The sequence below is a fragment of the Kineococcus esterisolvens genome (assembly GCF_050871405.1).
Taxonomy (GTDB): domain Bacteria; phylum Actinomycetota; class Actinomycetes; order Actinomycetales; family Kineococcaceae; genus Kineococcus.
Genome location: NZ_JBJLRI010000010.1, coordinates 1 through 57671 on the forward strand (window position 1 = coordinate 1; position 57671 = coordinate 57671).

The following is a 57671-nucleotide window of genomic DNA, read 5'->3' on the forward strand; positions in this document are numbered from 1 at the left end:
GACCGGGGACGTCTCGCCCCCGGTCACCGCGCGGCGGCGTCAGTCGTCGCCCGGGGTATCGCGGGGGGTGTCGCGGGGGGCGTGGGACGACAGGAACTCGTAGACCTCCAGGTCGTCCACACCGGGGAAGCGGCCCGACGGCAGGGGCGCCAGGGTCTGGGCGTGCAGGCGCGCGCTCGGCCAGGCCGCGTCGGCCCAGCGCTGCTCCAGCTCGGCCGGGGGCCGGCGGCAGCAGGAGGCGTCGGGGCAGCGGCTGCGCTGGCGCACCCGGGTGTCGCGTCCGCGGAACCACTTGGCGTGCGCGTACGGCACGCCGACCGTGATGGAGAAACCCCCGCTCTCGGTGGACCCGGTCTGGCTGGAGCACCAGAAGGTTCCTGCAGGGGTGTCGGTGTACTGGTAGTTCTCCGTGGTGCGGTTGCGGACCTCGAACACGGTGCGGGCCGTCCAGTGCCGGCACGCGGTCTGCCCCTCGATGGCTCCGGAGGCGTCCTGCGGGAAGGGCACGCCGTCGTTCTCGTACCCGCGGTGGAGCGCGCCGTCGTCACCCACGCGCAGGAAGTGCACGGGGATCCCCAGGTGGGAGGTGAGCAGGTTCGTCAGGCGGTGCGCGGCCGCCTCGTGGGTCACCCCGAACGCGTCGCGGAAGTCCTCCACGGCGAGGTCCTTGTCGGCCTTGGCGGCCGAGAGGAACTCCACGGAGGCGCTGCGCGGCAGCAGGCAGCACGCGGCGAAGTAGTTGATCTCCAGCCGCTGGCGGAGGAACTGCGTGTAGCTGTCCGGGCGCTCGTGGCCGAGGACGCGGTGCGCGATGGCCTGCAGCGCCAGGGACCGCAGGCCGTGCCCGCCGGGGATGGACGCCGGCGGCAGGTAGATGCGGCCGTTGGCCAGGTCGGTGACGGTGCGGGTGGAGTGCGGCAGGTCGTCGACGTGGATGATCGAGAAACCCAGGTCCTGCGCCATGCGCGCCACCTGGCGGTGGGTCAGGGCGCCGACGGTGTACCCGGCTGCCCGGACCAGCTCCTCGGCCACTTCCTCGATCTCGGGGAGGTGGTTGTCGACGGCACGCATGAGCAGGCGGATCTCGGTGTTCGCCCGGCGCGCCTCCTCGGGGGTGGCGTTGGAGGCGTCGTGCCGCCGGACCAGCTCGGCGTGCAGGGCGACCAGGGCCTCCAGTGCGTCCAGCGGCAGCTTGCGGCTGGAGGACACCCGCGGCAGGCCCAGGGAGCGGAACAGCGGGCTGCGCTGCGCCTGCTCCAGCTCGATCTCCAGCGCGGCTCGGCGGGTCGGCGGGGGTGCGGGGTCGAGCAGGTCCGAGGGCGCGACGCCGAGGGCGTCGGCCACGGCGGCGATGAGCGACAGCCGCGGCTCGCGCTTGCCGTTCTCCACCTGCGACAGGAGGCTCTGCGCGGTCCCGACCGCCGCGCCGAGCTGGGCCAGCGTCAGGCCGCGGGTCTGGCGGTGGTGGCGGATGCGGCGGCCCACGGACAGGGCGTCCAGGCCCCGGCGGCCCGGGGCACCGGGGCCGTTCTGCTCGGACAGCGGTTCCAGCGCAGCGACGCGCAACGGGGACACGACTTCACCCTAGGTGAAGAACCGCCGTTCTTCACGGGAGTCCTTCCTTGTGATCCGCCTCGAGCCGCGAGCATCGTGAAGTCACCAGGCAAGCCACCGCACCACCGCCGATCGCGAGGAGCCGCCGCCGTGACGACCGAGATGACCCCCGGCGTGACCGTCGAGCCGATCCCCACCCCGGGTCGAGCCACCCCCGCCGCCCCCAACCCCGTCCCCGCCCCGGGGCCCCGCGCCCGGACCACCCGCACCCTCGGCACCACCGACCCGGACGCACCCCGCCTCTCGGGCGCGCCGACCGGCAACCAGGCGCTGCTGAGCTGGGTGCGCGACACCGCCCGCCTCACCCAGCCCGACGAGGTCGTCTGGTGCGACGGCTCCCAGGCCGAGTTCGACCGGCTGACCGCCCTGATGGTGCGGGCCGGCACGCTGATCCCGCTGAACCCCGCCAAGCGTCCCGGCAGCTTCCTGGCGCGCTCCGCCCCCGGCGACGTGGCCCGGGTGGAGAGCCGGACCATCATCGCCTCCCGGCGCCGCGAGGACGCCGGTCCCACGAACAACTGGCGCGAGCCCGAGGCGCTGCGCGAGGAGCTGGCGGGGGTGTTCGCCGGCTCCATGCGGGGGCGGACGATGTACGTGGTGCCGTTCTCGATGGGGCCGGTCGGCGGGCCGCTCTCCCGGCTGGGCGTCCAGATCACGGACTCCCCCTACGTCGTGGCGAGCATGCGCACCATGACCCGGATGGGCGCGCAGGCGCTGGCGGCACTGACCCCGGGCACGCCGTTCGTGCCCGCCGTGCACAGCGTCGGGTTCCCCCTCGTGGACCCCATCGGCCGCGCCCGTGAGGACGTGCCGTGGCCGTGCAACGACCTGAAGTACGTGGCGCACTTCCCCGAGACCCGGGAGATCTGGTCCTTCGGCTCGGGGTACGGCGGCAACGCGCTGCTGGGCAAGAAGTGCTTCGCGCTGCGCATCGCCTCGGTGGTGGCCCGCGACGAGGGGTGGCTGGCCGAGCACATGCTGCTGGTCAAGGTGACCAGCCCGGAGCAGAAGGTCTTCCACCTGGCAGCCGCGTTCCCGTCCGCCTGCGGCAAGACGAACCTGGCGATGCTGCGCCCCACCGTCCCCGGGTGGCGGGTCGAGACGATCGGCGACGACATCGCCTGGATGCGGCCCGGCCCCGACGGCCGCATGCGTGCCGTCAACCCCGAGGCCGGGTTCTTCGGCGTGGCGCCCGGCACGGGGTGGTCGACGAACCCCACCGCGATGGAGATGCTGCGCGAGAACGTCATCTTCACCAACGTCGCCCTGACCGACGACGGCGACGTGTGGTGGGAGGGCATGACCGACGAGCCGCCCGCGCACCTGACCGACTGGCAGGGCCGCGACTGGACGCCGGGTTGCGGCCGTCCCGCCGCGCACCCGAACGCCCGGTTCACGGTGTCGGCGCGGCAGTGCCCCTCGATCGCCGGGGAGTTCGACTCCCCGGAGGGCGTACCGGTCGACGCGATCCTGTTCGGCGGGCGGCGGGCGAGCAACGTCCCGCTCGTGGCGGAGGCGCTGGACTGGAGCCAGGGCGTGTTCATGGGCGCCACCGTCTCCAGCGAGCGGACCGCCGCCGCGGAGGGCGCCGTGGGCGAACTGCGCCACGACCCGTTCGCGATGCTGCCGTTCACCGGGTACCACATGGGTGACTACTTCGCGCACTGGCTGTCGATGCGCGAGCACCTGCCCGCGGCGGGGCTGCCCCGGGTGTACTCGGTGAACTGGTTCCGCCGCGGCGAGGACGGCCGGTTCCTGTGGCCGGGCTTCGGGGAGAACTCCCGCGTGATCGAGTGGATCTGCCGCCGACTGGAGGGGACGGCGGGCGCGCGGCACACCCCCCTGGGCAACGTGCCCGCCGATGGTGCGCTGGACCTCGACGGGCTGGACCTGCCCGAGCAGGACGTCGCGGAGCTGTTCGCCCTCGACCCCGCGGCCTGGCTGGCGGAGGCCGACCACCTCGAGGAGTACTTCGCGCGCTTCGGCCCGCGGCTGCCGGCCGAGATCACCGGTCACCTGGACCTCCTGCGCTACCGCCTGTCCGCCGGGCAGGCCCTCTGATCCACCGCCGTCGCGTCCCCGCCGGGCACCGGGCTCGCCGGTGGGGACGCGACGGCGGTGCACCCCGCGCAGCGCGTTGGCAGGATGGGCCCGGTGAGCGACACCAGCACCGAGACCCCCGCCGCGCCGTGGTGGCGCGACGCCGTCATCTACCAGGTCTACCCGCGCTCCTTCGCCGACGCCGACGGCGACGGCCTGGGCGACCTGCCGGGCATCACCGCCCGGCTGCCGCACCTGGCCGGCCTCGGCGTGGACGCCGTGTGGCTGTCCCCGGTCTACCCCTCCCCGCAGAAGGACGCCGGCTACGACGTCGCCGACTACCGCGGCATCGAGCCGGTCTTCGGCACCCTGGCGGACTTCGAGGCGCTCTCGGCGCGCGCCCACGAGCTCGGCCTGCGCGTGGTCATGGACCTGGTCCCGAACCACACCTCCGCCGACCACGTGTGGTTCCGCCAGGCCCTGGCCGCCGCCCCCGGCTCCCCCGAGCGCGCCCGGTACGTGTTCCGCGACGGCCGCGGCGAGGACGGCGTCCTGCCGCCGAACTCCTGGCGCTCGGTGTTCGGCGGGTCCGCGTGGACCCGCGTCGCGGAACCGGACGGCACGCCGGGCCAGTGGTACCTGCACCTGTTCGACTCCAGCCAGCCGGACCTGGACTGGTCGAACCCGGAGGTGCACGAGGAGTTCGCCGACGTGCTGCGCTTCTGGCTGGACCGCGGCGTCGACGGTTTCCGCGTCGACGTGGCCCACGGGCTGATCAAGGCCGAGGGGCTGCCCGACTGGGACCACGACCAGGCGCTGCTGAACGGGTCCACGGCCTCCGGCGAGCGCCCGCCGATGTGGGACCAGGAAGGCGTGCACGAGATCTACCGGGAGTGGCGCCGGGTGCTGGACTCCTACGAGGGCGAGCGCATCCTCGTCGCCGAGGCGTGGGTGACGCCCCCGGAGCGGCTGGCCCGCTACGTGCGCGGCGACGAGATGCACCAGGCGTTCAACTTCGACTACCTGCGCGCGCCGTGGCGGGCCGGTGAGCTGAAGCAGGTCGTCGACGCCACCCTCCAGGCGCACGAGGTCGTGGGCGCCCCCGCCACGTGGGTGCTCTCGAACCACGACGTGGTGCGCCACGCCAGCCGCCTGGGCTACCCCGCCGGTGACGAGCCCGCCTCGGGCGTCGGCCCGGACGACCCGCAGCCCGACGCGGAGCTGGGCCTGCGCCGGGCGCGCGCCGCCACGGTGTTCATGCTCGCGCTGCCGGGCGGCGCGTACGTGTACCAGGGCGAGGAACTGGGCCTGCCGGAGGTGACGACGCTGCCGGCGGAGGTCCGCCAGGACCCGGCGTTCGCCCGCACGGGCGGCGAGGACCGCGGCCGCGACGGCTGCCGGGTGCCGATCCCCTGGGAGGGGGACGCGCCGTCGTACGGGTTCGGGCCGGGAGCCGCGTCGTGGCTGCCGCAGCCGCCGGAGTGGGCGCGGTTGTCGGTGGCGGCGCAGACGGGGGTGGCCGGTTCCACCCTGGAGCTGTACCGCGGCGCGCTGGCGCTGCGGCGCGAGCACGCGTTGGGCCGCGGCGAGCTGGAGTGGGACGCGGAGCTGACCGGCGGTGACGTCCTGGCGTTCCGCACCCGCGGCGTGCTGGTGGTGCTGAACCTGTCGGACGCCCCGGTCGCGCCGCCCGCGGGGGCACGGCCGCTGCTGGTCAGCGGTGAGCTGGTGGACGGGTCGGTGCCCATCGACACCGCCGCCTGGTTCACGCTGGGCTGACGCGGCGCCTCCCGACGCGGGGGGGGGGGGGGGGGGGGCCGCCCCCCCCCCCCCCCCCCCCCCCCCCCCCCCCCCCCCCCCCCCCCGCCACCGTGGGCGCCAACCTCGGCATCGCCTTCATCGCCCTGCCGTGCGTCCTGCTCGCCGCTGCTGCGCTGGTGTGGTCGCTGCTGCGGGCTCGCCGACTGCTGAAGGAACACCGGCGGCGCGCACGGCCCCAGGAGCACTGACGCCCACAGGATTCTGCCGGGTCAGGAACACTCCCCGATCGACAGCGGTGGAGCGCACCGCACGATCTACCGCTCATCCCGCGGATGGTTCACGGTTGCCTGCGATCGACGACACCTGACCCACCAGGGATCTTCCCGGACGGCCGCTACCGTCACGCCCGTGCGAACCCCCACGCCGTCCCCGGCAGCTCTGCTGATCACCGGTACCGTCGGATCGGGCAAGACCACCACCGCCGCAGCCGTCGCCGCGCTGCTGCGTGAGGACGCGATCCCCCACGCCGTCATCGACCTCGACGCGCTGCGTGACGCTTGGCCCAGCCCACGAGACGACCTGTTCCACGAGCACCTGATGCTGGCCAACCTGCACGCGGTGACCCGCAACCACCTCGCCGCCGGCGCGCTGCGGCTCGTCCTGGCCGGAGTGCTCGAAGACCCCGCGCAACGACCGCTGTACGAACGAGCCGCCAGTGCGCCGCTGACGGTGTGCCGGCTGCGCGTGAACCTCCGCGACGTCCGCGCCCGCCTGCGCCAGCGACACCACGATGACCAGGACGCCTTGGACTGGCACCTGCACCGCAGCGGGGAGCTGGACGCCCTCCTGAACGCAGCCGGTGTCGGTGACGTCGAGGTGGCGGTGGCTGCGGAGCAGGCCCCGTCCGCGGTGGCCCGAGCGGTGGTCCGCGCTGTCGGCTGGAACGCCGACCGCGGCTGACGAGGCCACCGACGCCGTCGGAGCCGGGAACGCAGCGCTCGGCCATCCCGCTAGCCGAGCGGGGCGCCTGCGGTCAAACCTGGCGGCGGCCTCCCACGACGTCCTCAGCGTCGACGGCCCCACGCCTCGAACTCGGCCTGCGCCTGGTCGAAGAACGCGGTCTTGGCCAAGGTGTAGTCGTCGTAGTCGGCATCCCTGGCGTGCTCGGCGGCAGTAGCGGTCTTGAAGTCGGCGTAGCGATCACGCGCCTCGGGGTGAGCTCGCAGCCAGTCGCGGAACCACACGGTGTACCGGCCCCACGGTGAGGAGGCCAACCGGATGTGCAAGATCGCGCCGCTGGGGCCGTCGACGTCGTAGACGAACAGCCTCTTGCGCCACACCTCGTCGAGGACCACTTCCGAGCCGCGCGGGATGTCGCGGTAGACCCCCGGTGAGTCCGGACGTGAGCCCGTCGTCGGCACGAAGCCGATCGGGGCCAGCGCTTCGTCGAACAGGTGAGGGCCGGGAAGCTCACTGACGCGGACCTGCAGGTCGATGAAGGGCTTGGCCTTCAGGCCGGGCACCGAGGTGGAGCCGATGTGGTCGAAGGACTCGGCCACCCCCAGCGGCTTCAGGGCCTGCTCCACCGCGGCGAGCAGCGCAGCTGCTCGTCCGGGCCAGGCGGGATCGTAGGGCTGCAGCACTGCAGGTCCAGGCATGGCCGGGAGGCTACCGACACCTGCCTGCGTTCCCCGGGTCCCGCCAGCGCGTCGTTCCCGGCGGGCTCGATCGCCAGCGATGGCGCATCGCGGTTCCGGTGCCGAGCACGCGTTCCGGCCGAAAGCCGCAAGGTGGCCGACCTACCCGACGGGGCCGTCAGAGCGGTGCTCGGCATCGCCGGTCAGGAGGAGGCTCATGTCGAAGTTGCGCAGCTCCTGTCCCCGCTTGTGCACGACCCGGGCCGCATCGACCGTGAAGCCGAAGCGCTCGAAGACCGGGCGGGAGGTGAGGCTGGCGTGCGTCACGAGCCGCTGGTGCCCGCCCGCGGCCGCCTCGCGCAGGACCTGGGTCAGCAGTGCGCGGGCCACTCCACGACCGCCGGCGTCGGGGTGAACGAACAGCATGTCCACCTCGCCGTCGTCAGTGACGTCGCTGAACCCGACCACCGTCTCGTCCAGGCACGCCACGAGGGTGTGCGCGGCGCAGCGGACCTGGTTCCAACGGTCCAAGTCGGTGCGCTCGGGAGCCCACGCCTGGACCTGCTGCGGGGTGTAGTCGCGGCTGGCGGTGCCGTGGATCGCGTCGTGGAAGACCCGCCACGTGGCCGCCGAGTCAGCCGCCGTGTAGCGGCGGACGAGCAGCTGCTGCGTCGGGTCCGGGAAAGCCATGACCAGACTCTGCACCATCCACCGACACAAGATCACCAGGAGGGAGGCATCTGACCGTCAGCTTTCCCGCCTGACCGGCCGACCTCGCGGTCATCCCGCGCACCGGGCGCGATCATGGGCAGGCGGCGACGTCCTGAGATGCCGATCTCAGGATGTTCTCGAGCGCGGACGAGCATCGACGATCCGCTATGTTGAAGACATGCCCGTCATCGAGTCCGCTGCTGAGCTGCTGCGAGAGGCACGCCGTCGCGCCGGGCTCACCCAGGCTCAGCTGGGGCAGCGCGCCGCAGTGACCCAGAGCGTCATCAGCGCCTACGAGTCCGGGCAGCGTCAACCCTCCCTGCCCACACTGCTGCACCTGCTGCGCGCCAGCGGCCACGCGCTCGACGCCTCACTGACCCCCATCACCTCCCCGCCCACCGCCCCGCTGTCCGGGCCCCTGGGTCAGCGCCTGCGCCGGCACCGCCGCAAGGTCAAGACCATCGCGGCGACCCACGGCGTGCAGCACGTGCACGTCTTCGGCAGCACCGCCCGCGGCAGTGAACGCGCCGACTCCGACGTCGACCTGCTCGTCGACCTCCCCGCCGGCGCAGGACTGTTCGCCCTGGGGCGCTTGCGGCGGGAGCTCGAAGACCTCTTGGGGGCACCCGTCGACCTGGTTCCCGAGGACGGGCTCAAGCCCGAGGTGCGGGCGATCGTGGAAGCGGACCTGGTGGCGTTGTGAGCACCACGAGGACCGTGGTGCAAGAGGCGGGACCCGCGTGAGCCGGCACGCCCGGCAACGCTTCCTGGACGTGCAGGCGGCCCTGGACGCCATCGACGCCCACACCCGCCGCGGCGACCTGAGCGACGGCCTGGTCTTCGACGCGGTACGGGTGCGGCTGATCGAGATCGGCGAGGCGGTCAAGGCCATCCCGGAAGAGGTGCTGGCCGGCGAGCCGGACCTGCCGTGGTCGGAGATCGCCCGCATGCGCGACCACCTCGCCCACCGATACTTCGACACCACCCACTCCATCGTCGCCGCCACCGTCACCCAGGACCTGCCCGAGCTCCGGTGCGCCATCCACCGCCTGCTGGAGACGGCCGAGGACTGACGCCACAAACGCACGGACAAGCAACTGTCGTGGACGTCGGCGACCTCACGGTCTTGCCGATGACCGACCGTTGCCGGGACGAGGGTTCCTCATCGATCCTCGCGGTCGGCCGACGCCGTAGGTTCGCAGCATGGACGTCGTCGTCGAAGTCGGTGGCTGGGAGCACGAGTGCTGCGGACCGTCCATCGAGCGCGACGAGGTCGTCGACTTCGCATGCGTCCTGCTCCCCGGATCCAGCACCGGGTCCACTGCGCCACCGCGCTTGATCGAGACCCACCACGACCTCGACACCTTCCAGCCCACCCACCGCATCCGAGGGCGGGTGGTCGACATCGAGGTGGTCCACGACGACGGAAGCGCCCGACCAATCCTCCGGGTACCCAGTGGAGCGGCGCTGTGCGGCTACGGGGAGGACGACGACCACCTGGAGGACCCGTGGACCGGGGAGACGGTCACCTCGCCAGCACGCAACGACTTCCTCGTCACCGTGCGAGAGCCTGGCTGGCGACTGCTGGACCCGTCCTCGATCTACCGCACATGACGTGATGGAGACGAGGGGACGGCCATCGGCAGCACACTGAGCTCATGGCGATCTTGGCGACGATCCGCAGGTGGGACACCGACCGAGCTTGGGGCGTCCTCGACAGCCCCGAGACCCCCGGTGGCTGCTGGGCTCACCTCTCCAGCATCGCCAGGCCCGGTCCCTGGGACGTCCAGCCCGGAGACGAGTACATGCTCGAGTGGGAGCACGTCCAGCAGGACGGCTTCGCCTACCGGGCCGTGCGCATGTGGCCGGCCGACACTGCGCCCATCGACCCGGTGGTCCAGCACAACAGCAGCGCCTACAGCAGCAGCCTGACGCTCACCTTCGACGAGGACTGAGGGCCGAGCAACGTCGCGGTCATGGCGCGGTGCGCGGAGCGCGCAGTCATCCCGTCGTCCGCGCGCGGTCGGCGGGCGACCTGGGCCCCGCTCCTTGTCCAACCCGACGCTGACAGGCTTCATCACGTGCTGTCGAAGCGGTGGGCCCGCGAACCACGCTGGGTGCAAGCAGCCGCCACCGCCTTGGTGCTGCTGCTGGCCTGGGGAGGCCTGCAGCACCTCCTGGACTTCCTCACCGGCGGCTGGAGTCCCTACGCCTACGCCCCCCGCTGGCTCGCGACGTACTGGAGCGCCCTGCTCCTCCTGGACCCCTTGGTCGCGGTCCTCATCGCCCGCCGCCGCCGCGCCGGTCTGCTCCTGGGCCCGCTCATCCCGCTCACCGACGCGGCCGCGAACGGCTACGCCATCCACGCCCTGGGCCTCGGCGGCCCATTGGCCCCGATCGGGCAAGGCGTCGTGAGCGTCGTGGCCATCGCCAGCACAGTGCTGACCCCGCGGCTGCTACGACTCACCAACGGCCCGGCCTGAGCAGGGGTGATCCGGCTTCCCAAGGGCCCGCTTCGCGAGGGGCCGCTACAGCGATCGCACGGTCATGCCGCCTTGCGCGCTCGACCGGTTGCCTACAGGCGAGCCGCTGTCGATGTCGCTGCCCCCGTGACACGAGGAGCGGTCGCAGAGGATCAGCCGCGCCGGCTCCACAACAGGGCACCCAGGACCCAGTAGGCCAGGGCAGCCGCACCAGCCCACACGATCACCACAGCGCCGAGCACGGCACCGGGCCACCACTGCGAGCCCAGGCCGATGAGCACCAGAAAACTGCCGAGGACCAGCGCGAGGGCAGCAGCGAACTTCAACCGCCCCAGGTAGGGGTTGCGCAGGGGCAACTCCTCCTCGACCCACTCCGCCGTACCGGCCTCGTCGCTCCCCTGAGCATCATCACCGATGAGCGGGAACTCGTGGGCGCGATCGACCACAGGAGCCGGACGTCGTAGTCGTCGAACCGTCGATCGACGGTGAGCAGCCGCAGCGCCCGCCGGGCCGCCTGCGCGATGAGCATCCGGTCGAAGGGGTCGTCGTGGTGACGCGGCAGGGCGCCGGCGGCCAGAGCGTCTTCCACGGTGACCGGCAGCTCGGTGAACCCCTGCTGCTGCAGCTCCGCGCGCAGACCCTCCGGCACGGTCAGCTCGGCCAGTGCCGCCTTGATCGACACCTCCCACGCCGAGGCCGCCGAGACGAGCACCTCGTTCTCGTCGTCGGCCACGGCGTCGCGCATGCGCTCCGGAAGGCGTTCGTCGTCGGTCAGCCACCACAGCAGCACGTGGGTGTCGAGCAGCAGGCTCACCGGACGTGCGGTCGAAGTCGGCGGCGATGGCCACCCGCCCCTCCCGGGACCCGGGACGGCGGGCTCGGCGGGAGCGGGCCGGCACCAGGCGGGCGACGGGCTTGCCCGAGCGGGCGATCACCACGTCCTCGCCCCGCTCGACCGCTTCGAGCAGGCGCGACAGGTGCGCCTTCGCCTCGTGCACGTTCACCGTCCGCGTCACAGCTCCACGGTTCGTGGCCAAGTCGGGCTGAGCCCACGCCGCAACCACCACCTTCATCGGCCACCACGACTTCACGCACGTGCCGCAGGCACCGCGCTCTCGCCGGTCCGCGCGCGGTCGTCCACCCGCCCACAGGTCGAAGACCTCGCCGTCCGCGTGGTCATCCCTGACCGACCCGCCGGTGTCGCAGACCGGTCAGCGGGTGGTGCGCAGTGCCGCCAGCACCACCTGCAGCGCCTCCCACGCCTGGTCCACGGCCGCGGCCGGGTCGGGGCGGCTCGCGGCCCAGGAAGCCGCCTCGTCCATGGCGCCGGACAGCACGGCAGTCACCGCCCCCGCCCGGGCGCCGTGCAACCGCCCGGCGCGCTGCAGCTCCTGCACCCCCTCGTGCAGCAGGCGCCGGGAATGACGAGCGTCCAGTTCACGCCACCGGGCCCAGCCGAGCACCGCCGGCGCCTCCACCAGCAGCACCCGACGCACCTCCTGCGCCGTGCTGGCGACCAGGAACGCCCGGCAACCGGCCACCAGCTGCTCCCAGGCGTCCTCACCAGCGGCCTGCGCCGCCTCCTGCACCCGCTCAGCGACCTGCTGCTGCACCCTCTCCAGCACCGCCGTGAACAACCCCTCCCGGCTGCCGAAGTGGTGGTAGAGCGCGCCGCGGCTCACCCCGACGGTGCGAGCGATCTCCTCCAGGGCGACGTCGGCGTAGCCGCGTTCGCCGTACAAGCGCTGCGCAGCGTCCAGCACCGCGGCAGCCGTGGCCTCGCTCTGCGCCTTGGTGGTGCGCACCCCTGCTCCTCCCCGGTCCACCGCGCTCCCCGGCGAAGACCATTTACATACGGACTGTCTGTATGTAAATGTTACAGGCACACCCGTTCCCCGATCGCTCCAGGAGCAGAACGTGCGGATCGCCAGCGCCTACCCCGTCCTCCTCAGCTCCGACGTCGCCGCCTCCGCCGACTTCTGGCGCACCCACTTCCACTTCGAGACCACCTTCGACTCGGGCTGGTACGTCAGCCTGCGCTTGCAGCAGTGGGAGCTGGGCATCGTCGCCGCCGACCACGAGACCGTCCCGGTCACCCACCGCCGGCCCACCAGCGCCCTGCTGGTCAACCTCGAAGTCGGCGACGTCGACGAGCAGTACCGCCGGCTCGTGCTGAACGGGCCCTTGACCGCGGTGCTGGACCTGCGCTCCGAACCGTTCGGGCAGCGCCACTTCATCCTCGCCGCCCCCGACGACGTCCTGGTGGACGTCATCACCCCCATCGAACCCGACCCGACGTACGCCTCCGCCGTCGTCACCCCCACGTCGAGCAGCAACGCCTGAGCGGTGGAGTGCGCAGCCGCACAGGCCGCGCCCACCCCGGCCGCTGGACCCTGCCGGGCGGGCACGTCGAAGACGGCGAGTCCGGGACCCAGGCGCTGCGCCTGAGCACCTGGCGGGTGCACCGCCGGCAGGGCACCCCGGCGAACCGGCGTCCCGACGAGCACGAGGTCGGCGGTGCGCCGTTCAGCGCCCGTCGACGGCGGCCGTCGCGTTGAAGCTGGACCGGTAGGCGGCCGGGGTGCGCCCGGTGGCCCGGCGGAAGTGGGCGCGGAAGTTGGCCACGGTCCCCAGCCCCACGGCGGAGGCGACGCGGTCGACGCCGAGGTCCGACGTCTCCAGCAGCTCCCGGGCCCGCTGGATGCGCACCGACAGCAGCCACTGCTTGGGGGTGGTGGCGGTCTCGGCGAGGAACCGGCGGGCGAACGTCCGCGGCGACAGGTGGGCCCAGCCGGCCATCTCGGCCACGGTCAACGGTTGCGCGAGCTGCTGGACGGCCCGCTCCCGCACCTGGCCGAGGGAGGTCCGGCTGCTGACGGCGACGGGGTGCTCGACGTACTGCCGCTGCCCGCCCTCTCGGTGCGGGGCAGCCACCAGCGCGCGCGCCAGGGCGTTGGCGGCCGCGGCACCCCGGTCCCTGCGCACCAGGTGCAGGCACAGGTCGATGCCCGCCGACACCCCGGCCGAGGTCAGGACACTCCCCTGGTCGACGTAGAGCGCATCGGCATCGACCTCGACGCTCGGGTGCATCCGCGCCAGGCGCTCGGCGCTGTCCCAGTGGGTGGTCGCCCGCAGCCCGTCGAGCACTCCCGCCGCCGCCAGGGCGAACGCCCCGGTGCAGATCGACACCACCCGCCGGCCGGCCGCGTGCGCGGTCCGCAGGACCTCCAGGACCTCCTGCGGTGGTGGCTGCGCCGTGTCGTAGCCGGGCACCAGGACGGTGTCGCACCCGGCGACCACCTCCAGCCCGTGCTCGACGAGCACGTCGAAGCCGGCGCTGGAGGCCACCGGCCCCGGACGCGCCGCGCACAGCGAGACCGAGTACGGCGAGCCGGGACGGGCGGTGAAGACCTGCGCGGGGATCCCCAGGTCCAGCGGGCGCACACCGGGCAGCACGACGACCGCCACGCGGTGAGCGCCGTCCCGCGCGCAGGGCTCGCTCCGGGCACGGCTCATGGCAGGAAGCTATCCCCAGTTGACACCCCTGCCACTGTCGGGAGGTTGGTCGACCGCCCGAGACTGACCGCCATGACCGATCACCCCACCGCCACGGGCGCACCCCCGCCCGTGGCGGCACCGCCGCGGCACATCGGCATCGTGCTGTTCGAGGACGTCGAGGAACTCGACGCCGTCGGGCCGTGGGAGGTGCTGGCGCACTGGACGCGCACCCACCCCGAGGACGGCTACGCCGTCGTGTGCCTCTCGCGCGACGGCAACCCCGTGACCTGTTCCAAGGGCCTGACAGTGGCCGCGCACCACTCCTTCGCCGACGCGCCACCGCTCGAGGTCCTGCTGCACCCCGGCGGTCGCGGCACCCGCCCGCAGTTGCACGACGCCGAGCACCTGGACTGGGTGCGCCGCCAGCGCGTCGCGGTGCCGTTGATGACCAGCGTGTGCACCGGGGCCCTCGTCTACGCCGCCGCCGGCCTCCTGGCCGGCAGGCCGGCGACCACGCACTGGAGCTCGCTCGCGCTGCTGCGTGAACTCGACGCGAGCATCGACGTGCGCGACGACGAGCGCTTCGTCGACGACGGCGACGTCGTCACCTCCGCGGGCGTCTCCGCCGGCATCGACATGGCCCTGCACCTGGTGGCCCGCCTGGCCGGCAGCGACCGCGCCCGCGAGGTGCGCCGCGGCATCGCGTACGACCCGCAGCCACCGGTCTGAGGTGCACCGCCTCGGGCCGGGAGCCGGCAGGGGTCACCGCTGCCGGCGGCCGGGGGTCGCGGGGCACCGGCTCAGCCGATGACGGGCCTCTCCTCCGGCAGGCGGTAGAGCCGTTCGCGGTGGCGCAGCGCCAAGGCGGTGGCGAGGGTGACGGGCCCCAGCCGTCCGAGGAACATCAGGAACACCAGGACCAGCTGGTGGGGGGCGGGCAGCTGGGCGGTGATTCCGGTGGACAACCCCACGGTGGCGAACGCGGACACCACCTCGTACAGGACCTGGTCCAGGCTGAACGGCGTCGTCATCGCGAACACGAGGGCGGGGACGACGACGGCCGCGATCCCCAGGAGCGCGACGGTCATGGCCTGGCGCTGGGTCCCGGTGGGGATGCGGCGGCCGAACGCGGTGGAGTCGTCGTCACCACGGACCTCGGACCTGATGACGAACAGCAGCACGAAGAAGGTGGTGACCTTGATGCCGCCGGCGGTGCCGGCGCTGCCGCCACCGATGAACATCAGCACGTCGGTGCCCAGCCACGTGCCGGTGTTCATCTGCGCGATGTCGACGCTGTTGAAACCGGCGGTGCGGGGCATGGCCCCCTGGACGAAACCGGCCAGCAGCTTGCCGGGCACGCTGAGCGGGCCGAGGGTGCCGGGATTTCGCCACTCGGCGACCAGCACGAACAGCGTGCCGCACAGCAGCAGCACCGCCGTCCCCCACAACGTGACCTTGGAGTGCATGCTCAGCCCGGTGCGGGCCCTGCCCCGCAGCGGGCGGCGGTACGCGCGGCGCAGCTCGAAGAGCACCGGGAACCCGAGGCCGCCGACGACGAGCGCGGCGACGATCGGCAGGCAGATCCACGCGTCGGTGGCGAAACCGATGAGGCTGTCGCTGTAGAGGGCGAAGCCGGCGTTGTTGAACGCGGAGACGGAGTGGAAGACCCCCAGCCACACCGAGCGCCAGAACGGCTCGTCGTAGGCGGTGGCGAAGCGGACGGCCAGGACCGCAGCGACGACGGCCTCGACCGCGAGGCTGACCCGGACGATGCCCACGACGACGGTGCGCACGTCCCCCAGGCTCAGGCTCTTGGTCTCCGCCGCCGCGGTGAGCCGGGAGCGCAACCCCAGCCGGTGGGAGATGAGCAGGCCGAGCAGGGACGCCAGGGTCATGATGCCGAACCCGCCGACCTGGATCAGGACGAGGATGACGACCTGCCCGGACCCGGACCAGTACGTGGGGGTGTCCACCACCACCAGGCCGGTCACGCACACCGCCGACGTCGCGGTGAACAGGGCCTGGAGCAGGCCGGCGGAACCACCACCGGCCCTGGCCACCGGCAGCATCAGCAGGACGGTCCCGGCCACGACGGCCAGCGCGAACCCGGCCACCACCGCCTGCGCCGGGCGCAGCCGCGCCGGCGGCCCCGGCCGTCGCCGCGCCGTCGCTGAGCCGCTGGTGCGGCGCCGTCCCGGGTCGAGCACGCTCACCCGGGCACCGTAGGCGCGCGCCCGGGGCGACCGGCGCGCCCGCCGCCCGTCCGCCGCGCATCTTGACGCGTCCTTGACGCCCACCCGCCGCGGACGGTCCGCGGCGGGCCGCGCAGCGGTGCTCAGACCTCGAAGCGGTACCCCATGCCGGGTTCGGTGATGAGGTGGCGCGGCGCGGACGGCGTCTCCTCGAGCTTGCGGCGCAACTGCGCCACGTACACCCGCAGGTAGTTCGTCTCCCGCCCGTACGCCGGTCCCCACACCTCCTTGAGCAGCTCCGTCTGGGTCACGAGCCGGCCGGCGCCGGCGACGAGGACCTGCAGCAGGTGCCACTCGGTGGGGGTGAGCTTCACCGGTTCCCCGTGCCGGGTGACGGTGCGCCGGGCCAGGTCCACCCGCAGCGCACCGGCCTCGACGACCTCGGGGGCGGCCTCCCCCGCGCCGCGCCTGCGCACCGCGGCGCGCAGGCGGGCCAGCAGCACGTCCATCGCGAACGGCTTGGTGACGTAGTCGTCGGCGCCGGCGTCCAGGGCGTCGACGGTGTCCGCGGAGGAGGTGCGGGCGGTCAGCACGATGATCGGCACGTCGCTCCAGCCGCGCAGCCCCGCGATGACGTCCAACCCGTCCAGGTCCGGCAGGCCCAGGTCCAGCAGCACGACGTCCGGGGGGCTGCTCGCGGCGGCCTCCAGGGCGGAGGCGCCGTCGCCGACGGCCGTGACCTCCCACCCGCGGGCGGACAGGTTGATGGCCAGCGCGCGGCGCAGACCGGGCTCGTCGTCGACGACGAGGACGCGGCTCACGCGCCGGCCCCCACGGCCGGCCCCGGCCCGGCCGCGGGGTCCGCGAGCCGGGGCCCCGGTCCCGCGAGGGGCAGGGTCAGGACCATCGTCAGGCCGCCGCCGGGGGTGTCCTCGGCGTCCAGACGTCCGCCGACGGCCTCGGCCAGCCCGCGCGCCACCGCCAGCCCCAGCCCGAGGCCGGCTCCGGAGCGGTCCCCCAGGCGCTGGAAGGGCGTGAACGCCCGCTCCTTGGCCGCGCCCGGCAGGCCGGGACCGTGGTCGACGACGAGCACCTGGGCGCTGCGCCGGGAGTCCTCCACGGCGACCGCGGCCAGCACCTCCACGGGCGCGCCGGCGCCGTGGCGCACGGCGTTCTGCACGAGGTTGGCGACCACCCGGCGCAGCAGGCCGGGGTCGGTGGACACCTGCGGCAGGTCCTCGGGCACCTCCAGGTGGACCCGGCCGGGTGGGGTGTCGGCGACGACCGCCGGCACCACGACCTCCTCCAGCCCGACGGCGACCAGGCGCGGGCGCACGACGCCGCTGCGCACCCGCGTCAGGTCCAGCAGGTCGTCGATGAGCTGCTGCAGGCGGTCGGCGGACTCCGCCACCGAGCTCAGCAGCTCCGCCTCGTCCTCGGGCCGCAGCACCAGCTCGGGGTCGCGCAGGCCGTCCACGGACGCCTTCAGCGTCGCCAGCGGCGTGCGCAGGTCGTGCGAGACGGCCGTCAGCAGCGCACCGCGCACCGCGTCGCCCTCCTCCAGCCGGCGCACCTGCGCGGCCTCGGCGCGCAGCCGCTGCCGCTGGCGCAGCGCGGCGATCTGCGCGGCGAACGCCTCCAACACGCGGCGGTCGTCGGCCGCCAGCAGGCGCCCGCGCAGCGCCAGGCGTGCGCTGCCGTCCACGACGACCTCGGCGTCCCCGTCGGCGGGCGCCGAGCACGCGGGCTCGCCGGCGCAGGCCACCACCTCCCACGGCGCGGACGGGGCGGTGCGTTCCAGCCAGGACGCCGAGGTGACGGCGAAGGTGGTGCGGGTGTGCTCCAGGGCCTCGGCGAGCGGGTCGTCGGCGGCCATGACGGTGCGGGTGAGCACCGACAGCGCCTCCGTCTCGGCGCGGCTGCGGGCGGCCTGCTCGGTGCGGCGCGCGGCGCGGTCGACCGTGCTGGAGACCGCGAGCGCCACGAGGACGAACACGCCGAGGGCGACGGCGTTGGCGGGCTGGGCGATGGTGAGCCGCCCCGTCGGCTGGGTGAAGAACCAGTTCACCGCCAGGCTCGCCACGAGCGCGGCGGCCACGGCGGGGAGCAGGCCGCCGACGAGCGCGGCGGCGACGACCACGACGAGGAACGCCATGAGGTCGGTCGAGAGGTCCTGGCGCGGGAACGTGCCCAGCAGGGCCGTCAGCACCGCCGGGCCGCCCAGCGCGAGGACCCACCCGAGCAGTCGGCGCCCGCCCGACAGCGCCGCGCGCGCCCGCGGCGGCAGCCGCAGCCCGGCGGGCTGCTCCTCGTGGGTGACGACGAGCACGTCGATCGCCCCGGCCCCGCGCACGACGGCGTCGCCGACACCGGTGCGGAACAGCGCGGCCAGCCGCCCGTGCCGGCTGGCGCCGACGACGAGCCTGCTGGCGTTGACGCCGCGGGCGAACTCCAGCAGGGCGCCGGCGACATCGTCGCCGACGACGCGGTGGAAGCTGCCGCCGAGGGACTCCACGAGGGTGCGCTGCTCGGCCAGGCGCGCCGGGGAGCTGCGCACCAGGCCGTCGCCGCTGGCGACGTGCACGGCGTGCAGCTCACCCCCGGCGCCGCGGCCGGCGAGGCGCGCGGCCCGGCGCACCAGGGTGGAGCCCTCGGGGCCGCCGGTGAGGGCGACGACGACGCGCTCGCGCGCCGGCCAGGTCTGCTCGATGCCCTGCTGGGCGCGGTAGCGCTCCAGGCCCTCGTCGACGCGGTCGGCCAGCCACAGCAGCGCCAGTTCGCGCAGGGCGGTGAGGTTGCCGGTGCGGAAGTAGTTCGAGCGCGCCGCGTCCACCCGCCCGGCCGGGTAGACGTTGCCGTGGGAGAGCCTGCGCTGCAGCGCCTCCGGCGTCATGTCCACCAGCTGCACCTGCTCGGCGCCGCGCAGCACCGCGTCGGGCAGGGTCTCGCGCTGCTCGACACCGGTGATGTGGGCGACGACGTCGTTGAGGGACTCCAGGTGCTGGATGTTCACCGTGGAGACGACGTCGATGCCGGTCTCCAGCAGTTCCTGCACGTCCTGCCAGCGCTTGGCGTGGCGCGAGCCGGGCGCGTTGGTGTGGGCGAGCTCGTCGACGACGGCGACCTCGGGGTGGCGGCGCAGCACCGCGTCGAGGTCCATCTCGGACAGCTCGTGGCCGCGGTGGTGCACGACGCGCCGTGGCAGCACCTGAAGGCCCTCCAGCCGCTCGGCGGTGCACCGGCGCCCGTGGGTCTCCACGAGGGCGACGACGACGTCGGTGCCGCGCTCGGCGCGGCGCTGCGCCTCGTCGAGCGCCGCGTAGGTCTTGCCGACGCCGGGGGCGGCTCCGAGGAAGACACGAAGCCGGCCCCGGCGGCGCTCGTCGTGCCGTTCGCCCGGGCGCACCCCGCTCCGCTGCTCCACCCCGCGATCCTCCCCCACGCCGTCCCCGGCCACGTCTCAGCCCGCCCCGCCGGTGAGCCGTCCGAGCGCGAGGTTGAGCTCGAGGACGTTCACCCGCGGCTCGCCGAGGAAGCCCAGCGCCCGGTCGCGCACGTGCTCCTCGACGAGGGCGGCCACCGCGGCCTCGTCGAGGCCGCGTTCGCGGGCCACGCGCTGCACCTGCTGGCGCGCCGGTTCCGGGCTGACGTCGGGGTCGAGCCCGGAACCGGAGGCGGTCAGCGCGTCGGGAGCCACGTCGGCGGGGGTGATGCCGTCGCGGGCGGCGACCTCGGCGCGGCGCTGGCCGGTGGCGGCGAGCAGGTCGGCGCTGGAGGGACCGAGGTTGGAGGCGCCGGAGGCCAGCGGGTCGTAGCCGTCGCCGGCCGCGGACGGGCGCGGCTGGAACCACTGCTCACCGTCGAAGGGCTGCCCGATCAGGGCGGAGCCGACGACGCGGCCGTCGGCGCGCAGGAGCTGCCCGGCGGCGCGGTGCGGCACGAGGCGGACGGGCGGGCGGGCGGGCGGGGTGCGCGGAGGGCGCGGAGGAAGGTGCGGTGGTGGGCACGTGGTCAGCCGATCCCGGGGACGGTGGAGACGATCAGGTCGATGAGCTTGATGCCGATGAAGGGCACCAGGACGCCGCCGAGCCCGTGGACGAGCAGGTTGCGGCGCAGCAGCGCGGCAGCGCTGGTGGGGCGGTAGCGGACGCCCCGCAGGGCGAGCGGGATGAGCGCGACGATGACGAGGGCGTTGAACACCACCGCCGAGACGATCGCCGACTCCGGCGTGGCCAGCCGCATGACGTCGAGCCGGTCCAGCTGCGGGAACGTCGTGACGAACGTCGCCGGGACGATCGCGAAGTACTTCGCGACGTCGTTGGCGATGGAGAACGTCGTCAGCGCTCCGCGGGTGATGAGCAGCTGCTTGCCGATCTCGACGATCTCGATGAGCTTGGTGGGGTCGGAGTCCAGGTCCACCACGTTCCCGGCCTCCTTGGCGGCGGAGGTGCCGGTGTTCATGGCCACCCCGACGTCGGCCTGCGCCAGGGCGGGGCCGTCGTTGGTGCCGTCGCCCGTCATCGCCACCAGCCGCCCGCCGGACTCGCGGACGACGGGTGCCGACTCGCCGGTGACGGCCGACTCGTCGACGCTGGCGACGCCCTCGACGACGTCGCCGTCACCGGGGACCGTCCCGCCCGCCTCGACGACGACGAGGTCGCCGGGGCGCAGGCTGCAGGAGGGCACCCGCACCTCGTCGCGGCCGCGCTCCAGGCGCCGCGCGGTGGTCTCGGTGCTGACCCGGCGCAGCGAGGCCGCCTGCGCGCGGCCGCGCCCCTCGGCGACCGCCTCGGCGAGGTTCGCGAACAGCACCGTGATCCACAGCCGGGCCACGACCACCCACGCGAAGACCGAGGGGTCGGCCGCGGCCAGCACGGTGGACAGGACGGAGCCGACGAACACCACCGGGGTGCGGACCAGGTGCCGCGGGTCCAGCTTGCGGAAGGCGTCGGGCAGCGCGCGCACGAGCTGGTGGGGACTGAACGCCCCGCCGGCCACCCGGTGCGGGGTGCAGGGCGTGGAGGGCGTGGAGGGAGCGCCGGTCGCGCGCTCGGTGCCGGGCAGGGTGGGGTGCTCATGCGACGCTCCAGTCAGCGCCTCGGCCAGCGGGCCGAGCGCCAGTGCGGGGAAGAAGGTCAGCCCGGTGACCACGACCACGACCACGGCGTGCAGCCCCGCGAACGCGGGGGTCCGGGTCGGGAGCGTGCCGGCGGTCTCGGCGTCGGGCACCTGCCGGGCGAACGAGCCCGCCAGGGCCAGGACCAGCAGCAGGGGCGCGGAGCCGCCCAGGTACATGCACAGGCCCAGGGCGGTGTCGTAGAAGGGCGTGTTCGCGACGAGGCCGGCCGCGCGTTCGCGTTGACAGGAGGGCCCCGGCGAGGTGACTCTGTCCGCGCGCTGTGAGAGCGCTCTCAACGAGGAGGGACCACGTGCCGATGCACCCCGCGCGCAAGCGACGCGCCCGCGCACTGACCGCGGCCACCGCGCTGCTCGCCCCGGTGAGCCTGCTGCTCACCCCGACCACGGCCCAGGCGGCCGACCAGATCGTCAACGGCGGTTTCGACCAGGGCACCACGGGCTGGACGATCTACCCCACCGCCTCCGTCCAGGACGGGGCGGGCTGCACCACCGTCCCCGCCTCCAGCGACCCCTACAGCGCGGCGATCCAGCAGGAGGTCCCGCTCGTGCAGGGCCAGACGTACCGGCTGAGCTTCCGCGCCCGCACCACGCCCGCCACCGAGGGGCCGGTGCGCGTCGTCGTGCAGGGTGGCGCCGACGTGAACTACCAGCAGTTCCTGCCGGCCGACAAGCCCGCCTTCGCCTCGGCGTTCGGCACCCACGAGTACTACTTCACGGCCGAGCGCGACTACCCGAACGCTCAGCTGGCCTTCCAGCAGGACGTCGTCAACCCCGTCGGGTACACGCTGTGCGTGGACGACGTGGTGCTGGAGGGCGGAGCCGAGCGGCCGCCGTACGTGCCCGAGACCGGCCCGCGCGTGCGCGTGAACCAGGAGACGTACCTGCCGGACGGCCCCAAGGGCGCCACGCTGGTCACCGACGCCACCACGTCCCTGCCGTGGGAGCTGAAGGACGCGGCGGGCACCACCGTCGCGAAGGGGACGACGACCCCGCGCGGCGTCGACCCCACTGCGGGCCTGAACGTCCACACGATCGACTTCAGCCGCTACGCGGAGGGCGGCACGGGATACGCGCTCGTGGCCGACGGCGAGACGAGCCACCCGTTCGACATCGGCGAGGCCGCCTGGGAGCGCCTGCGCGACGACGCGATGACGTTCTTCTACACCAACCGCAGCGGCACCCCGATCTCCGACGAGCTCGCCCCCGGCTACGGCCGCGAGGCCGGCCACGTCGGCGTGGCGCCGAACCAGGGCGACACCGCGGTGCCGTGCCAGGACCTGGACGACGACTCGCAGAAGATCCTCGTGGCCCAGGGTGACGAGCCCTGGACGTGCGACTACACCACCGACGTCACCGGCGGCTGGTACGACGCGGGCGACCACGGCAAGTACGTCGTCAACGGCGGCATCGCGGTCGCGCAGCTGCTGCAGCAGTACGAGCGCAGCCTGCACGCCCCCACCGCGGACCGGGGTGCGCTCGCCGACGGCACCCTGCGCATCCCCGAGGCCGGCAACGGCGTCCCGGACGTCCTCGACGAGGCGCGCTGGGAGCTGGAGTGGTTCCTGAAGATGCAGGTGCAGCCGGGCCGCCCCCTGGAGGGGATGGTGTTCCACAAGGTCGCCGACGTCGACTGGACCGGCCTGCCGCTGGACCCGGCCGCCGACCCGCAGCCGCGCGTGCTGTACCGGCCCTCGACCGCAGCGACGCTGAACGTCGCGGCGACCGCCGCGCAGGGCGCGCGCCTCTTCGCGGAGTTCGACCCGGCGTTCTCCGAGCGCCTGCTCGCCACGGCGCGCACCGCCTACGCCGCGGCGCAGGCGAACCCGGAACTGTACGCCCCGGCGCCCGACGCGACGCTCGACCCGAACCCGGGCAGCGGCCCGTACGACGACGACGACGTGTCCGACGAGTTCTACTGGGCCGCCGCCGAGCTGTACCTGACCACCGGTGAACCGCAGTTCCGCAAGGACGTCCTGCGCTCCCCCGTCCACACCGCCGACGTCTTCCCCGCCGGCGGGTTCGACTGGGGCCACGTGGGCGCCCTGGCCCGCATGGACCTGGCCACCGTGCCCAGCCGGCTGAACAAGGCCGAACTGCGCGCGGTGCAGCGCTCGGTGACCGAGGCCGCCGACCGCCTCCTCGCCGCCCGGGCGAGCCAGCCGTTCGGGCAGGCCTACGCCCCCGAGGACGGCCAGTACGCCTGGGGGTCGAACGCGCAGATCCTGTCGAACCTGCAGGTCCTGGGCACCGCGTTCGACCTGACGGGGAAGGACGCCTACCGCGACGGGGTGGTGCGCAGCACGGACTACCTGCTGGGGCGCAACGCGCTGAACAACTCCTACATCACCGGCTACGGGGACGTGTTCTCGCAGAACCAGCACTCGCGGATGTACGCGAACCAGCTGGACCCGGCGTCGCCGAACCCGCCGGCGGGCACGGTGGCCGGCGGGCCGTACTCGCCCACCGCCACCAGCGGTGACCCGGTCACCGCGGCACTGTTCCCCGACGGCTGCGTGGCGCAGTTCTGCTACGTCGACGACATCGGCTCGTGGTCGACCAACGAGATCACGATCAACTGGAACGCGCCGATGGCGTGGGTGGCCTCGTTCGTGGCCGACCAGGACTCCGGGTGCGACTCCGGGCGCGACCCCGGGCGCGGCTGACCCGGCTCCCGACCCGCGACGCGCCCCGTCGCCCGGCACCGCGCCGGGCGGCGGGGCGCCGCGCGTCAGGCCCCCTCGACCCGCCGCTCGCCGAGGGCAGCGGTGCAGGCGGCCAGGTCCCGCCGGAGCCGGCGTTGCCCGGTGTCGCCGAGGGGTTCCAGCATCCGCCGCTCCACCGCGCGCACGGCGGTGCTGGCCGAGCGCAGCAGCTCGTGCCCGGCGGCGGTCAGCTCGACGGGCAGCGCCCGGCCGTGCGGGGCGGCGCCGGGCCGGGTGACCAGACCGCGCTCCTCCAGGCCGCGGAGGACGCCGTTGGTGGCCTGGCGGCTGACGAAGGCCCCGCGCGCCAGGTCGGCGCCGGACAACCCCGGTCGCTGCCCGAGCAGCTCCAGGCACGCGTACTGCGGCACCGTCAGCTCCAGCGGCCGCAGCGCCGCGTCCATCGCGCCGCGCAGCGCGGCGGCGGCCCGCTTGAGGGCGTAGCCGACCGACTCCTCCAGGGACCCCACGGTCTCTCCTTGACTCACGTCAAGAGCTTGACACACACTCGCCGTGTCAAGACCCTGACACCCGAGGAGCACGACGTGACCGTGACCGGACCCGACTTCCTGGCCCTGCAGGTGCGCGACCTGGAGCGCGCCGCCGCCTTCTACGAGGGGCGCCTGGGCCTGCGCCGCTCACCCGCCGGACCGCCCCACGCGGTGGTCTTCGACACCTCGCCCGTCCCGTTCGCCGTGCGCGAGCCCCTGCCCGGCGTCAACCTGGACGACGCCACCCCGCGCCCGGGGTTCGGCGTCGCGCTGTGGCTGCACGCCGACGACGCCCAGGGGCTGCACGACGAGCTGGCCGCCGCCGGCACGCCGATCCTCACCGCCCCGGCCGACGGCCCGTTCGGCCGCACCTTCACCTTCTGCGACCCCGACGGCTACGCCGTGACGGTCCACGACCGGGCGTGAGGACGCGAGCGCGCGCCGGCTCGCCGATGAGTTCCCCGGGCCGTGCCGGTCACCCCCGGCAGGACGCGCACGAACAGGAGGAGGCAGAGCGGTGAGGATCGTCGTCAGCGAGTTCACGAGCCTGGACGGCGTCGTGCAGGCCCCCGGCGGGCCCGAGGAGGACACCGAGGGCGGTTTCGCCCACGGCGGCTGGTCGATGCCGTACTTCGACCCCGAAGTGCTGGGCGGGGCGATCGACGCCCTCATGGGCGAGACGGAGGCGCTGCTGTTCGGCCGCCGCACCTGGCAGGCGATGGCCGCCGCCTGGCCCGAGCGGGCCGGCGACGGCGACGCCTTCACCGACCGGATCAACGCGATCCCCAAGCACGTCGCCTCGCGCACCCTCACCGCCGCCGACCTGACGTGGCGCGGCTCGGCGCTGCTGCCGGCCGACGACGCGATCGGCGCGGTGCGCGCGCTGCGCGAGGACGGCGGCGCCGGCGCGGGCGGCGTGCTCCAGGTCATGGGCAGCGCCTCCCTGGCCACCCAGCTGGCGCAGCACGACCTCGTCGACGAGTACCAGCTCGCGCTGGAGCCGGTCCTGCTCGGCGGCGGCAAGAGCGTCTTCCCCGGCGACGGCCACGCCCGGCCGCTGGAGCTGCTGTCCGCGACGACGGCACCCACCGGCGTGCTGGTGTGCCGCTACCGGGTGGTGCGCGACGGGGCTGCGCCCGCCGGAGCGTGAGGCCGGCGCCGCCGGCCGCGCGCCCCGGGGTCCACCGGACGGCTGATCCCCGGTTCACCCCGGCGGCCGGCACCCCCACCCGTCGAGCGCTCCGTGACGCCCGGCCGATCGCCGGCCCGGAGGCGTCAGCGGGTTCGCAGAGACGACGCAGGTGGGAACGGTGCCGGTGGTCCAGGTGCAGGGGCTGCACGAGGAGTACGGCTCGAGGGTGGCGGTGGACGACGTCGACCTCTCCGTGGAGGAGGGGGAGGTGTTCAGGGTCCTCGGTCCCAACGGGGCGGGCAAGAGCACGACGGTGGAGTGCCTGCTGGGACTGCGCAGACCCGACCGCGGCAGCGTGCGCGTCCTCGGCCTGGACCCGGTGCGCGAGCGCGCCGCGGTGGTGCAGCGGATCGGCGCCCAGCTGCAGGCCGCCGGGTGCAGCCGCGGCTGCGGGTGGGGGAGGTGCCGCGCCGTACGCGTCCTTCCACGCGCACCCGGCCGACTGGCGGGAGGTGCTGGAGCGGGTGCGGCTGGCGGGTGCGGAGCGCACCGCGTTCGGCGCGCTGTCCGGCGGTCAGCAGCAGCGCGTCTCCGTCGCGCTCGCCCTGCTGGGCCGGCCCGAGGTGGTCGTCCTCGACGAGCTGACCGCCGGGCTGGACCCCGCGGCCAGGCGCGGGGTGTGGCAGCTGGTGCGCGAGGTCAACCGCGGCGGGACCACCGTGGTGCTGGTCAGCCACCAGGTGGACGAGGTGGCGCACCTGTGCGACCGCGTCGCCCTCCTCGCCCAGGGGCGGGTGCGCGCCACGGGCACCCCGGACGAGCTCACCGCCGCCGGCGCTGACGACGGCGCCGGGCACAGCCTCACCTTCCGCCCCCTGCCGCCGGTGGACCACGCGGTCCTGGAGGCCCTGCCCGCCGTGCGGTCGGTGCGCCGCGACGGTGACCGGTGGACCGTGCCCGGCACGGCAACCGGGGGTGCGGGGCCCTTGACGCCGGGCACCGCCCGGGGTTCTCCTCGCAGCCGGGAGGGGTCGTGGACGACGGGTGCGGCGGTGCGCGGCGCGGTCCGAGCCTGCTGCCCACCACCTGGGGGGCGGCCTACGCGGCCACGGCACTCGCCGGCGCCGTGAGCGCGCCCGGGACGCTCCTCGCCGCCGCGGCCGTGCTGGGCGCCCTGCTGCTGGTGCTGCCGGCGCTGGCCCCGCCGGCGCTCACCGCGCACCCCCGTTCGCGTCGCGTCCTGCTGCGGGCCGCCGCCGCCGCGGCGGCCGTGGTGCCGTTCGTGGGCGGCGTCGAGGCGCTGGGGGCCGCGGGGCAGGTGGCCGGCGCGGTGCTCACCGCCGCGGGCGGCGCGCTGGCGCTGCGGGTGGCCGAGGGGGTGCAGCAGGCCCTCGACGAGACCGCGCCGCACCTCCCCCGCCCCGGATCCCCGCGCCAGGAGGCGTGAGGCGCCTCAGACACCCCGGCCGAACGTGCTACTCCCGCTGCCCACGAGGTAGGTCACGCGGCCGGCGCCCTCCTCGAGCAGGCGCGGGCGGCCCTCGCCGCGCGCACCGCGCGAGTCGGCCGGGACGCTGACGCGGGCCTGGACCCCCACCGGGACTCGCACCTCCAGCTCGGTGCCGGTGCCCTCCTCGCGCGACCAGCGCACCTCGACCGGTCCGCGCTGCGTCCAGCGGGTGCCGGCCGCGCTGCGCAGCGAGCACACCGGGGGACGCACCTCCACGAGCGCGGCACCGGGGGCGGCGACGCGCACACCCAGCAGCACCTCCAGCACGTCCACGACCGCCTGCGCACCCCAGCCGTGCGAGTAGCTCTGGTCGTCCACGGGGTTCCACTGCTCCCAGCAGCAGGTGCCGCCGCGGGCCAGGACGTTCGCCCAGCCGTCGGCGTCCGGGTCGGTGAGCAGGTGCAGCACGGCGTCGGTGCGCCCCGCGGCGGCGAGGCCCTGCAGCAGCCGGTGCGCCGTCATCGGACCCTGGTTCATCCCCAGGGACTGCACGTGGTCGGCGACCGCGGCGACGTCCGCCACCGGCACGAACCCGAACGCCAGCGGCAGGGAGCTGGAGATCTGCCCCGCGTGCGCGGACGGGGTGCCGTCGGGGGCCAGGCCGTCCACGTAGACGCCGTCCGGGCGGCGCAGCCGGGCGTTGACCGCGCGCACCAGCGCGGAGGCGCGCCCCTCGTGCCGGGCCACCTCCTGCGCCGGCCGGCCCAGCGCCCGCGCCAGCCGCGCCAGCGACGCGTGCGCGTCGACCGCCCACGCGTTCACGGGCGTGCGCACCCCGTCGAGCGTGCCGTCCCAGTCGTAGCCGTACCGCACGGCGGCGGGCCAGTCCACGATGCCCTGCCGGTACACGGCGTTCTCCCGGCCGCGCGAACCGCCCCCGGGCAGCGCCGTGACCAGCCCGGTGGCCGGGTCGGTGGCGCGCTGCACGTACTCGCCGATCTCCACCAGCGCCGGGTACACCTGCTCGGGCAGCTCGAGGTCCCCGGTCTCGACGTGGTGCTGCCACACCCACCCGGGGACCATCTCGGTGAAGTCGGGGATGTCGCGCGGGCCGTCGCCGTTGGGGTAGACGGCGTTCACGCGCCCGCGGAACTCCCCCTCGTACCAGTACCGCGCCTGGGAGGCGACGATCTCGCGGATCGCCTGCCGGGTCAGCGCGCGTTCCCCGCACGCGGCCGTGGTGGCGGCCGAGATGTTGATCGCGTCGGCGGTGAACTGGCCCTTCTCGCGCGTGGGGGTGTCCAGGAACTGCTCCTGGGCGCACACCAGTGCGGAGTGCCGCATCAGCTCGAACACCTCGTCCAGCACCGGCTCGGAGCTGGAGAACCCCGCCGGGTGCGGGGCCTCGGTGTGCTGCACGACCGCGCGCACGTCGGCGGAGGTCGGCTCCTCCCCCGCGACCGCCTCGGCGGGCAGCTGCACGTAGCGGAAACCCCAGTACGTGAAGGGCCGCACCTCCTGCTCACCGTCGCGCTGCACGAGGTCGAACCACGTGCGGCTGCCCTGCGTGGAGGTGCGGTCGGTGGCCACCCGCCCGTCGGGGTCGAGGGTGTAGCCGGTCAGCACCCGCACCCGCCGGCCGGCGACGCCGCGGCGGAACCGCAGCACGGGCACGGCCGAGACGACCTGCCCGAGGTCCGCGACGAGCGAGCCGTCCGGCAGGCGGGTCAGCGACACCGCCTCGCGCTCGGTGCGTTCCAGCCGGGTCTCCTGGGCGTGCAGCCGGGTGAACTCCGGCGCCCCGTCGGCGCGCGGCGGCAGCGGGTGCTCGCCCACGACGACGGGTTCCTCCCAGTTCGCGCCCCGGCCGTCGCAACCGGGCCGGTCCCACCCGTCCGGTTCGGCGCGGGCGTCGTACTCCTCCCAGTAGTCGCCGGCGTCGTCGTTGCGGTAGCGCTCGGTGTAGCGGCGCGGGCTGCCGGGGACGTCGTCGACCTCGGGGGCGCACCACTGCGGGGCGCGCGCCACGCGCCAGGTCCCGTCGCTGACGACGGTGGTGCGGCTGCCGTCGGCGTGGTCGGCGACGAGCTTCAGCAGGAACCCCGACGGGTGCCCGTCCGGACCCGGGGGGTTCCCCTGGCAGGTGCCCACCCAGTAGTGGTGGACCACCCCGATCGCCAGGCGGGTGCCGGCGCGCACGTGCGCGGTGACGTCGGTGGTCTGGGAGTACCCCTCCGAGGGGTAGCCGAACGCGTGGCCTCGGGCGACGACGGCGCCGTCCAGGTGCAGCTCGTACTGCTTGCTCGCCGCGACGTGCACCCGCGCCCGCACCACGGGCGAGGCCGGGACGTCCACCTCGAGCCGGGCCAGGGTGTAGTCGTCGTACGCGTCCAGGGACGTGGTGCCCGATCCCGTCGCCGGCGGCGCGGGCACCCGCCGGACCCACTGCGCCCCGGACCAGTCGCGGTCGGTCAGGGCGGTGTCGAAACCCTCCTCGGGCGCGTACGGGGAGACGGCGCCGTCGCGGTCCCAGGTGCGCACCGTCCAGGTGAACGCCTCGCCGGTCGGCAGGTCCGGGACGGGGCAGCGCACCTGCTGGAACTCCGGCGAGTCGACCCGGCCGGTGTCGGCCACCAGCCGCCCGGTCACCGCGTCCAGCAGGCGCAGCTGGTACGCGGTCTGCACCTGGTCACCGCCGGGGTGCTGCGGCAGCCAGCCGAACCGGGGCGAGGGACCCGCGCTCAGCGGGCGGACCAGGTCGTCCACCGTGAGGTGGGCGGGGGCCCGGGGGTCGGTGTCCTGCACGAGGTGCTCCACGGGTTCGTCCTCCAGGGATCCGGTCGGTGGTTCGGTCGGTCCGGTCACGACCGCTGCGCCTGCTGCAGCTCGGCGTAGCGGCCGCTGGTGGCGAGCAGCTCCCCGTGGGTGCCGGCCTCGACGACGCGGCCCCGGTCGAGGACGACGATGCGGTCGGCGGCGCGCACGGTGGAGAGCCGGTGCGCGACGACGAGCGTGGTCCGCCCGCGCATCAGGCGCGCCAGGGCCTGCTGCACCGCCACCTCCGACTCCGCGTCCAGCGCCGAGGTGGCCTCGTCCAGCAGCAGGACCTGCGGGTCGCGCACGAGGGCGCGGGCGATGGCGAGCCGCTGGCGCTGCCCGCCGGACAGCCGGGCACCGCGCTCCCCGACGACGGTGTCCCACCCCCGGGGCAGCGCGTCCACGAAGCCCGCGGCGTTGGCGTCGGCGAGGGCGCGGCGGACCCGTTCGTCGCCGACGTCCCGCAGGCCGTACGTGACGTTGTCGCGGACGGAGCCCTCGAACAGCACCGACTCCTGCGGCACCACCGACACGTGCCGGCGCACGCTGCGCAGGTCCAGGGTGGCCGCGTCCACGCCGTCGACGAGGAACCGCCCGCCCGTGGGCCGCACGAACCCCAGCACCAGGTTCAGCAGCGTGGACTTGCCGGAGCCGGAGGAACCCACGAACGCCACCGTCTCCCCCGGCCGCACGTCGAGGGTGACGCCGTCCAGGGCGTCCTCGGCGGCGTCCGGGTAGCGGTAGCGCACGTCCCGCAGCGCCAGCTCGCCGCGCACGGCCGGCACGGTGCGCTTGCCCTCGTTCTCCTCCAGGTCCGGTTCGGCCAGGACCTCCGCGATCGAGCGGATCGACTCCAGGCCGCGCGCACCGGCCGGCAGCAGCATCAGCAGGTTCGTCACCGCACCGGTCAGCAGGGTGAAGTACGACGACAGCTGCACCACCTGGCCGGGGGTGATCTCCAGCGCGCCGGTCAGGGAGGCGAACGCGGCGAGCACCAGGCACAGCACCCCCAGCAGCTGCAGGCTCACCCACGACAGCGCGCTGAAGCGCCCGTTGAGCACGTCCAGCCGCAGACCCGCCTCCTGCACCTCGCGGGCCCCGGCGGCGACCCGCTCGGCGGCGGTGCGCTCCAGGGCGTGCGCACGGGTGATCGGCATGAGCGTGGCCATCTCGCCCACCCGGGCGGAGAACCGCTCGACCTCGCGGCGCAGCTCCTCGTTGCGCTGGCGGGAGCGGCGGCCCAGGGCGTACCGCAGCAGGGCCGCCAGGGGGATCGTCAGGGCGTAGAACGGCAGGAACTGCGGGACCGTCACCGCGGTCATCGCCACGGCGCCGAGCACCACCATCGTCGCCGAGAGCAGCGGGTGGGCGATCTGCTGGAACATCAGCTCGACGTTCTCCACGTCGCGCACGACCTTCGTCTGCACGATCGAGGAGCTCACGCGGGTGTGGAAACCGATGGAGAGGTTCTGCAGCCGGTCCGCCAGGGCGTTGCGCAGGTCCGCGCCGATCGTGCGCACCGCCCCCATGTAGCGCTTGGTGTACTGCACCATGCAGGGGTAGTTCTGGACCAGGGCCACGACCGCCACGGCCGTCCACAGCCACAGCCGGTGCACGGGACCGCCGGCCACGAGGACGTCGATCACCCGGCCGGTGATGACCGGCATCAGCCACAGCGGCGTCTCCTTCACGACCATGAAGGCGACGGCACCGGCCACCCGGCGGCGGTGGGTGCCCAGCAGTCGCAGGGCCGAGCGCAGCGGACGGTCCCCGTCGAGGGCCCGGTCCGGCGGTGGAGCGGTCACCGAACCATCCAAGCACCGGCGCCCCCGATCGGAAAGCGCTTGCTGACGCCGGGCAGCCGCAGCCGGACCCGCGGTGTCGCCCCCGTGTCGTCGGCGCCCCCTAGCCTCCTCGCCGTGCCCGACCGCTCCCCCGCGCCGCCCGTCCGCCTGCGCGTGCACGGCACCTGGACGCGTGCCGGCACGCTGGCGCTGTGGGTGGAGGCACCGCGCCGCCCGGTCGGCGCGGCACGTCCCGCCGACCTCGCCGCCCTGGCCTCCGGCGCGCCCCGGGCGGTGCACCTGGCCGCCGCGCTGGCCCGGCCCGCCGTCCGGTCGCTGGACGTGGACCTGCCCTGCACCCCCGCCGGCCGCCCCGCCGCCGCGAGCGCCCGCCCCCGGGCGGACCTGCGGCTGCGCACCGTCGCCGTGCCCGTCGTGGAGCTGCGCGGCGACGCGGCCGTGGACGTGCTCACCGAGGTGCTGGACGCCGGCCCGGGACCGGCGGCGGGCGTCGCCGGCGACGGGCTGCGCTGGCTGGCGCACGTGGCCCGCGGCGCCCGCGCCGCGGTGGACGCCGGCTCGGTCGTGCCCGCGCTGGGCGAGGTGGGCGGCGAGGCGATCGCCCGGTGGGTCCCGCTGCCCGACAAGCGCTACCAGCGCTGGCGCACCGCGCTGGCCGAGCTGGCGCCCGCCGTCCTGCGCGCCGAGGCCCGCCCACCGCGCACGCCGGTCCCGACGGCCGCCGCACTCGTCGACGAGGTGTGCGCCGCGGTCGCCGACCTGCTCGTCAGCCGCCGCACCTCCCACGTGCGCCCCGACCTCGACGGCCTCGCCCCTGCGCCCGCCGCCTGGCTGCGCGCCCTGGCCACCGGTGACCCCGTGCCCGACGGCGCGCAGCCTCGGGCACTGGCGCACCGGGTGCGCGACTGGCACCGCAGCGCCGACGAGTCCGGCTACGACCTCGTGCTGCGGGTCCTCGAACCGGCGCCCGGCGAGGACGCGCCGTGGCGGCTGCACGCGCGGCTGCGCCCCGTCGACGAACCCAGCCTCGCCCTGACGCTGGAGCAGGTGCGCGCCGAGACCGGCGCCGCGGGCGGTCCCGGAACCGGTGAGGACCCGGTGCTGCTGCTGATGGCCCGCACGGCGCAGGCGGCCGCCGTGCACCCGCCGCTGAAGCGGCTGCTCGCCGGCGCCGGCGACGGCGACGTCGGGATCGGCGCCGAGGACCTGCTGGACCTCGTCGAGGTCGGTGGCCCGCGGCTGACCGCCGCCGGGATCGCCCTGCAGCTGCCGCGGCACTGGACCCGGCGCGCGGTGGGCCTGTCCCTGCACGCCGGCTCCGCCCAGCCCGGGGTGGTGACGAACCCGCGGCTGCGGCAGGCGGACCTCGTCGCCTTCGAGTGGCGCGCCGCGCTCGGCGACGAACCCGTCACCGAGGCGGAGCTGCGCGCGCTCGCCGCCTCCCGCGAGCCTCTGGTGCGCTTCCGCGGCGAGTGGGTGCAGGTGGACCGCGAGGCGCTGCGGCGCAGCGCGCAGTTCCTGCGCCGGCGCGGCAACGGCCGCACCACCGTCCTGGACCTGCTCACCGGGCTCGGCTCGGCGCGCGACCTGCCCGCCCCCGTCACCGGCGTGCACGCGCGAGGCGCGCTGGGCGAGGTGCTCTCCGGCCGGGCCGAGGCCCACCTCGAGGAGCTGCCGGACCCGCCCGGGCTCGCGGCGGCGCTGCGGCCCTACCAGCGGCGCGGCGTGACGTGGCTGGCGGCCATGGCGCGCCTGGGGCTGGGCGCGGTCCTGGCCGACGACATGGGCCTGGGCAAGACGCTGCAGCTGCTGGCGCTGGAGCTGCACGAGCGCACCGGAACCGGCGAGGGCTCCCCGCCGCCGGGCCCGACCCTGCTGGTGTGCCCGACGAGCCTGGTCGGCAACTGGGCCGCCGAGGCCGCCCGGTTCACGCCCGCGCTGCGCGTGCACGTCCACCACGGCCCCGGGCGGCCACGCGGGGAGGACCTGGCCCGCGCGGCCGCGGCGCACGACCTCGTCGTCACCACCTACGGGCTGCTCGTGCGCGACGCCGCCGACCTCGCCGCCGTGCACTGGCGCCGCCTCGCCCTCGACGAGGCGCAGCACGTCAAGAACGTCGCCACCCGCTCCGCGCGCGCCGTGCGGGCCGTGCCCGCCGAGCACCGGGTCGCCCTGACCGGGACCCCGGTGGAGAACCGGCTGGAGGACCTGCGCGCCGTGCTGGACGCCGTCAACCCGGGCCTGCTGGGCAGCGCCGCGAGCTTCCGCGACACGTTCGCCGTGCCCGTGGAGAAGCTCGGCCACACCGCGCCGGCGCAGCGGCTGGCGCTGGTGACGCGCCCGTTCGTGCTGCGCCGCGTCAAGACCGACCCGGCCGTCGCCCCCGACCTGCCCGAGCGCCTCGAGATGACGGTGCGCGCGAACCTCACGCCCGAGCAGGCGGCGCTGTACCGGGCGGTGCTGGACCGGGTGCTCGCGCGCCTGGCCGACGCCGACGACCAGGGCCGGCGCGGGCTGGTGCTGGCGGCCCTCACCCGGCTGGCGCAGGTGTGCAACCACCCCGCGCACTACCTCGGCGACGGCTCCGGCGTCCTGCACCGCGGCCGGCACCGCTCGGGCAAGCTCGCCGTCCTCGACGACGTCGTGGGCACCGCCCTCGCCGAGGGCGAGAAGGTGCTGTGCTTCACCCGGTTCGCCGAGTTCGGTCACCTGCTGGCCCCGCACCTGTCCGAGCGCACCGGGCGGCGCGTGCCGTTCCTGCACGGGGGGCTGACCCGCGCCCGCCGCGACGCCGTCGTCGCCGAGTTCGCCCGCGACGACGGTCCACCGGTGCTGCTGCTGTCGCTGCGCGCGGCCGGGACGGGGCTGAACCTGACCGCCGCCAACCACGTCGTGCACCTGGACCGCTGGTGGAACCCCGCGGTGGAGGACCAGGCCACCGACCGCGCGCACCGCATCGGGCAGCGGCGCGCGGTGCAGGTGCGCACCCTCGTCAGCACCGGGACCGTGGAGGAGAAGGTGGACGAGGTCATCGCCCGCAAGCGCGCGCTGGCCGGCTCGGTCGTCGGCGGTGGCGAGCGCTGGATCACCGAGCTGGACGACGAGGCGCTGCACGACCTGCTGCGCCTGGGCGCCGACGCGGTCGGGGACTGAACCGTGGCCCCTCCCCCCGACCCCCGCGGACCCCGCGCCCTCCGCGGCACCCGGGCCTCCCGCGCTCCCCGGCCCGCCCGCGCCCGCTGGTCGCGGCGGCTGCTGGACGCCCTCGCCGCGGCCGGTGCCGGCTGGCGCGACGGGCGCGGTGCCGTCGCGCCGGGCGCGGTGGGCGAGCTGCGCCTGCGCGCCGGGGCCGTCACCGCCCGCGTCCAGGGCGAACGGCCCCGCCCGTACCTGGTGGAGGTGGGGGTGCGCCGCTACGGCCCCGCCGAGGTGGAGGCCCTCGTCGCGGTCCTCGTGGAGAACCCGCTGCTCATCGCGCCGCTGGCCGGCGGGGACGTGCCACCGGTGCTGGCCGACCTGCTCGCCGAGGTCGGCGTGGACCTCCTCCCGGCGCCCGGGGAGGTCACCTCCGACTGCAGCTGCCCCGACGACGGCGACGGGCCGTGCGAGCACGCCGCCGCGCTCGCGCACGCCCTGGCCGGGCACCTGGACGCCGAGCCCGTCGCACTGCTGGCGCTGCGCGGGGCCGCGCCGGCGGCGCTGCTGCGCAGGGTGGAGGACGCCGCCTCCGGCACCTCCCCGGCCGCCGACGACCTCGACGCGGACCCGGCCGCCTTCCACCTGCTCGCCGCCGAGCCGCCCGAACTGGTCCCCGCGCGCCGCCTCCCGGGGCGCACCGTCGCCGACGACCTCGACGCCGTGGCCCTGGGGCCCGGTGGCGAGGCGGTCGCCGACGCCCTGCGCCCCTTCTACGCGGCGCTGGAGGCGGCGTCGGGCGCGGCGGGGCGGTCGGCGGGATCGCCCACCCCGCGCAGCGCTCCGGCGCACCGCCGCGCCCCGTGACGGGGATCGGCGCGCCTCAGACCGGGACGATCTCCGGGGCGCGCAGGCGCGCCGCGTCGGCGGCCGCGTCGTCGGGCTCCTCCTGGGAGGCGCGCTCGGCGGCCACCCGCTCCAGGTAGGTCCGCACCTCGGTGGCGCGGCGCTCCTCGTCCCAGCCGAGCGCGTCGCCGACCAGCTGCGCGACGAGCTCGGCGCTCTCGGTGCCGCGGTCGTACGTCTCGATGGAGATGCGGGTGCGGCGGGCCAGGACGTCGTCGAGGTGACGGGCGCCCTCGTGCGTGGCGGCGTAGACGACCTCGGCCTTCAGGTAGTCGTCGGCGTGCGGCAGCACCTCCCCCAGCGCGGGGTCCTGCGCGATCAGCGCCAGCACCTCGTCCACGGCCGAGCCGTAGCGGTTGAGCAGGTGCTCGACGTGGTCGACGTGGATGCCGGCGCGCGCGGCCAGCTGGTGGCGCTGGTTCCACAGCGCGTGGTAGCCCTCGGCGCCCACGAGCGGCACGTTCTCGGTGGTGGAGGGCGGCACCTTGCCGTCCAGGCCGTCCACCGCGACGTCCACCGCGTCCTTCGCCATGACGCGGTAGGTCGTGTACTTGCCGCCGGCGACGACGACGAGGCCGGGCACGGGGTGGCCGACGACGTGCTCGCGGGAGAGCTTGCTGGTGGACTCCGACTCGCCGCTGAGCAGCGGGCGCAGCCCCGCGTACACGCCCTCCACGTCCGCGCGCGTCAACGGGGACTTCAAGACCCCGTTGGCGTGCGAGAGCACGTAGTCGATGTCGGCGCTGGTCGCGGCAGGGTGGGCCTTGTCGAGGTCCCAGTCGGTGTCGGTGGTGCCGATGATCCAGTGCCGCCCCCACGGGATGATGAACAGCACGCTCTTCTCGGTGCGCAGGATCATCCCCGTCCTGGACTGGATGCGGTCGCGCGGCACGACGAGGTGGATGCCCTTGGAGGCGCGCACCTTGAACTGCCCGCGCGCGCCCACCAGCTCCTGCGTCTCGTCGGTCCACACGCCGGTGGCGTTGATGACCTGCTTGGCGCGAACCCGGATCTCCTCGCCGGACTCCAGGTCCACCAGGACGGCACCGACGACGCGCTCGCCCTCGCGCAGGAACCCCTTCACGCGGGTGCGGTTGGCGCACAGCGCTCCGTAGGTCGCGGCGGTGCGGGCGATCGTCATGGTGTGGCGGGCGTCGTCGACCTGCCCGTCGTAGTACTGGATGGCGCCGACCATGGCGTCGCGGCGGATGCCGGGCGCCTCCTTCTGCACGCCCTTGCGGGTCAGGTGGCGGTGCAGCGGGAAACCCTGGTTGTTGCCGCTGGACAGCGCCATGCCGTCGTACAGGGCCACGCCGGAACCCACGTAGGGGCGCTCGGCGAACCGCTTGGTCAGCGGGTACAGGAACGGCACCGGCCTCACCAGGTGCGGGGCGAGCTTGTTGCGCAGCAGCCCGCGCTCGCGCAGCGCCTCGTGCACGAGGGTGAAGTCCAGCATCTCCAGGTAGCGCAGGCCGCCGTGGATGAGCTTGCTGGAGCGGCTCGAGGTGCCGCTGGCCCAGTCCCGCGCCTCCACCAGGCCGGTGCGCAGGCCCCGGGTCACCGCGTCGAGGGCGGCGCCGGTGCCCACCACGCCCCCGCCGACGACGAGCACGTCCAGCTCGCCCTCGGCCATCTCGCGCAGCGCGTCCTGCCGCGCCTGCGGCGACAGCGGTTTGGTCTCCACGTCGTGTCCTCCAGATCGAGCGTCTCGTCCATCCTGCGGCGTGGCGCCGCCACCCGCGCGGTGGGCGCGGGGTGCGCGCGGACGGGGAGGGCCCCCGCCCGCGCGCGGTCACGTCCCGGCGGGCGTCAGTCGACGTCCACCCAGTCCAGCGTGCGCTGCACGGCCTTCTTCCAGCCCCGGTAGCCGTCCGCGCGCTGCTCGTCGGTCCACGTGGGCTCCCAGCGGGCACCCTCGTTCCAGTTCGCCTTCAGCTCCTCGGTGTCCTTCCAGAACCCGACGGCCAGGCCGGCGGCGTAGGCAGCGCCCAGGGCGGTCGTCTCGGCGACGACGGGCTTGGACACCGGCACGCCGAGGACGTCGGCCTGCAGCTGCATGCACAGCTGGTTGGCGGTGATGCCGCCGTCCACCTTCAGGACCTCCACGGCCACGCCGGAGTCCTCGCACATCGCCTCGGTGACGTCGCGGCTCTGGTAGCAGATCGATTCCAGGGTGGCGCGGGCGATGTGCGCGTTCGTGTTGTAGCGCGACAGCCCGACGATCGCGCCGCGCGCGTCGGAACGCCAGTACGGGGCGAACAGACCGGAGAACGCCGGCACGAAGTAGCAGCCGCCGGAGTCGGACACCTGGCGGGCCAGGCTCTCGGACTCCGCGGCTCCGGAGATGATGCCGAGCTGGTCGCGCAGCCACTGCACGGCCGATCCGGTGACGGCGATGGAGCCCTCCAGCGCGTACACCGGTTCCTCGTCGTTGAACTGGTAGCAGACCGTCGTCAGCAGGCCCGCCTTGGAGCGCACCAGCTCGGTACCGGTGTTCAGCAGCATGAAGTTCCCGGTGCCGTAGGTGTTCTTCGCCATGCCGGGCTCGAAGCACACTTGCCCGACCATGGCGGACTGCTGGTCGCCGAGGATCCCGGTGAGCGGGACCTCCCCGCCCAGCGGGCCGTCGGCCTGGGTCCTGCCGTACCCGGCGGTGAACGAGGAGGGCTTGATCTCCGGCAGCATCGAGCGCGGGATCCCGAAGATCTCCAGAAGCTCGTCGTCCCAGTCCAGCGTCTCCAGGTCCATCAGCATGGTGCGGCTGGCGTTGGTGACGTCGGTGACGTGGACACCGCCGCGGACACCGCCGGTCAGGTGCCAGATCAGCCACGAGTCGGTGTTGCCGAACACGGCATCACCGCGCTCGGCGGCCTCGCGCACCCCGGGGACGTTCTCCAGGATCCACTGCACCTTGCCGCCGGAGAAGTACGTCGCCGGCGGCAGGCCGGTCTTCCGGCGGATCTTCTGCCCGCGCTCGTCGCGGTCCAGGGCGGAGGCCAGGCGATCGGTGCGGGTGTCCTGCCAGACGATCGCGTTGTAGTACGGCCGGCCGGTGCGGCGGTTCCACACCACGGCGGTCTCGCGCTGGTTGGTGATGCCGAGGGCGGCGAGGTCCTCCGCGCACAGGTTCGCCTGGCGGAGCCCGCTCTGGATGACCGAACGGGTGCGCTCCCAGATCTCGACGGGGTCGTGCTCCACCCAGCCGGGCTTCGGCATGATCTGGGTGTGCTCGAGCTGGTACTTGGCCACCTCGTTGCCGCTGTGGTCGAAGACCATGAAACGGGTGGACGTGGTGCCCTGGTCGACCGCTGCGACGTACCGGGGGCCGTTGCCGTTCGCCATGTTCGTGCTGCCTCTCTGCAGGGGGTTCGGGGTGTGTCCCGCGGGCGCGGGGTCAGTCGTCCTGGGCCGGGACGCGGCCGGTGGGCTGCTCCTCGTCCTCCTGGTCGGGCAGGTGGCGCTCCACCAGGACGCGGTACAGCGCGCCGCCCAGGACTCCCCCGGCGAGCGGGGCGACGATCGGCACCCAGAAGTAGAACTCGCCACCCGGCTCGCGCATGGCGGTGGAGTAGCCGGTGAGCAGGGACGCCACCCGGGGGCCGAAGTCGCGGGCGGGGTTGATGGCGTAACCGGCGTTGCTGCCCCACGCCATGCCGATGCCCACGACGATCAGGCCGATGATGAACGGCGCCAGGTTGGCCGCGGGCGGGGTGGCGCGCAGCTCGGTGACCGCGAAGATCAGGAAGACGAGGATGGCGGTGCCGACGACCTGGTCCAGGAAGGCGGTGCCGATGCTGACGCCCTCGCCGGGCAGGGTAGAGAAGATGCCCTGGGTGTCGTAGGTGGTGCCGGGGTCCACGGTCGCGATGGCGTCGGCGTAGGTCCAGCGGACCACCAGCGCGGCGGTGAAGGCGCCGAGGAACTGCGCCGCGCTGTAGGGCAGCACCTTGCGCCAGGAGAACCCCTTGAAGACCGCCAGTGCCACGGTGACGGCCGGGTTCAGGTGGGCGCCGGAGGTGCGGCCGGCGACGTAGACGCCGAAGGTGACGCCCAGGCCCCACGCCCAGTGGATCGAGTCGTCACCGCCGTTCTGACCGGCGACGACCTGGGCGACGACCCCGACCCCGAAGAGGATGAGGATCGCGGTGCCCGCGAACTCGGCCAGCAGCTCGCCCGCGAGGGTGGGCCGGCGGTGCACGGTGGGCGGCGCGCTGGCCGCCGATCTGGTCTGGGCCATGGAGAACTCCTCGTTGAGTCGACGAACGGCTCGAGCGCCGCGGTCGGGGACGTTAGGAGCCGCCCCCGGGGGCGTCAACGACGGCCGTTCGACGATGTCGGACGAACGGGCGGGGCAGCGGCCGGGTCCTCAAGGCGGCCCCCCGCCCGGCCGATGCAGCCTCGGTGACCCCGACCAGCACCCTGCTCCCGCCGCCCGCCCGCACCGGCGCGGCCACGGCACCGCAGCGATCGCTGGAGCACGCCCTGGAGCACGCCCTGGACGCCGACCACCGCCTGGGCACGGGCACCGCGCTGCTGCTGGTGGAGGTCACCGCCCACCCCGGCGCCCCGTGCGGCACGGTCGTGGAGCGACGGATGCGCGCTGCCCTGCGCGCCGCGGACCGCTGGCTGGCGCTGGCGCCCGGCCTGCACGCGGTCCTGCTGACGGGCCTGCGCACCGCCGTCGCCGAGGTGACGGCGGAGCGCGCCGCCGACGCGCTGCTGCACTCCGCGGAGCGCTGGGCGCCCACGGACCCCGGCACCGGCGTGGTCGTCAGCGTCGGCGCGAGCCTGGCTCCCGCGCGCGCCGGCACGGCCGCCGAGGCGGTGCGGCAGGCCGGTGCGGCGCTGGCGGCGGCGCGCTCGGCCGGGGGCGGCTGCGCGCGCATCAGCGCCGCCTGAACCGGTCCGGGCGCGGCCGCGCGGCTGTGGCAGGCTGCGTGGGCCGGCGGGGTCGCCGGCACCGGGCGCGTGGACCCCGGCCGAGCGGACTGGAACGGTGATATGGCGGGCTACGTCGCGCTGCTGCGCGATCCGCGGGTGGCAGCTCCCTTCTCGGCGTCCGTGGTGGCCCGCGTGCCCATCGCGACGCTCCCGCTGGGGCTGGTGCTGCTCGTGCGGGACCAGCGCGACGCCTGGGACCTCGCGGGGCTGGTGACCGGCGTCTTCGCCGTGGGGCTCGCCGTGGGCACCCCCTGGTGGGGGCGCGGCCTGGACCGGCACGGGCAGGCGCGGGTGCTGCTGCCGACGGCGACCACGTGCGCGGCGCTGCTGCTGGCCCTGACCGCGGCGATCGCCGTGCCCGCGGTCCCGGCGGCCGTCCTGGTGCTCCTGGCCCTCGGGGCGGGCCTGACGTTCCCGCCGCTGAGCCCGGCGATGCGCACCACCTGGCGCGCCGTGGTGCCCGACGAGCGGCTGCGCCGGCGCGGCTACGCCCTGGACGCCGTGGCCGTGGAGACGATCTTCGTGGCCGGGCCCCTGCTGCTGACGCTGCTGCTCGCCGTCGGGCCGCCGGTGGTCCCGCTGGTGGTCACCGCCCTCATGCTCGCCGGGGGGACGCTCGCCTACTGCCGCTGCGAGGGCCCGCGCCGGCGCCTGCCGCCCGCGGCCCGCGCCGAGGCCTCCGTCGGGGCGGGCGCCGGCCTGGGCGTGCTGCGCGCGGCGGGGATCCCGGCGGTGCTGACCGTGATGGCCGCGATGAGCATCGGGTTCGGGTTGCTCGACGTGTCGATGGCGGGCATGGCCGAGCAGCGCTTCGGCTCCGCCGACCAGCTCGGCGTGCTGTTCGCCGCGATCGCCGGCGGCAGCGCGGTGGGCGGCCTGCTGTACGGCGGCCGCTCCTGGCGCAGCGCGGACCGGGCACGCCTGGTGGCGACCATGGCCGGGTTCGGCGCGCTGCTGGTGGCGCTGGCGGCGAGCGCCGGCAGCGGGGTGCCCCTGCCCCTGCTGCTGGCCACCCTGTTCGTCACCGGCCTGTTCATCTCGCCCAACCTCATCGCCGCGCAGCACCTCGTCGACGACCTGGTGCCGGTGCACCGCATGGGTGAGGCGCAGGCGTGGCTGTCCACGGCGATCACGGCGGGCGCGGCGATCGGCAACGCGGTCGCCGGTGCGGTGTTGGAGCACCGCACCGCCCAGCTGTCGCTGGCGACGGCGGCCGGCGCGGTGCTCACCGCCGCCCTCGTCGCGCTGCTGGCGCAGCGGCGCTGGCGCAGCGTCGCCGCGCTGCCCGCGTAGGCTCGCCCGCCGTGAGCACACCCGCCGCCTCCCCCAGCACACCCCCCGGCACGCCCTCCGGGGCGCGCCCCACCGCCCTGGTGACCGGGGCGACCGCGGGCCTGGGGGCCGGCTTCGCCGAGCGCCTGGCCGGGCGGGGGCACGACCTGGTCCTGGTGGCCCGCGACGCCGGGCGCCTGGAGTCGCGCGCGGCCGAGCTGCGCGAGCGGCACGGGGTGGCGGTGGAGGTGCTGGCCGCCGACCTGGCCGACCGCGCCGCGCTGCAGCGGGTCGCCGAGCGCGTGGCCGACCCGGCGCGGCCGGTGGACGTGCTGGTCAACAACGCCGGTTTCGGGCTCAAGCAGCGCCTGTTCGACGGCGACCCGGCCGACCACGAGCGGATGTTCGACGTGCTGTGCCGGGCGGTGCTGGTGCTCTCGCGCGCCGCGACGGGGGCGATGGTGCCGCGGGGCCGCGGGTACGTGCTGAACGTGGGGTCGGTGGCCGGGATGGTGCCGGGCGGCGGGCACTACTCGGCCGCCAAGGCGTACGTCATCGTGCTCACCGAGACCCTGGCCGGCGAGCTGCGAGGCACGGGGGTGCGCGCCACGGTCGTGGCTCCCGGGTACGTGCGCACCGAGTTCCACGCGCGCTCGGGCATGCGCTCGGGCGGGCGCTCGGCGCTGACGCAGCGCGTCTGGCTGGAGGTCGACGACGTGGTGGACGAGGCGCTGGACGACCTGTTCGCCGGCAAGGCCGTCAGCGTGCCGACGCGGCGCTGGCGGGCGGTCTCCATGGTGCTCGACGTGGTGCCGCGCGGTGTGGTGAGCCGGGCGTGGAACGCCATGCCCGGCGGGGCACGGCGGCGCCACCCCGGGAGCGGTCACTGACCACCCGTCCGGAGCACGGCGAACAGGAACAACGGATAGTAGTCATCGAGTAACCTGCCGTTGTGTACCCCAGCCTCTCCGGCAGGTCCACCGGGGCGGCCACCGACGTCGAGGAAGCCGCACGGCTGGCGGCCCTGCGCGATTACGTCGACGTCACCGCCGAGCCCCCGCACGAGCTGCAGGCCGTGGTGCGGCTCGCCACCCGCGTCACCGGCCTGCCCAACGCCGTCGTCAACATCATCGACGAGCACCTGCAGCGCCAGCTCGCCGCCGAGGGCTTCGAACGCTCCGAGTGCGCGCGCGAGGACTCCATGTGCGCCTACTCCATCGGCTTCGGCGGCCTCGTGCACGCCCGCGACGCCCGCCGCGACGTGCGCTTCGCCGCCAACCCGTGGGTCGACGGGCGCCTGGGGGGCGTGCGCGCCTACGCCGCCTCCCCGCTGCTCACCCCCGACGGCCTGGCCCTGGGCACGCTGTGCGTCTTCGGTCCCGAACCGCGGGAGCTGACCGACGCCCAGCGCGCCGACCTCGCCGACCTGGCCGACCTCGTGGTGTCGATCTTCGACCGCGAGCGCCGCGCCCGCCGCCAGGCCGAGGACCACGAGGTGCTCGCACGGGCCCGCCGGGACGCCGAGACCGCCCGGGCCCTGCAGACCGGTCTGCTGCCCGCCACGCTGCCCCAGGACGACGCGGTGACCCTCACGCCGCGCTACCTGCCGGGCACCGACGGCGCCGAGGTGGGCGGGGACTTCTACGACGCCGTGCGCACCGCCAGCGCCCTCGTCCTCGTCATGGGCGACGTGCAGGGCCACAGCACCGCCGCCGCGGCCCTGATGGGGCAGGTGCGCACCGCCGTGCGCGCCTACGTCAGCGAGGGGCACGAACCCTCCGCCGTGCTGGAGCGCACCAACAAGCTGCTGCTGGCCGCCGGCACCGAGCTGTTCGCCACGTGCTGCCTGCTGCGCCTGGACACCGACACCGGCGAGGTGGACGTCGCCAGCGCCGGGCACCCCGCCCCCGTCCTCTTCGCCCCCGGCCCCCCGCGGGCGCTGGAGGTCGACCCGGGCCCGCCGCTGGGCGTCACCGCCGACGCCACCTACCCGGCCGCGCGGCACCGGCTCACCGGGCGCAGCCGGCTGCTGCTGCACACCGACGGCGTCGTGGACTGGCCCCGCGGGCGCAGCGACGACGGCGTGGCGACCCTCGAGCGGGTGCTGCTGCAGCACGCCGGCGCACCCGCCGCCGAGCTGGCCGAGCTGCTGCTGGCGCCCGCCGCCGGCACCCTCACGGACGACGCCGCGCTGCTGGTGGCCGACTACGCCGGCCCCGCCCCCGGCAGCCGCGAGTCCCGGGTGCGCCTGCCCGCGGATCCGCGCGCCGTCGCCACCGCCCGGGACCACCTGCGCCTCACCCTCGACGCGTGGGGGCTGGTGCGGATCGCCGACGAGGCCGAACTGGTGGTCTCCGAGCTCGTCACCAACGCCGTGCTGCACACCGGGCGAGGCACCGCCCTGACGGTGCGGCACGACCCGCTCGCGGCACGGCTGTGCCTGGGGGTGGACGACAGCTCGACGTCCCACCCGCTGCCGCGCGGCGCGGGGGACGAGGCGCTCAGCGGCCGCGGCATGCACATCGTGGACGTGCTGGCCGAGCGCTGGTGGGTCAGCCCGCGCGGGGACGGCAAGACCGTGTGGGCCGAGCTGCGCGTGGCGTGAGCTCGCACGCCCCGAGGGGCTCCCCTCCCCGCGCCCGGGGAGGGGAGCCGGCCCTGGCGACACGGATCAGTCGACGATCGCGCCCGGGTTGAGGTTGCGCCCCGGGTCCACCCCCGCGAACAACGCCTGGACGACCTCCGCGCCCGCCGGGGACAGGTCCTCGGCGATCCAGCGCTTGTGCTCGCGGCCGACCGCGTGGTGGTGCGAGAGGGTGCCGCCGTTGTCGATGAACGCCTGCTGGATGGCGCCCTTGACGATGTCGTAGGCCTCCAGCCCGTCGCGGTCCGCCGGCGGCTGGAAGGCGAAGGTGAAGTACTGGCACGCCCCCGAGTGGTAGCTGTGCGAGAGGTGGCAGAAGACGAAGCCCTTCGTCCCGATCTCCGCGAACGCCTTCTGCGCGGCGGCGACCACGTCGTCGTGCAGGGTCTTCAGGGTCGCCCAGCTGGAGGACGTCTCGGACACGTCGCCGTAGGCGCCGCGGTCCAGGATGAAGTCGCGGATGTACGGGGTGTCGAACTTCTTCTGGTCGTACAGGGTCCCCGGGCCGGTGCCCACGCCGAACCCGCCGTGGCGCTTGACGATCTCGTCCACGAGGCGCTTGCTGCGCTTGACGTGCAGCGAGGAACCCTCGAAACCGATGAACGACAGGCACATCCGCGACAGGTCGAAACCCTTGCCGCGGCGGGCGTAGAGCTTGATCCCCTTGCTGAGCAGCTGCGAGAGGGCGCTGCCCTTCTTGGAGGTCGCCAGCGTGAACTGGGTCTCCATCTCGTCCGAGACGCGGGTGATGCTCGGGGAGGCATCGGAGGCGGCGATGTCGTGCATCGCCTTCAGCCCGCTGCCGTAGTCGGGGAAGAAGTACGCCTGGATGACGCGCTCCTCCGCCAGCCGGTGCACCTGCACGGTGGCCTCGGTGATGACGCCCAGGCGCCCCTCGCTGCCCAGCACCATCTCGCGCACGCTGGGACCGGCCGCCTGCACCGGCACGTTGCGGGTGGCCACCACGCCCTTGGGGGTCACCACGCGCACGGCGCGGGTGATGTCGGCGATGTCGCCGAAGCGGTCGGACTGCATGCCCGAGGAGCGGGTGGCGATCCAGCCGCCGAGGGTGGAGTGCTTGAAGCTGTCCGGGAAGTGGCCCAGCGTCCAGCCGCGCGCGTTGAGCTGCGCCTCCAGGTCCGGGCCGAGGGCGCCGGCCTGGATGCGCGCCAGCTGCGAGGTCTCGTCCAGCTCCAGCAGCAGGCGCAGGCGACCCAGGTCCAGCGACACCACCGGCCGGGTCTCGTCGCGGGGCGCCTCCAGGGAACCCACGATGTTCGACCCGCCCCCGAAGGGGATGAGCACGGCGTCGGCGTCCAGCGCCACGCGCAGCGCCGCCTCCACCTCCGCCTCGCTGCCCGGGTAGACCACCAGGTCCGGCAGGCGGCCGAAGTCGCCGCGGCGGATGCGGACCAGGTCGCGCATCGACTTGCCGTAGGTGTGCACGACGCGGTCCAGGTCGTCGTCGTGGACGTGCTCGGCGCCCACGGCGCCCGCGAGCGCCTCGCGCAGCTGCGCCGGCGCCTGCGACGCCGGGACGTCCAGCTCGGACAGCTCGGGCACGCGCACGGGAGGCGCGTCGAAGTCGATCCCGGCCATCCTGCGCGCGAACGGCGCCAGCCCGGGCTTGTCCTCGTGGTGGAAGGCCACGCCCTCCTGGCCCCAGCCCCACCACTTCATGTGCTCGACCACTGCGTCTCCCGTGCTCGCGTCCCGCTGACGTGCCGACCTGCTGCTGATGTGCTGCTGACCCGCTGTGCTGCCGGGCCCCGCCCCCGCGGAGCCCCCAGGAGCCTACGCGCGGCGCGCGGCCAGGAAGCGCACCGCCAGCGCGTACCCCTCCACCCCCAGGCCGGCGATCACGCCGGTCGCCACGGGGCTGATGAAGGAGTGCCGGCGGAAGTCCTCGCGCGCGTGGACGTTCGACAGGTGCAGCTCCACCAGCCCCGCCCGCAGCTCCGCGCAGGCGTCGCGCAGCGCCACGGAGGTGTGCGTCCACGCGGCCGGGTTGAGCACCACGGGGGTCCCGGCGTCGGCGGCCTCGTGCACCCACGCGAGCATCTCGTGCTCGGCGTCGGTCTGGCGCAGCTCCACCAGCACGCCCAGCTCCTGCGCGAGCCGCTGCAGCGAGGCGTCGACGTCGGCGAGCGTGGTGGTGCCGTACACCTCGGGCTGCCGCGTGCCGAGGCGGCCCAGGTTCGGGCCGTTGAGGACCAGGATGCGCAGCACGTCGCGGACGCTACCGGCCCCCACCGACACGGGCGGGACCGCCACCGGGCGCACCGCCGACGTGTCGGGGCCGGGTGCCACCCTGCGCGACGTGACCAGCCCCGGCCCGAGCGCACCCGGCACGACCGCACCCGGCACGACCGCACCCGACGCCGGCGGGGTGTTCCGCTGCTTCGGCACCGGCGACCCCCTCTACGAGCGCTACCACGACACCGAGTGGGGCCGGCCGGTGCACGGGGACGCCGCCCTGTACGAGCGGCTGTGCCTGGAGGCGTTCCAGTCGGGGCTGTCGTGGCTCACGGTGCTGCGCCGGCGCGAGACGCTGCGCGCCGCCTTCGACGGCTTCGACCCCGAGCGCGTCGCCCGCTACGGCCCGGGCGAGGAGGCCCGGCTGCTCGCCGACCCGGGGATCATCCGCAACCGCCTGAAGGTGCGCGCCGCGGTGGAGAACGCCCGCGCCACCCTGCGGCTGGCCGAGGAGGGCCCGGGCCTGTCGCAGCTGGTGTGGTCCTTCGCGCCCGCCGAGCCCGGGCCCGCACCCCTCGAGCCCGCCGACGTGCCCGCCACCACCACGGCCTCGACCGCGCTCGCGAAGGCGCTGAAGGCCGCCGGCTTCCGCTTCGTGGGCCCCACCACCGCCTACGCGGCCATGCAGGCGTGCGGCCTCGTCGACGACCACCTGGCGCGCTGCCCGGCGCGGCGCGCGGGCGCCGGACGGGACGCCGGGCGGGTGGCGCCCGGCCCCGGAACGGCCCCCGGGGGCGTCCCGGGCTGAACCCCGCGGGAGCAGCGTGCAAGGATTCTTCCCGTAACGGGAAGCCACGGTCCCGGCGACGGAGAGACAAGAGGTGTCCTACATGGTCGATCGACAGCGAGTCGTCATCGTCGGAGGGGGCTTCGCCGGCCTGTACGCCGGCAAGAAGCTGGAGAAGCTCCTCCCCGCCAGCACGGCGGAACTGGTGATCGTCAGCCCCACCGACCACCTCACGTACAGCCCGCTGCTGCCGGACGTCACCGCGTCGGTGCTCGAGCCCCGCCACGTCGCGGTCTCGCTGCGCCAGGCGCTGCCGCGCCACCGGCTGGTCGTCGGTCACGTCACGTCGGTGGACGTCGAGGCCAAGACGATCACCATCACGCGCAACGGGCCCGAGGGGACCGGCGACGAGTCGCAGGTCCTGTCCTACGACCGGCTGCTGCTCGCGCCCGGCTCGGTCACCCGCCGCTTCCCCATCCCGGGCGTGGCGGAGTCGGCCCGCGGGGTCAAGACGATCACCGAGGCCGCGTTCGTGCGCGACCACCTGGTCAACCAGCTCGACGCGGCGGACTCCCTGCCCGACGACCCGCGCTTCGACGCCGAGCGCGCCGAGCGCATGACGGTCGTCGCGGTCGGCGCCGGCTACACGGGCACCGAGATCGTCGCCCAGACGCAGCGCTGGCTCAAGCGCGTCGCGGACCGCTGGTCCAAGATCGACGTGGACGACGTCAAGTGGCTGCTCATCGACGTCGCCCCCGCGGTGCTGCCCGAACTGGGGCCGCGCCTGGGCCAGTACGCGCTGTCCGCGATGAAGGCGCGCGGCATCGACGTGCGGCTGGGCGTGTCGGTGGCCTCGGTCGAGGGCAACGTCATCAACCTCACCGACGGCACCCCGGTGCCCTCGCGCACCCTCATCTGGAACGCCGGCATCATCGCCAACCCCCTCATGGGCACCCTCGGCCTGCCGCTGGAGCGCGGCCGGCTCGTCGTGGACGCGCAGATGCGCGTCACCGACGACGTCTGGGCCGTCGGTGACGCCGCCGCCGTGCCGGACCTCGCCAAGGAGAAGCCGGCCGACGGCCCCCAGCCGGTCACCCCGCCCACCGCGCAGCACGCGCAGCGCCAGGGCACCGCGGTCGGGCAGAACATCGCCGCCAGCTTCGGCATCGGCCAGGCCAAGGAGTACGTCCACAAGGACCTCGGCCTCGTCGCCGACCTCGGCGGGCTGACCGCCGTGGCCAAGCCGCTGGGTGTCGAGCTCACGGGTCTGCCCGCGAAGATCGTGGCGCGCGGCTACCACCTGTTCGCCCTGCCGAGCATGGCGAACCGGGTCCGGGTGCTCACCGACTGGGCGCTGCACGCGCTCCTGCCGGTGCAGGCCGTGGCCCTGAACCAGACGCGTTCCGAGGACGCGCTGATCACCACCGCCCAGAACACCGAGATCTACCCCAAGGCCGAGGACAAGCCCAAGGTCGGCTGACCTGGAGGAGTTCCGGCACGACGTGACCGAGGACGTGGTGGCGCAGGTCGCCGCGTTCCTCGGCACGAGCACCGCACGGGCCCGGAGGCTGGCGCGCACCGCGCTGCCCCCGGGCTTCGTGCGTTCTGCGGCCGCGGCGGCCACCCACGGGTGTCCGGTGCTCGTCGTGGAGGGCGCGACCGACGCCGCCGTGCTCGCACCGCTGCTGGGCGCGGCGGCGGCAGAGCCGTCCAGGGGTACCGCGACCCCGGTGGTCCTCGCCGCCGGCGGCAAGCACGTGCTGCCGCTGGCCGCAGCCGTCGTGCAGGCCCTCGGGGCCGACTGGCACGTGCTCGTCGACGGCGACGCCGACGGCTGGCGGCGTGCCGCCAACCGTTCCCGCGCCCGCGCCGTGCACCGGCGCAGCACCGCCGGGGTGGTGCGGCTGCTGCCGCCTCAGCGGTGCACGGTCCTGCCCGACGCGCTGGAGGCGGAGCTGGCGCGCTGGCCGTCGTTCGTGGCGGCGCTGCAGCGGCACGGCGGGGAGCTCACCGGCCCGGCCGCCAAGGACCCCGCCCGGTACGCCGCCGCCGCGGCCGAGGCCCGCACCGCCGACGCCCCGGAACGGCTGCTGGCGCTTCGCCGGTCCGGCGGCTGACGCCGTCGCGCAGCCACCCCCGGCTCCGACCCCCTCGACGTGACCGGTCAGCGGCCCAGGCGCGCTGCCAGGCCCGTGGCGCGCGCCAGCGGACGGCCCACCGCCACGGTCACCGCCTCCACCGAGCCCACCACCCGCACCCGGTGCCGGGCGCGCGTCACGGCCGTGTAGAGCATCTCCCGCGTCGCCAGCGGCGAGCGCGCCGGAGCCGCCAGCACCGTCACCGCCCCGAACTGCGAGCCCTGGCTGCGGTGCACCGTCATGGCGTGCACCGGCTCGACCGCGGCCAGCCGCGCGATCGGCACCAGCAGCGGCCCGTCGCCGCGCCCCACGGCCACCACCAGGTCACCGCCGGAGTCCAGGACCACCCCGGTGTCGCCGTTGAAGACGCCCGCCGAGGCGTCGTTGGTGGTGACGATCACCGGCAGGCCGACGTAGCGCCCGTCCGGCCGCGGCCGCACCCCGAGCTCCTCCACGGACCAGCGGTGCGCCAGCGCGCTCCAGTGCGACACGCCGCGCCCGCCGCGGCGGTGCGCGCACAGCACCCGGTGCGCGTCCAGCGAGGTCAGCGCCGCCTCGGCGTCGCCGCGGCGCGCGGCGTCCACCACCTCCCGGGCGCGCGCCACGACCTCGGCGCGCACGACCTCCAGCGCCGCACCGGCGACCGGCTCGTCCTCGGCGACCTCGTGGAACTCCACGCCCTCGGCACCGGAGCGCAGGACGTCCAAGACCGCCCCGGCGTCGCCCGCACGCACCGCACGGGCCAGCTCGGCGATGGGGCCGCCGGCGGTGAAGCGGTGCGTGGTGCGCAGCAGCGCCACGCCGTCGGCGACGGCGCCCCCCGCCCCGGACGTCGCCGCTGCGGACCCGGCGGGGACGTCCGGGGCGGGGACGGCCAGGGCGGGGGCGACCAGGTCGGCCAGCACGGCGCCGACCTCCACCGACGCGAGCTGGTCGGGGTCGCCCACCAGCACCAGCTGGGCCTGCGGGCGCAGCGCCGCCAGCAGGCGCGCCACCACGCCCAGGCCCACCATCGAGGCCTCGTCGACGACCACCACGTCGTGCGGCAGGCGGTGCTCGGCGTCGTAGCGGGCGCGCACCGACCCGGGCCGCAGCCCCAGCAGGCGGTGCAGGGTGGAAGCGCTCGCCCCGGCCAGGAACGCCGCCTGCTGCGGGGTGAACACGCCCGCCGACCCGGCGGCCGCGGTGACGGCCTCGGTCAGCCGTGCCGCGGCCTTGCCGGTGGGAGCGGCCAGGGCCACCCGCGGCGGGGTGCCGTCACCGGCGAGGTCGTGCAGCGCCGCCAGCAGCCGGGCCACCGTCGTCGTCTTGCCGGTGCCCGGCCCGCCGCCGAGGACGGCCACGCCCGAGCGCAGGCACACCTCCGCGGCGCGCCGCTGGTCGGAGGGCTCCGCCTCGCCGGGCCAGAGCCGGTCCAGGACCTCGCGCACCCGCTGCACGTCGTGGGCGGGGGCGCGCGCCGCGCGCCGGCGCAGGTCCTCGGCGACGGCGACCTCCAGGCGCCAGTACCGGTCCAGCCACAACCCGTCGTCCACCACGTGCACCGGCCGCGCCGGTCCGCCGGCGACCGCGCCCTCGGCCGCCAGCGGCTCGTCGTGCACGGCCGTCAGGACGCTGGCGCGCACCGCGCGCAGCCACGCCACCGGCTCCGGCCAGGGCGCCTGCACGACGCCGACGACACCGGTGTCCTCCTCGTCCTCGGGCACCACCGTGGCCGGCGCCTGTCGCAGGTGCAGCACCACCGAGCCGTGCCGCACCGCGCGCACGGCCAGCGCCACGGCCAGCAGGACCCGCTCGTCGTCCTCGCCGGCGACCGCGCCCAGGCGGCGGGCGACGTGGACGTCCGCGGCACGCAACAGCCCCAGGGCGTTGAACTCGCGCAGCAGCCCGGTCGCGCTGCGCACCCGGGTGGCGGCGCGCTCGGCGCCCACCGCGCCGTCCGCGGGGGTGGTGCTCGGTGCGCTCATCGGGTCCTCCCGGCCAGCAGGTCGGACAGGTCGGTCACCAGCGCCGCCGGCGGGTGCCACGACCACACCCCCGGCGGGGCGGCCCCCCCGCCCGGGCCGGCCACCGCGTCAGGCCCGCACATGCCGCGCAGGAACAGGTACAGCACGCCGCCCAGGTGGACGGCGGGGTCGTAGCCGCTCTGGCGCCAGCGCAGGAACCGGTGCAGCGCGACGCAGTACAGCAGCGCCTGCAGCGGGTAGTGCGCCTCGCGCACGGCGTCGTCGAGAGCCTCGCGGCGGTAGTGCCAGGCCGTCAGCGCCTCGCCCGGGCCGGCCAGGCGGTTGGTCTTGTAGTCCACGACGAGGTGGGCGGGCCCGCGCGGGCCGGGCCGGCGCAGCACCGCGTCGATGGAACCGGTGAGGTAGCCGCGCAGCACCTGCCCGCCCAGCAGCGGCTCCTCGAGCGCGTCGGCGTAGCGGTGCACGGGGTCGGCCGGGTCCAGGTGCCGGCGCAGCAGACCCGCCACCTCACCGAGCAGGTGCCCGGAGCCCTCCCCGGCAGCGTCGCCGCCGCCCAGGGGCAGCTCGAAGTCCAGCTCGGCGAGCCGGTCGGACACCGCGAAGCCCTCCAGCGCCGCCCCGCCGGCCAGCGGTCCCAGCGGGGTGCGCAGCACCGGGTCCAGCGCGGCCGCCAGCGGCTCGGCCAGCTCACCGGCGAACTGCTCGCGGGCCAGGGCCGCCAGGTGGGAGGGCCGGTCGGGCGCGGCGGGGTCGAAACCCTCCAGGACGGCGTGCACGAGGGTGCCGAAGCCGGTGCCGGCGGGCAGGTCGGCCAGCGGGGAGGGCACCTCGCGCCAGCGGGCGGTCTCCGGGTCGGGCGCGGTGCCCGGACCGGGAACGGCCACCACCTCCAGGTCGGTCTCGTCGCGGGTGCCCTGCTCCCCCGGACCGGTGCGCACCAGGGGGGCGTCGTGCAGGCCGCGGGTCAGCCCGCTGTAGGAGGTGCGCCGCCACAGCTCGTCGACGCGGCCGCCGAACACCGCCGGCGGGAGCGGGTCGGCGGCGGCGGGCGCGGGCAGGACGGGCCGGGACGCGCCGTCCCGGTCCGTGCGCTCCACCAGCACCCCGCCGCCCGGCCCCGCGAGGCGACGCAGCTCCTCCAGCACGTCCGCCTCGGCGGGCACCGGCACCGACGGCGGCGGCGCCAGCGGGTCGGGCGCGAACAGCAGCCGGTGCAGCGGGCTGTCGGCGGTGCACCGCGCCGGCGCCCACCAGACCAGCAGCCGGGAGACGGCGCGGGTCAGCGCCACGTACAGCAGCCGCAGCTCCTCCCCCGCGCTCTCGGCGTCCTCGGCGGCGCAGGCCGCGGCGTGACCGGCGCTGCCCGGCCCGCCCACGTGCAGGGTGCGCACGGCCGGCGCACCGGCGTGCGCCACGGGCAGGCGCTCGTGCGAGCCCGCGGAGGGCGCGTCCCAGCCGAACGGCACGCACACCACCTCGAACTGCAGGCCCTTGCTGGTGTGCACGGTCGCGACCTGCACCGATGCGCGGTCGGTGTCCAGGCGGCGCGAGCGCTCCACGTCCACGTCGCCGTCGGCCTCGTCCACCCGGGCCCGCAGCCACGACAGCAGGCCCGCCGGCCCGCGCCCGCCCGCGGCGGCCTCGGCGTGCAGCACCTCGCACACGTGCCGCAGGTCGGTCAGGTGCCGCTCGCCGCCGGTGGTGCCCAGCAGCCGCGCCGGCAGGGCGTGCTCCTCGGCGATCGACGCGAACAACCCCGCCACCCCCCGCTCGGCGAGCACCGCCGCCCACGTCCGAAGGCGCACGGCCGCGGCGTCCGTGGCGCGCTCACCACCGGCGTCCAGCTCCTCGGCGGTGCACCCCACGAACGCCGACAGCACCAGGCGCCGCACCCGCGCCGTGCGGTGCGGCTGCTCCAGCGCCTCCAGCAGCACCAGCCAGTCGCGAGCCGCTTCGGTGCTGAACACGCTGGGGCCGCGGCTGAGCACGCACGGGACCCCCGCCTCACGCAGCGCCTCCTGCACCAGCCGCGCCTGGGTGCGGGTGCGCACCAGGACGGCGACGTCACCGGCGGCCAGCGCCCGCCCCGGCGAGCCGTCGCGCGGACGGACCTCGTGCCCGGCGGACAGGACCGCGGCCACCTGCGCGGCGACGTCGGCGGCGACCTCCGAGCGGGCCCGCGCCAGCAGCGGCAGGCCGGCGCGGTCGGTGGGCAGCCCGGCCCGCGGCAGCACCCGCAGCCGCACCGGCGCACCGTCCTCGGCGCCGGCGGCGTCCACCAGGGCGGCGCGATCGTGGGCGGGGCGCACCCCGTGCACCACGATGCCCTCCTGGCCCAGCGCCGCGCCGCGCAGCAGCCGCTGCACGCCGTGCACCACGGCCGGGTCGCTGCGGTGGTTCACGTCGAGGGTGGCCTCGTGGTCGGCTGCGGCGCGGGCGGCGAGGTAGCTGTGCACGTCGGCGCCGCGGAAGGCGTAGACGGCCTGCTTGGGGTCGCCGACCAGCACCATCGGGCGCACCCCGTGGAAGGCGAGGCGCAGCACGTCCCACTGCACGCCGTCGGTGTCCTGGAACTCGTCGACGAGCACCACCCGGTAGCGCAGCCGCAGCCGCTCGCGGGCGACGGCGCCGCTGACGGGTGCGGCGAGCGCATCGCGCAGCCGCACCAGCAGGTCGTCGAAGCCGAGCACCCGGCGGGCGGCGCGGCGGCGGGCGGTCTCGGCGCGCACCGCGGTGGCGAAGCGCACCCTGAGGTCCGCGGGCGAGCGCGGCGCCCGCTCGGCCGGTTCCAGGCGCGCGCCGGGACGGGCGACGGCCGCGCGCCCGACCCGCAGCGCGCAGTCCCGGTCGAAGGGCAGCGGCTCGCGCACGGCCCAGCGCAGGTAGAGGTCGTCGCAGACCTCCTCCACGAGGCCGGACAGGTCCTCCACGAGCGCGGCGCCGGGGTCGACGTCGGCGGCGGTGCCCAGGACGGTGAGGACCTGCTGGCAGAAGCCGTGCACGGTGGTGATCGTGGCGGCGTCGAAGGACGCCAGCGCGTCGCCCAGGCGCGCGCACCGCGCGGCCACCTCGCCGGGGTCGGCGGCGGCCAGGTGGCGCACCACCGCATCCGGGTGGCCGGCGGCCGCGGCGGGGTCGGCGAGGGCGTCGCGGGTGCGCAGCAGCCGCTCGCGCACACGGGTGCGCAGCTCCCCGGTGGCGGCGCGCCCGAACGTGACGACGAGCAGCTCCTCCACGCGGGCCCGCCCCTCGGCGACGTAGCGGGTGACGAGGCCGGCGAGGGTGTGGGTCTTGCCGGTGCCGGCGCTGGCCTCCAGCACGGTGGTGCCGGTGGGCAGCGGGCCGGTGGGGTCGAACGCGCTCACGCGGCCTCCAGGTGCCGGGCGGCCAGCAGGGGCTGCCACACGCGGCGGGCCAGCTCCGCGAAGGAGGCGGGGGTTCCCGGCGGGGCGCCGGGGGGCGGGGTCCAGGCGAGCAGCTCGGCCACGGGCACGTCGCGGCCCCACAGCAGCCGGTGCTCCTCGTCGGCGTCCTCGCGCGGCCAGTCCCAGCCGGACTCCCACTCGCGGGCGGCCGCGGCGGTGCAGTTCGCCGGCGACATCCCGCGCGCGGCGGCCGAGGCCCAGGCGTGGCCGGTGGCCACCGGCAGCGGCAGCGGCAGGCGCAGGCCGGTGAGCCGCAGCGCCAGCAGGTCCGCCAGCGCCCGGCGCGCCGCGTCCGGCGGCACGGGCCCGAGGCGGACCACGGCGGTGCTGCCGCGCTCGCCGCGGCCCACGACGACGGCCGCGCGGGGCGCGTCCGGTTCGGCGAGGGTGAGCGCGAGGACCTCCACCCAGGCGCGCAGCTCCTGCCTGGCCTTGAGCCGGGAGTAGGTGACGGTGACCGCCGCGGCGGCCGGGCCGGCACCGGCCGGGCGCACCCCGCGCACCGCACCGCTCAGCCGGGTGCCGTCCAGCTCCAGGTCGACCTCGACGGTGCGGGCGGGTGCTGCGGTCCAGGGCGCGGCGGCGGCGACGAGCTGCTCGACCGCGCCGCCGACGCGGCGCAGCACGGCCGTGCCGAGCAGCCCGGGCGGCAGGTCGCCGCGGGCGGTCTCCAGGCGGGCCACGTCGGCGGCGGGGGTGCCTGCCAGCCGCGCCGCGAGGCAGCGGTCGCCCACTGCCCACTCGGCCAGCCCGTCCAGCTGCACGGGCAGGGCGTCGTCGGGCTCCTCGGCGCGGGTGTCGGCGGCGACGTCGAGGCGCTGGCGCAGGAACCCGCGCGCGGGGTGCTGCCAGAACCGCACGAGGACGTCGAGGTCCACCTCGCGCGCGCCGCCGGGACCGGCGCCGGGCTCCGGCAGCGCCCGGGTCAGGAAGGGGGCGGGCGGGCGAGGGACCGCCGCGGCCGCCACGGCCCCGGCGCGGGCGGTGGTGTCGAAGCTGAACGCCCCGTCGCGGCCGAGGGCGCCGTCGGTGAAGTTGCGCACGTCGCTGGGCTGCAGGGGGTGCTGCACGAGGACGCGGTCGCGCACCCGGGCTCCGCCGACCGGCGCCAGGGCGTCGAGGGCGTCGAGCAGCTCGCCGACGGGGACGGCCGGCGGCAGGGCGGCGCCGGTGCGCACGTCGCGCCCGGTGAACAGGACGAGCAGGTGCTGGCGCGCGGCCAGGACGGCGTCCAGGAACGCCTGGCGGTCCTCCGTGCGCGGGTCGCGGTCGCCCACGTGCGGCGCCCGGGCCAGCGGGTCGTCGCCGTCGGGGGCACCGGTCCGGGGGAAGGCGTCGTCGTCCGCGCCCAGCAGGCACACCACGCGGTGCGGCACCGCGCGCATCGGGCCGGGGGCGCAGACGGTCAGCGCCCCGGTGCGGAACGGCACGCGGGTGGCGCCGCCGGGGCGGGCGGCGAGCAGGGCGGCGGCGTCGGCAGGCCCGACGGGGGCGGCGCCGGAGCGGGCGGCGCGCTCGCGCACCCGGCCCAGCTCGCGGCGCACCTGCGCCTCCCACCAGGCGGCGTCGGCGGGGCTGGCGCCGAGGTCGAGCACGCTCTCCAGCAGGGCGTCGCACCACTGCGCGACGGTCCGCCTGCCGGTGAGCCGCTCCGCAGCGGCCTCCAAGCGGTCCAGCAGCTCGGCGAAGCGGCCGGCGAGGTCCACGCGGCTGGACTCCACGTCGGCCAGGGGGGCCACGGGGTCCTCCCGGCCCGCGGAGGGCAGCAGGTCCCCGCCGAGGGCGACGCCGACGAGGAGGCGGTCCATCCCGGCGCGCCAGGAGCCCTGCCGCACCTCCCCCAGCCGCCAGGCGCGCCGGTGCGCGGGGCCCAGGCCCCAGTGCACGCCGGCCTGCACGGCCCACTCGCGCAGCTGCTCCAGCTCCTCGTCGTCGAAGCCGAAGCGCAGCCGCACCGGCTCGGTGGAGGCCAGGTCGAGCACGTCGGTGGCGCCGGCGCGGCCGGCGGCGAGGTCCAGCAGGCGGGCGGCCAGCGCCAGCAGCGGGTTGGCCTGCAGGGGGGAGCGCTCGGCCACGGACACCCGCAGCGCCGCGCCGGGGTGGCTGTCGGTGGCGAACACGGCGCTGACCACGGGGGCGTAGGCGTCGACGTCGGGGCAGACCACGAGCACGTCGCGCGGCTGCAGGGTCGGGTCGGCGTCCATGAGGCCGAGCACCGCCTCGCGCAGCACCTCCACCTGACGGGTGCGGCCGTGGCAGGCGTGCAACTGCACGGAGCGGTCGTCGGCCTCCAGGGGCTCGAGCGGGGCGGCGGGGTCGTCGGCGGCCAGCGCCCGCTGCAGGCGGCCCAGCAGGGTGACCGGTGCGGAACCGGTCGGCGGGGCGGGCGGGGGGTCGTGGAGGGTGTCGGCGTGGCCGGGGGCGAGCCGGGCCAGCCGCACCTGCAGCTCGCGGACCTCGCGGGAGCAGGACCGCAGCAGCGGGTGGCGCACGAGCTCGCCCGCCTCCCGCTCCCAGCGGTCGCGGGAGGGGTCGCCGGCGCCGGCCCGGGCGCGCGGGGCGAGGGCGTCCCACAGCCGCGGGGAGGGGTGCGGCAACCACAGGTGCACCTCGCGGTGCTCGGCCAGCGCGGCGAGCACCTCCAGGCGCGTGGTCGCCAGCGGTGCGACGGCGACCACGCCCAGGCGGGCGGGCACCCCGGGCACGGGCGCCCCGGCGCGCAGCTGCGCGCACGCCTCCGGGAGCAGCTCGGCGGGCGCGGGCACGCCGGCGCACTCGCGCACGCGCC

49 protein-coding genes and 3 pseudogenes (1 of these 52 running past the window's edge) are annotated in these 57671 nt (G+C 75.6%); 27 read left to right on the plus strand and 25 right to left on the minus strand.

What is annotated here, in order from left to right; all coding sequences use genetic code 11:
- Window positions 1-39: 39 nt before the first annotated feature.
- Complete coding sequence (locus ACRYR8_RS05540; protein WP_432483149.1) at window positions 40-1542, minus strand: helix-turn-helix domain-containing protein; 1503 nt, start codon at window positions 1540-1542, stop codon at window positions 40-42.
- A 174-nt stretch (window positions 1543-1716) separates the two neighbouring features.
- Between ACRYR8_RS05540 and ACRYR8_RS05545 the strand changes: the two genes are divergently transcribed.
- From ACRYR8_RS05545 to ACRYR8_RS05560, 4 genes are all read left to right on the plus strand, one after another.
- Window positions 1717-3675 carry a phosphoenolpyruvate carboxykinase (GTP) gene (locus tag ACRYR8_RS05545; protein ID WP_432483151.1) on the plus strand — a complete coding sequence of 653 codons (1959 nt, stop codon included), beginning with the start codon at window positions 1717-1719 and terminating at the stop codon, window positions 3673-3675.
- Window positions 3676-3759: 84 nt separating this feature from the next.
- On the plus strand, window positions 3760-5433 hold the full coding sequence (locus tag ACRYR8_RS05550) for a glycoside hydrolase family 13 protein (RefSeq protein ID WP_432483087.1): 1674 nt from the start codon (window positions 3760-3762) through the stop codon (window positions 5431-5433).
- Window positions 5434-5525: 92 nt separating this feature from the next.
- Window positions 5526-5663: a hypothetical protein gene (locus ACRYR8_RS05555; RefSeq protein ID WP_432483088.1), complete on the plus strand. Its 138-nt coding sequence runs from the start codon at window positions 5526-5528 to the stop codon at window positions 5661-5663.
- Between the two features lie 160 nt (window positions 5664-5823).
- Complete coding sequence (locus ACRYR8_RS05560; protein WP_432483089.1) at window positions 5824-6375, plus strand: AAA family ATPase; 552 nt, start codon at window positions 5824-5826, stop codon at window positions 6373-6375.
- A 104-nt stretch (window positions 6376-6479) separates the two neighbouring features.
- Here ACRYR8_RS05560 and ACRYR8_RS05565 read toward each other — a convergent pair whose 3' ends face one another.
- Both ACRYR8_RS05565 and ACRYR8_RS05570 read right to left on the minus strand, forming a co-directional pair.
- Window positions 6480-7073 (minus strand): GrpB family protein, encoded by a 594-nt coding sequence (locus tag ACRYR8_RS05565; RefSeq protein WP_432483090.1) that lies wholly within the window; start codon window positions 7071-7073, stop codon window positions 6480-6482.
- Window positions 7074-7214: 141 nt separating this feature from the next.
- The gene (locus ACRYR8_RS05570) at window positions 7215-7742 is read right to left on the minus strand and encodes a GNAT family N-acetyltransferase (RefSeq protein WP_432483091.1); all 528 of its coding nucleotides are present in this window, start codon (window positions 7740-7742) and stop codon (window positions 7215-7217) included.
- 199 nt (window positions 7743-7941) lie between these two features.
- Between ACRYR8_RS05570 and ACRYR8_RS05575 the strand changes: the two genes are divergently transcribed.
- The 5 genes from ACRYR8_RS05575 (at window position 7942) to ACRYR8_RS05595 (ending at window position 10246) form a co-directional block, all read left to right on the plus strand.
- A complete protein-coding gene (locus ACRYR8_RS05575; RefSeq protein WP_432483092.1) occupies window positions 7942-8466 on the plus strand; it encodes a type II toxin-antitoxin system RelB family anti-toxin in 525 nt (174 codons plus the stop codon).
- A gap of 37 nt (window positions 8467-8503) precedes the next feature.
- Window positions 8504-8836, plus strand: a complete 333-nt coding sequence (locus ACRYR8_RS05580; RefSeq protein ID WP_432483093.1) for a HepT-like ribonuclease domain-containing protein — start codon at window positions 8504-8506, stop codon at window positions 8834-8836.
- Between the two features lie 130 nt (window positions 8837-8966).
- Window positions 8967-9377 (plus strand): DUF6578 domain-containing protein, encoded by a 411-nt coding sequence (locus ACRYR8_RS05585; protein ID WP_432483094.1) that lies wholly within the window; start codon window positions 8967-8969, stop codon window positions 9375-9377.
- Window positions 9378-9421: 44 nt separating this feature from the next.
- The gene (locus ACRYR8_RS05590; protein WP_432483095.1) at window positions 9422-9718 is read left to right on the plus strand and encodes a cold shock domain-containing protein; all 297 of its coding nucleotides are present in this window, start codon (window positions 9422-9424) and stop codon (window positions 9716-9718) included.
- A gap of 126 nt (window positions 9719-9844) precedes the next feature.
- On the plus strand, window positions 9845-10246 hold the full coding sequence (locus ACRYR8_RS05595) for a hypothetical protein (protein WP_432483096.1): 402 nt from the start codon (window positions 9845-9847) through the stop codon (window positions 10244-10246).
- Between the two features lie 152 nt (window positions 10247-10398).
- On the opposite strand, the gene ACRYR8_RS05600 is transcribed toward ACRYR8_RS05595, so the two are convergent.
- The 4 genes and pseudogenes from ACRYR8_RS05600 to ACRYR8_RS05615 form a co-directional block, all read right to left on the minus strand.
- A complete protein-coding gene (locus ACRYR8_RS05600; protein ID WP_432483163.1) occupies window positions 10399-10572 on the minus strand; it encodes a hypothetical protein in 174 nt (57 codons plus the stop codon).
- A complete protein-coding gene (locus ACRYR8_RS05605) occupies window positions 10569-11060 on the minus strand; it encodes a type II toxin-antitoxin system VapC family toxin (protein ID WP_432483097.1) in 492 nt (163 codons plus the stop codon). The genes ACRYR8_RS05600 and ACRYR8_RS05605 overlap by 4 nt, the downstream gene beginning before the upstream one ends.
- A gap of 79 nt (window positions 11061-11139) precedes the next feature.
- Window positions 11140-11319 (minus strand): annotated as a pseudogene (locus ACRYR8_RS05610) (type II toxin-antitoxin system Phd/YefM family antitoxin); the annotation flags it as partial.
- A 138-nt stretch (window positions 11320-11457) separates the two neighbouring features.
- Entirely contained in the window at window positions 11458-12051 is a 594-nt protein-coding gene (locus ACRYR8_RS05615; protein WP_432483098.1) for a TetR/AcrR family transcriptional regulator, read from the minus strand.
- A 112-nt stretch (window positions 12052-12163) separates the two neighbouring features.
- Between ACRYR8_RS05615 and ACRYR8_RS05620 the strand changes: the two genes are divergently transcribed.
- Both ACRYR8_RS05620 and ACRYR8_RS05625 read left to right on the plus strand, forming a co-directional pair.
- Window positions 12164-12589, plus strand: coding sequence for a VOC family protein (locus tag ACRYR8_RS05620; protein ID WP_432483099.1), 426 nt, complete (start codon window positions 12164-12166; stop codon window positions 12587-12589).
- 8 nt (window positions 12590-12597) lie between these two features.
- Entirely contained in the window at window positions 12598-12804 is a 207-nt protein-coding gene (locus ACRYR8_RS05625; RefSeq protein ID WP_432483100.1) for an NUDIX hydrolase, read from the plus strand.
- Here the strand turns inward: ACRYR8_RS05625 and ACRYR8_RS05630 are convergent.
- Entirely contained in the window at window positions 12773-13762 is a 990-nt protein-coding gene (locus ACRYR8_RS05630) for a GlxA family transcriptional regulator (protein ID WP_432483101.1), read from the minus strand. The genes ACRYR8_RS05625 and ACRYR8_RS05630 overlap by 32 nt on opposite strands.
- A gap of 72 nt (window positions 13763-13834) precedes the next feature.
- Between ACRYR8_RS05630 and ACRYR8_RS05635 the strand changes: the two genes are divergently transcribed.
- Window positions 13835-14473, plus strand: coding sequence for a DJ-1/PfpI family protein (locus ACRYR8_RS05635; RefSeq protein WP_432483102.1), 639 nt, complete (start codon window positions 13835-13837; stop codon window positions 14471-14473).
- A 71-nt stretch (window positions 14474-14544) separates the two neighbouring features.
- Here ACRYR8_RS05635 and ACRYR8_RS05640 read toward each other — a convergent pair whose 3' ends face one another.
- The 6 genes and pseudogenes from ACRYR8_RS05640 to ACRYR8_RS05665 form a co-directional block, all read right to left on the minus strand.
- Window positions 14545-15951, minus strand: a complete 1407-nt coding sequence (locus tag ACRYR8_RS05640) for a TrkH family potassium uptake protein (RefSeq protein ID WP_432483153.1) — start codon at window positions 15949-15951, stop codon at window positions 14545-14547.
- 128 nt (window positions 15952-16079) lie between these two features.
- Complete coding sequence (locus tag ACRYR8_RS05645) at window positions 16080-16757, minus strand: response regulator (protein WP_432483103.1); 678 nt, start codon at window positions 16755-16757, stop codon at window positions 16080-16082.
- Complete coding sequence (locus ACRYR8_RS05650; protein ID WP_432483104.1) at window positions 16754-19360, minus strand: DUF4118 domain-containing protein; 2607 nt, start codon at window positions 19358-19360, stop codon at window positions 16754-16756. The genes ACRYR8_RS05645 and ACRYR8_RS05650 overlap by 4 nt, the downstream gene beginning before the upstream one ends.
- A 36-nt stretch (window positions 19361-19396) precedes the next feature.
- Window positions 19397-19876, minus strand: coding sequence for a K(+)-transporting ATPase subunit C (kdpC, locus tag ACRYR8_RS05655; protein WP_432483105.1), 480 nt, complete (start codon window positions 19874-19876; stop codon window positions 19397-19399).
- Window positions 19877-19947: 71 nt separating this feature from the next.
- Window positions 19948-20934: a P-type ATPase actuator domain-containing protein gene (locus tag ACRYR8_RS05660; RefSeq protein ID WP_432483155.1), complete on the minus strand. Its 987-nt coding sequence runs from the start codon at window positions 20932-20934 to the stop codon at window positions 19948-19950.
- Window positions 20935-21039: 105 nt separating this feature from the next.
- Window positions 21040-21405 (minus strand): annotated as a pseudogene (locus ACRYR8_RS05665) (potassium-transporting ATPase subunit KdpA); the annotation flags it as partial.
- Between ACRYR8_RS05665 and ACRYR8_RS05670 the strand changes: the two are divergent.
- Window positions 21372-23738, plus strand: coding sequence for a glycoside hydrolase family 9 protein (locus ACRYR8_RS05670; protein WP_432483157.1), 2367 nt, complete (start codon window positions 21372-21374; stop codon window positions 23736-23738). The pseudogene ACRYR8_RS05665 and the gene ACRYR8_RS05670 sit on opposite strands and share 34 nt — an antisense overlap.
- Window positions 23739-23803: 65 nt before the next feature.
- Here the strand turns inward: ACRYR8_RS05670 and ACRYR8_RS05675 are convergent, their stop codons facing one another.
- Window positions 23804-24265, minus strand: a complete 462-nt coding sequence (locus ACRYR8_RS05675; protein WP_432483106.1) for a MarR family winged helix-turn-helix transcriptional regulator — start codon at window positions 24263-24265, stop codon at window positions 23804-23806.
- A gap of 57 nt (window positions 24266-24322) precedes the next feature.
- On the opposite strand from ACRYR8_RS05675, the gene ACRYR8_RS05680 reads away from it, so the two are divergent.
- The 5 genes and pseudogenes from ACRYR8_RS05680 (at window position 24323) to ACRYR8_RS05700 (ending at window position 26847) form a co-directional block, all read left to right on the plus strand.
- Complete coding sequence (locus ACRYR8_RS05680) at window positions 24323-24694, plus strand: VOC family protein (RefSeq protein ID WP_432483107.1); 372 nt, start codon at window positions 24323-24325, stop codon at window positions 24692-24694.
- 91 nt (window positions 24695-24785) lie between these two features.
- Window positions 24786-25418, plus strand: coding sequence for a dihydrofolate reductase family protein (locus tag ACRYR8_RS05685; protein ID WP_432483108.1), 633 nt, complete (start codon window positions 24786-24788; stop codon window positions 25416-25418).
- A 250-nt stretch (window positions 25419-25668) separates the two neighbouring features.
- Window positions 25669-25758, plus strand: a pseudogene (locus ACRYR8_RS05690) (ATP-binding cassette domain-containing protein); the annotation flags it as partial.
- 154 nt (window positions 25759-25912) lie between these two features.
- Window positions 25913-26530 (plus strand): AAA family ATPase, encoded by a 618-nt coding sequence (locus tag ACRYR8_RS05695; RefSeq protein WP_432483109.1) that lies wholly within the window; start codon window positions 25913-25915, stop codon window positions 26528-26530.
- Window positions 26527-26847: a hypothetical protein gene (locus ACRYR8_RS05700; RefSeq protein ID WP_432483110.1), complete on the plus strand. Its 321-nt coding sequence runs from the start codon at window positions 26527-26529 to the stop codon at window positions 26845-26847. The genes ACRYR8_RS05695 and ACRYR8_RS05700 overlap by 4 nt, the downstream gene beginning before the upstream one ends.
- A gap of 6 nt (window positions 26848-26853) precedes the next feature.
- Here the strand turns inward: ACRYR8_RS05700 and ACRYR8_RS05705 are convergent, their stop codons facing one another.
- Entirely contained in the window at window positions 26854-29715 is a 2862-nt protein-coding gene (locus tag ACRYR8_RS05705; RefSeq protein WP_432483111.1) for a family 78 glycoside hydrolase catalytic domain, read from the minus strand.
- Window positions 29712-31472, minus strand: a complete 1761-nt coding sequence (locus ACRYR8_RS05710; RefSeq protein WP_432483112.1) for an ABC transporter ATP-binding protein — start codon at window positions 31470-31472, stop codon at window positions 29712-29714. Before ACRYR8_RS05710 ends, ACRYR8_RS05705 begins: the two co-directional genes overlap by 4 nt.
- A gap of 114 nt (window positions 31473-31586) precedes the next feature.
- Here ACRYR8_RS05710 and ACRYR8_RS05715 point away from each other — a divergent pair, with 114 nt between their 5' ends.
- Both ACRYR8_RS05715 and ACRYR8_RS05720 read left to right on the plus strand, forming a co-directional pair.
- Window positions 31587-34625, plus strand: a complete 3039-nt coding sequence (locus ACRYR8_RS05715) for an SNF2-related protein (protein WP_432483113.1) — start codon at window positions 31587-31589, stop codon at window positions 34623-34625.
- A gap of 3 nt (window positions 34626-34628) precedes the next feature.
- A complete protein-coding gene (locus ACRYR8_RS05720) occupies window positions 34629-35474 on the plus strand; it encodes an SWIM zinc finger family protein (RefSeq protein WP_432483114.1) in 846 nt (281 codons plus the stop codon).
- Between the two features lie 16 nt (window positions 35475-35490).
- On the opposite strand, the gene ACRYR8_RS05725 is transcribed toward ACRYR8_RS05720, so the two are convergent.
- The 3 genes from ACRYR8_RS05725 to ACRYR8_RS05735 form a co-directional block, all read right to left on the minus strand.
- Window positions 35491-37197, minus strand: coding sequence for a glycerol-3-phosphate dehydrogenase/oxidase (locus ACRYR8_RS05725; protein ID WP_432483115.1), 1707 nt, complete (start codon window positions 37195-37197; stop codon window positions 35491-35493).
- A gap of 125 nt (window positions 37198-37322) precedes the next feature.
- Entirely contained in the window at window positions 37323-38855 is a 1533-nt protein-coding gene (glpK, locus tag ACRYR8_RS05730; RefSeq protein WP_432483116.1) for a glycerol kinase GlpK, read from the minus strand.
- Window positions 38856-38907: 52 nt separating this feature from the next.
- Complete coding sequence (locus tag ACRYR8_RS05735) at window positions 38908-39750, minus strand: MIP/aquaporin family protein (protein WP_432483117.1); 843 nt, start codon at window positions 39748-39750, stop codon at window positions 38908-38910.
- Window positions 39751-39914: 164 nt separating this feature from the next.
- On the opposite strand from ACRYR8_RS05735, the gene ACRYR8_RS05740 reads away from it, so the two are divergent.
- The 4 genes from ACRYR8_RS05740 to ACRYR8_RS05755 all read left to right on the plus strand — a co-directional run bounded on the left by ACRYR8_RS05740 (window position 39915) and on the right by ACRYR8_RS05755 (window position 44331).
- Window positions 39915-40412: a hypothetical protein gene (locus tag ACRYR8_RS05740; RefSeq protein ID WP_432483118.1), complete on the plus strand. Its 498-nt coding sequence runs from the start codon at window positions 39915-39917 to the stop codon at window positions 40410-40412.
- 174 nt (window positions 40413-40586) lie between these two features.
- Complete coding sequence (locus tag ACRYR8_RS05745; RefSeq protein WP_432483119.1) at window positions 40587-41747, plus strand: MFS transporter; 1161 nt, start codon at window positions 40587-40589, stop codon at window positions 41745-41747.
- Window positions 41748-41758: 11 nt separating this feature from the next.
- A complete protein-coding gene (locus ACRYR8_RS05750) occupies window positions 41759-42616 on the plus strand; it encodes an SDR family NAD(P)-dependent oxidoreductase (RefSeq protein ID WP_432483120.1) in 858 nt (285 codons plus the stop codon).
- A 62-nt stretch (window positions 42617-42678) separates the two neighbouring features.
- On the plus strand, window positions 42679-44331 hold the full coding sequence (locus ACRYR8_RS05755; protein ID WP_432483121.1) for an ATP-binding SpoIIE family protein phosphatase: 1653 nt from the start codon (window positions 42679-42681) through the stop codon (window positions 44329-44331).
- A gap of 66 nt (window positions 44332-44397) precedes the next feature.
- Here the strand turns inward: ACRYR8_RS05755 and ACRYR8_RS05760 are convergent, their stop codons facing one another.
- Together ACRYR8_RS05760 and aroQ are read right to left on the minus strand one after the other, a co-directional pair.
- Window positions 44398-46062, minus strand: coding sequence for an FAD-binding oxidoreductase (locus tag ACRYR8_RS05760; RefSeq protein ID WP_432483122.1), 1665 nt, complete (start codon window positions 46060-46062; stop codon window positions 44398-44400).
- Between the two features lie 102 nt (window positions 46063-46164).
- Window positions 46165-46596: a type II 3-dehydroquinate dehydratase gene (aroQ, locus tag ACRYR8_RS05765; RefSeq protein ID WP_432483159.1), complete on the minus strand. Its 432-nt coding sequence runs from the start codon at window positions 46594-46596 to the stop codon at window positions 46165-46167.
- Window positions 46597-46690: 94 nt separating this feature from the next.
- Here aroQ and ACRYR8_RS05770 point away from each other — a divergent pair, with 94 nt between their 5' ends.
- The 3 genes from ACRYR8_RS05770 (at window position 46691) to ACRYR8_RS05780 (ending at window position 49470) form a co-directional block, all read left to right on the plus strand.
- Complete coding sequence (locus ACRYR8_RS05770; RefSeq protein WP_432483123.1) at window positions 46691-47374, plus strand: DNA-3-methyladenine glycosylase I; 684 nt, start codon at window positions 46691-46693, stop codon at window positions 47372-47374.
- Between the two features lie 82 nt (window positions 47375-47456).
- A complete protein-coding gene (locus ACRYR8_RS05775) occupies window positions 47457-48833 on the plus strand; it encodes an NAD(P)/FAD-dependent oxidoreductase (RefSeq protein ID WP_432483124.1) in 1377 nt (458 codons plus the stop codon).
- A gap of 22 nt (window positions 48834-48855) precedes the next feature.
- Window positions 48856-49470: a TOPRIM nucleotidyl transferase/hydrolase domain-containing protein gene (locus ACRYR8_RS05780; RefSeq protein WP_432483125.1), complete on the plus strand. Its 615-nt coding sequence runs from the start codon at window positions 48856-48858 to the stop codon at window positions 49468-49470.
- Between the two features lie 47 nt (window positions 49471-49517).
- On the opposite strand, the gene recD is transcribed toward ACRYR8_RS05780, so the two are convergent.
- The 3 genes in view from recD to recC are tightly spaced (each overlapping or abutting the next) and all read right to left on the minus strand, a layout consistent with a single transcriptional unit that may run on beyond the window.
- Window positions 49518-51458 carry an exodeoxyribonuclease V subunit alpha gene (gene recD, locus ACRYR8_RS05785; RefSeq protein WP_432483126.1) on the minus strand — a complete coding sequence of 647 codons (1941 nt, stop codon included), beginning with the start codon at window positions 51456-51458 and terminating at the stop codon, window positions 49518-49520.
- Window positions 51455-54823 (minus strand): UvrD-helicase domain-containing protein, encoded by a 3369-nt coding sequence (locus ACRYR8_RS05790; protein WP_432483127.1) that lies wholly within the window; start codon window positions 54821-54823, stop codon window positions 51455-51457. The genes recD and ACRYR8_RS05790 overlap by 4 nt, the downstream gene beginning before the upstream one ends.
- Window positions 54820-57671, minus strand: the 3' portion of a protein-coding gene (recC, locus tag ACRYR8_RS05795) for an exodeoxyribonuclease V subunit gamma (protein WP_432483129.1). 583 nt of this gene lie beyond the right edge of the window; only the last 2852 of its 3435 coding nucleotides appear in the window; its start codon lies off the right edge, out of view; it ends in the stop codon at window positions 54820-54822. Before recC ends, ACRYR8_RS05790 begins: the two co-directional genes overlap by 4 nt.

Coding starts and splice junctions, on each gene's coding strand:
- ACRYR8_RS05545 (WP_432483151.1), top strand. CDS start 1,717: ATGACCCCCGGCGTGACCGTCGAGCCGATCCCCACCCCGGGTCGAGCC.
- ACRYR8_RS05550 (WP_432483087.1), top strand. CDS start 3,760: ATGGGCCCGGTGAGCGACACCAGCACCGAGACCCCCGCCGCGCCGTGG.
- ACRYR8_RS05565 (WP_432483090.1), bottom strand. CDS start 7,073: ATGCCTGGACCTGCAGTGCTGCAGCCCTACGATCCCGCCTGGCCCGGA.
- ACRYR8_RS05570 (WP_432483091.1), bottom strand. CDS start 7,742: ATGGCTTTCCCGGACCCGACGCAGCAGCTGCTCGTCCGCCGCTACACG.
- ACRYR8_RS05575 (WP_432483092.1), top strand. CDS start 7,942: ATGCCCGTCATCGAGTCCGCTGCTGAGCTGCTGCGAGAGGCACGCCGT.
- ACRYR8_RS05585 (WP_432483094.1), top strand. CDS start 8,967: ATGGACGTCGTCGTCGAAGTCGGTGGCTGGGAGCACGAGTGCTGCGGA.
- ACRYR8_RS05590 (WP_432483095.1), top strand. CDS start 9,422: ATGGCGATCTTGGCGACGATCCGCAGGTGGGACACCGACCGAGCTTGG.
- ACRYR8_RS05630 (WP_432483101.1), bottom strand. CDS start 13,762: ATGAGCCGTGCCCGGAGCGAGCCCTGCGCGCGGGACGGCGCTCACCGC.
- ACRYR8_RS05635 (WP_432483102.1), top strand. CDS start 13,835: ATGACCGATCACCCCACCGCCACGGGCGCACCCCCGCCCGTGGCGGCA.
- ACRYR8_RS05670 (WP_432483157.1), top strand. CDS start 21,372: ATGCACCCCGCGCGCAAGCGACGCGCCCGCGCACTGACCGCGGCCACC.
- glpK (WP_432483116.1), bottom strand. CDS start 38,855: ATGGCGAACGGCAACGGCCCCCGGTACGTCGCAGCGGTCGACCAGGGC.
- ACRYR8_RS05735 (WP_432483117.1), bottom strand. CDS start 39,750: ATGGCCCAGACCAGATCGGCGGCCAGCGCGCCGCCCACCGTGCACCGC.
- ACRYR8_RS05775 (WP_432483124.1), top strand. CDS start 47,457: ATGGTCGATCGACAGCGAGTCGTCATCGTCGGAGGGGGCTTCGCCGGC.
- recD (WP_432483126.1), bottom strand. CDS start 51,458: ATGAGCGCACCGAGCACCACCCCCGCGGACGGCGCGGTGGGCGCCGAG.